The following is a 57,671-nucleotide window of genomic DNA, read 5'->3' as shown; positions in this document are numbered from 1 at the left end:
TTCATAGTAATCCTCATGAAGTTTTGCGATTTGACCTGCCAATGTTTGATCAAAAGGTAATGTAAATGATTTTTCTTGGATGATGGATTCAAAGGCAAGCTGTAATTGATCATCAGTTAAAAATTCAAAAATAGCTTTATAGCCGTTATCCTCTGTTTCGATTAGACGCTGAGAAACAACAGCTCTTAGCATCTGCCGCATTTCCTCAAATGAAACCGACAAGTCATGCAGACGGTAAATACAGTTCACCGTATCCTTTGCATGTATCGTCGAAATTACGAGGTGTCCGGAAAACGCCGCTTCTATTGCGACCTTTGCTGTTTCTCTGTCCCGAATCTCTCCGAGCATAATCACTTCGGGAGAATGTCTTAAAATTGCCTTTAGACCTGCTGAATACGTCATTCCGGCTCGCTCGTTCACTTGAATTTGCAAGAGCTGTTCTTGCCTGCTTTCCACTGGATCCTCCAAAGAAATGACATGTCGAGATAAATGCTTCGAACAATATTGGAGCAATGAATATAATGTTGTTGTTTTGCCCGATCCGGTCGCACCGCTAAGTAATAATAACCCACTCTCCAGTCTGGACAATCTATACAACTGTTCAACACTTTCCCGGAAGTGACATAATGTCTGTAACGGGACGGTGTAGTTCTGCCGTAATATTCGAACTGCTAAACTTTCTTTAAAGAAGCTGGAAGGTAACGTTGAAATCCTGAAGGCATACATGGACCGGTCGATAAATTTTTGGAAGGAACCACTTTGAGGCTTTCGCTTTTCACTAATATCAAGCGAAGAAAGAAATTTAAAATAGGAAATCATACGGGTAGCGAGCTCTGTAGGGAGTTCATCTTCCTTTTCAAAACGGCCGTATTTTCTCATTAACAGATCATAGCATCCTTCTCTAGGGAGTAAGTGGATGTCTGTAACATTAAGCTGTGTTGCCTTAGATAAAAGCTCCAAACAATTTTGTTCAATGATCGATAATTGTTTTATGGTAATCACCCCTTCATCAATTAGTTAGATGTGACTCCATTATAAATGGATTGTCCAGTATTTCATATAAAAACAGATAAAATTTCTTTTTAGTAGGAATTTTCTTTCAATATTAACAAATTTACTAATATTTCATGTAGAATAATATTAAAGTTAGTATATTTAAATTTTTACCGTATTGGGGGTTTACATATGATACATCCGATTAAAATTTCAAGTACTTTTGCAGATGAAACACGGTTTTCTATTTATGAATTTATGCTGCAGCAAAAGCAATTTTTATCCGTCCAGGATATTGCAGAACAATTTAAAATCCATTCCAATGTAGCACGTTTGCATCTAACTAAACTTGCAGAAATCGGCGCCATTTCCTCCGAACATTTAAAAACCGGAAAAGGCGGGCGACCTGGAAGAGTATATAAAGCAAAACAAGAAGGAATCAATTTAAGCATTCCTAGACGCGACACATCTTCATTAATTAAATGGTCACTTGAACTTATTCGCGAGCTTGGTGACGCAGCGTTGAGTAAAGCACAGGAAATCAGTTATCGCGATGGGAAACAATCGATACTTGAACAAATGAATTCAATTAAACGAAAATCTCCATTTACTTTTGACGAGAAATTGGCCATGTTAACTAAAAGCGCCACTTTAATCGGTTATATTCCGGAAGTAATTGAGCATAACCATTCCAAATCAATCATATTTTCGCTTTTCAACTGCCCCTTCCAAGAACAAATATCGAACTACGGAGAAATTGTTTGCCAGCTCCATGAATCCTATTTGTATGGACAAGTTGATACATTGTTTGACCGAAATGAAATTACGAAAATGGAAAGCATGGTAAGTGACTGTGACTTTTGTAAATACAAAATTTCCGTACACAATTAATGGAAAAAACATGCGTTTGTCACAACTCTTCCATATCTCCCAGTTTACATTATCCAGAAACTTGATTTATAATGAATGAGAGACTATTCTATTTTTTTAGAAAAGGAGGGATATTTCATGAGCAATATGTATAAAGTTATGGCATTCTGGACTGCTATTTTCGCCGTTATGTTCTACCTTGGTGGTATGAACGAGGTTTCGCTATTATTCGTAGGTAATACAGGTTTATTTTTATTATTAGGCTTCTTAAATCTTTCAGAACGCATGTACATGTACATTTTTGGCGCATACTTAACTGTTTTCTTCGCCGGTTTCACCTATTACACAACATTCATACACACTCCAGGTGGAGGACATTAAAAAACGACACGCTCTTTAATAGAGAGCGGTCGTTTTTTATTTACAAGCAAGTTAAAAGCCATTTAAAAACGGGTTGGAGTCCATTTCTGCAGCAGGTGTCGTGTAGTCACCATGCCCTGGATAAATAATTGTATCTTCCGGTAATGATAAAAGCTTGTCGTGAATCGATTTCAACAAGATATTCATCGAACCACCGATTAAATCAGTCCGTCCAATGCTTTGTTCGAATAATGTATCGCCTACAATCGCAAAAGCGTCATCTTTAAAAATAAAGGATACACTTCCCGGAGAATGCCCTGGTGTATGGGCTACCGTAAAGGTAAATGCACCGATTGTCATTTCCCCTTCTTTTCGTATAATATGTTCTCCTTCAGGCTTTTTCACGATATAATTTGGCAATTCCGCATATTTGCCGGAACCATTTTTCATCGGATCAGCAAGCCAGTCCACTTCTTTTTCATGGACATACAGCGGAATATTATATATTGCCCGTATCGCATCCACTCCACCGATATGATCAAAATGTGTATGGGTTAATAAAATAGCTAATGGGTTTAAGCCATTTTTACGTAATTCATTTACAATGCGTGCCCCTTCTTCACCTGGATCGAAAATTAAGCAGTCTTTTTCTTTATTGCTGACAATGTAGCAATTCGTTTGGATCGGTCCTAGACTATATTTTCTAACATTTAACATAAATCATCACCTCAGTTTCCATTATACATTTTTTCTATCGTTCTCATAGTGAAAGTTATCGTTCAAACAAACGCCACTTTTAGTTCTCGACAAACGATTTGGAAACCTTTACAATAAAAGAGGAATATTGTTGAGACATTTTTTGGAATGTCGAAAGGAGTGTCAATTTTTTATGAACTTATTAATGGTTATTTTTGGTCTAGTTGCAATTTTTGGCGTAATTGGCATATTCCAATCAATCAAAGAGAAAAACCTTTTAGCTGCTGCCTTCAACGCTTTAGCTGCTGGTGTTTTCGGTTGGTTCGTCATTATGACGGTATTAAATCAAGGCTATCCACCAACTCATTAATTGCAACCGAAAAACGTATTGCTTTAGAAGCAATACGTTTTTTATATGGACAAAAAAGCTGTTCCCGGATTTCTCCGGGACAGCTTTAATTTTTATAGTTCGTATCAATCAGCAAGTTCCCTGTTTCTGTATCATAGAAACGCAACAGGTCACCATTAATAATCTGATCCGAGTATTCTAGTTCTTGAGTTGCACGATCAATAAATGGCTGACATGCTTCCGTATCGATTGCTTCTCCCGTATCACGGTCGTAGCATACTTCACCTGCATACACATATTGATTTGTTACGAAGCGACCATCACGGAAAATAACGAAATCCTCATGTTCTTCCGAGAAAAGGTCAGCACCTAATTGCATATCTTTTGAAGTCTCAATACCTAACAGATGCAGTAATGTCGGACGAATATCCAACTGACCCGCTGCATTATCCATCACTTGTCCATCATTTGAACCAGGAATGTGGATATATAATGGGACAGCCTGTAAAAGCGCACTGTCATATGGTGTGATTTCTTCTTTATTTAAATATTTTGCCATTGCTTTATTATGATTTTCGGAAATTCCGTAGTGGTCTCCGTACATCACGATAATCGAATTTTCATATAAACCTTGTTCTTTTAAATCATCGAAGAATTCTTTCACCGATTCATCCAAATAGCGAACTGTTTGGAAATAGCGATTTAATGTTCCTGAATTTGAATCATATTCAGGTATCATTATATCTTCCGGGTCCAAATAGAACGGATAGTGGTTTGTTAAAGTAATTAGACGGCTGTAAAACGGCTGTGGCATTTCTTTCATTAATGCTGCAGATTGTTCAAAGAATGGAATATCCTTTAATCCCCAGTTTACAGATGTTTCTTCTGTAACATTGTATGATTCGAGATCATAGAACTGATCTAATTTAAATGATTTGTAAATCATATCACGGTTCCAGAATGATTTGTTGTTCGCATGCATAACATTTGTAAAATATCCATTTTCCCCTAAGCGCTCTGCAAAGGAGTTATACGTATTTTCACCATGTGTAAAGAATACTGCACCTCGACCTAAGCCATATAACGAGTTTTCAAAAATAAACTCAGAATCCGAAGTTTTTCCTAATCCAGTCTGGTGGTAAAAATCACTGAAGTAATACGTATCTTTATCGTTTGTCAATGAATTCAGGAACGGTGTTACTACTTCCCCATTCATTTCCTCATTAATAACAAATGACTGCAATGATTCCAGGGAAACTGCAATTACATTGCGGCCTTCATACTTGCCGAACATTTCAACATTAGGTTCCGCCTGGTTTGCGCGAACGTAGTTGCTCACTTCAACAAGCTCACTGCCATCTGCCAACGCACGCTGTGCAGACGATTTCGACTGAACATATACATCGTAAAGATGATAGTTATATGTTCCGATATTTTTCACTAACAATTCACGGTCAAATGCACGTGTCAATAATTGCGGACGCTCTGTTTCTGCTAAACCTAAGTTTAAAAATAAAATAGCTGCCGTCATAACAAAGTATGCTTTTCGCGCATCTTTACGTATTGGCAGTAACTGCTCTTCCACTTTCGGTAAAAGTTTCACAGCAATAATAATCAGTAATACATCAACAAAATAGAACAAATCCATCCAGCTGATGATTGCTGCAGCTGATGTACCTAACTCTCCAAAATTACTCGTTTGGAATAAAACAGGCAATGTTACAAAGTCATTGTAGAAACGGTAAAAGGCAACATTTCCGTATAATACTAAGGCCAGTAAAATACTACTGCCGACAATATAGCGATTTCGCGCTTTTTGTGATTTCAAGAATAATGACAATCCATAGAAGAATAATAAGAAACTTAATGGATTGATAAACAAAATTAACAATTGCATTGCATTTTCTATCTTCATATCAAAGCTAGTTTCATAAACAATTACAGTTTTAATCCAGGTTGCTATTACGGCAATCGCTAATATCGAATGTTTAGGCCATTTAAAATCTTTCATATCCTATACATCCTCTCTTTACATATTCGATTTTTTTTAAATACATTGTTTTATTTGTGTAAATTCCATTCAAACAAAATCTATGTTAAAGCTTTTCAAACAAATCCGCAACAATATTTCATTTAAACAGTTTACATTCATAAAATAGCACTATTATTTAGTACGTATTAAACTTGAAAAGGTTTCGTTAAATATGAAAACAGCGGTTTATTCCCGCTGTTTCACTTAGGGTATGTTCGTCAAAAAGTTTAAAACCCTGAGTAAACAAGCATACCTCTATACGATTCATACTATTATACGCTAAATTCCAGTTATTTTCCTGCTTTAAGTCTTTGCTCTTCCTGACGCAGGATTAACAAAGCCATCTGAAAATCTTTCGTATCAATAAATTTCGATTTATATAATTCCTTAATTTCATCTTCCATTAAGTATAAATCCCCAATACGGTCCTTTGTATAAATGTAAATGCCGTATTGTTTTAAGATGCCCAGCACATCCAACATTGACTTCATTCTCGTTCCTCCACCAATTATTCGCAGATAATGCGATTTTTGTCTGTAAGTAGTATATGTACCGGAAGATCATGTGATTCTCTCGGTATTTCGTTTAACAACTGCTCCTCAAATGCTAAGGATATCCGCATTCCATTAAAGCCAACTAAATAGCGGTCATAATAGCCCCCGCCAAATCCGATGCGGTAACCGTGATGATCGAAGACAACCCCCGGCACGACCATGACATCAATTCGTTCTTTTTCGACCAGTTCCGTTCTTTCTCGTATCGGTTCTAATATATTTTGATAAGCTCGTTCGGTTTCATCAAAACTGTTAATTTTGTAAAACTCCATCGAGCGATCTTTCGGATTACATTTCGGAACTGCAACATATTTATTTAATTTCCATAATTCTTCAATAATAAACGTCGTATCCACTTCCGGCTGATTTGATAAAGTAATTGCTATAATATTTGCTTTTTGAATAGATGGTTCCTGTAATAATTGCTGAGCGATTTCCAATGAACGTTCACGATATTCCTGATCGGTCATATTGGACAACTTTTCCTGCACTTTAATACGATAGTCTCTTTTCTCCAAACAAATCCCTACTTTCAATAAAGCTGTTTTAAGTTAAACATTACTATCATAAATCAAATTCGTTGAATCATCATAGTAAAATTTAATAGGATACCAAGTAAAAAGCCAAAACCAACGAGTGGTTTTGGCTAAATGAGCGATTATTACTTTGTTTCACGGTGAAGAGTGTACTTCTTCTCGCGAGAGCAATATTTTTTAAGTTCAAGACGCTCTGGATTGTTACGCTTGTTCTTTTTTGAAATGTAGTTACGTTCGCCGCAGTCTGTGCAAGCTAAAGTAATGTTTACGCGCATCATTAACCCTCCTACTCTAAATTAAGAATAAATTTATTTGAGCATGATTTATACGACTTACCTATTATAACACACTGTTTTAAAAAATCTAGTATGATTTCTTAATAAGTTTTACTATGTTAAAATAAAGGGAATCCTGCAGTAAGAAAACGATTACTCACTTCAATTGCAAGTTTACGGTCAATACAATGACATAGATAACAAGAAATGGAGGACTTCATATGGGACTTTCTTCAATATTAATGATTGCTGGAATTGCTGTCATTATTATATCCCTATTGTTTAAAGATAAATCAGCAAAAGTTGAAAGAGATGTCGAAGATTTATCGATCAATATTTATCAAGAAACAAATGCTTTAAAACGACGCGTAAAAGCATTGGAAGAGGAACTGCTTGTAGAACCAAATTTTCAAGTACGCAAACCTTCTTCTGTCCAACAACAGCAAAATTCAGAACAGCAAGCTGCCTTTTCATCTTTCCAGCAAGTAGCAGCCCAAGTAAAAGCGGCCCAAAGCTATGGTACGGCTTCTAAGGCAGCTCCGCAAAAGAGCGCGAAACCGACGATTAACGGTATTTTAGTTAGTCAGGTGCTCGCTCTCAATAGCCAAGGCCTATCGATTGAGGAAATCAGTAAGCGTTCAACATTATCACATGCTCAAATCCAATCGATTTTAGCAAATGGAGGTCAACAATGAAATCATCTTTGCGAGCATTTGGTATCGGTCTTTTTGTGGCAGGTGCAAGCATGGCATTGTTCGACAAGTTGCCTTCTGATTCCAGTCAGAAAGAAAATGCTGCTTACGAAAAGCAATTAGACGACTATGAAAAACAGATCGCAAAATTGACAAAACAGTTAAATGAGCAAAACCCGGATTCCGCCAAGTCTAAAAAAGCTGACGTGCAAACAACTAGTACAACCGAAGAGAAAACAGCCTCTACAAAGGAAGAAAACAATTCAGACGTTGTGCAAGAGACCATTTATATTTATGAAAATGTCTCTATTTATACAATCGGTCAACAAGCGGAAGACCTAGGTATTGTCACTAACGGCCGAGAGCTTGAGCTTTATTTGGCCAAACCGGAATTTGCGCGTTCTATTCAAAAAGGCGCATTTGATCTCCGCTCCGATATGACAATCGAAGAAATTGCCCAAGTGCTAACAGGGCAACCAACCGAATAATTGTAAATTTAAATTATAGATAACAAGCAAGCCTTCTTCCATACTAAACTACCAATTATCCAAAAGTTTTCAAGATTGAAGGGATTAAATGGACTATATAAAAAGAGGAACAAAAGCTTTTAAAATGACGAATATCGCGTTATTTGCTGCAGGTTTTATTACCTTTGCCAACCTTTATATTACGCAGCCGCTAATGCCCCAGTTTTCATATGATTACAATGTCTCTCCTGCGGTAGCCAGTTTATCGTTATCTGCTGCTACCTCTGTTTTGGCATTTAGCCTATTACTGTTCGGTTCATTGTCGGAAGCTTGGGGGCGAAAAAAATTGATGACCGCTTCCATATTTGCGGCATCCGTTTTAACACTCGCACTGGCATTTGCTCCTAATTTTGAATCGATTCTCGCACTGCGAATCATTCAAGGTTTTGTGTTTGCCGGGGTTCCTGCCATTGCAATGGCTTATTTAGGAGAAGAAATGGAACCATCAAGCTTAGGTGTGGCAATGGGTCTTTACATAAGCGGAAATGCGATTGGCGGATTATCGGGCCGTATTATAATCGGCACGATGAGTGATTTATTCAGCTGGCAAATCGGAATGATCGTACTCGGGGTTTTAAGCATTATTATCAGTTGTTACTTCGTCTGGGCATTACCGGATTCCACACATTTCACACCACGTCCATTACAATTTCGATTACTGACTAAGACACTGTTTCAGCATATAAAAGATAGACGACTTGTTTTATTGTTCGGGATTGGATTTACTTTAATGGGCAGCTTTGTGACAATGTATAATTATATCGGCTTCAAGCTGGTCGAATCTCCCTATAATTTAAGCATGACATTCGTAAGTTGGCTATTTGTTGTTTATTTAGTAGGGACTTGGAGCTCCACATGGTTCGGAAGCTTGTCTGATCAATATGGCCGGCAAAATGTTCTATACAGCGGCATTATCATTATGATCTTAGGTGCAGTTCTTACCTTCCCTGTAAGTTTGCCTTTAAAAATCAGCGGACTCATTATTTTTACTTTTGGCTTTTTCGGCGCGCATTCCATTGCAAGCGGCTGGGTCAGTCATTTAGCCAAAGTCGATAAAGCCCAGGCTTCCTCATTGTATTTGTTCGCCTATTATATGGGGTCAAGTATTGGAGGAACGCTCGGCGGTATCTTTTGGATGCACTATGGTTGGACTGGCGTTGTCCTTTTCATCGGATCAGCACTCGTATTAACATCTATTTTTGCAGGCTTTATTCAATACTTTCAATCTAAATACGAAAAAATGCAGAGCGCCTAGAAAGAGGCCCTGCATTTTTTTATTCCCGTACCCAAGTCAAACCTAATGTTCCTTCTCCTGCGTGGACACCTACACAGGCAGAAAGTGGCATAGTGGTAAATTGAATGGACGGAAATTCCTTTAGTAATTCCTTTTTCCACTCGATAGCCCCTGCTTCATTATTACAGTGAATAATCGCGGCTTCTTTTACAGGTGACTTTAAAATAGCTCGCTTAAGTTTTTCTATGACGGCTTTTCTGGCACGATTATCAGCCCGCACTTTTTTTGCCACTTCAACGCCGCCTTCTTTATTGTATTCAATGACTAGTTTAATATTGAGCAAGTTGCTGAGAAACATTGCCATCCCTGAAACACGTCCGCTTTTATGCAATTGCTCCAAGCTTGCAGGAATAAAAGCAAGTTCCGCCTTGCCACGCATTGCTTCTATTTTCTCCACGATCGCTTCCGGGGCATGTCCTTGTTTTTCAAGCTCAATTCCGAGTGCCAACATGACTTGCATTGGATAGGAACCGATTTTCGCATCAATAACATAGCTTTTGAAACCCGCCTGTTCTGCAGCCATTGGAGCACTTAGTACAGTACCCGATAGTTGCTCTGAAGTATGAATCGCAATGGCACAGTCATAGCCCTGATCTTTTAATTTTTCATATAAAGCTACATGCTCTCCGAATGCAGGCTGAGATGTTTTTGGATGCATTGTTGAATTTCTTAATTTATCGTAAAATTCATCGTGCGTCATGTCCACTGTTTCACGAAGTGCGCCTTCTTCAAAAACGATGTTCAATGCAAGCACATGAATTGAGTGTTCTTTAATAAAACTTTCTGGTAATAATGCTGCAGTATCTGTAACCCATGCAATCTTTTTATTCATTATAAAACTCCTTGATGTTAAAATTTTATGTCTCCCAAGAATGTAAGCGCAATCATAGTATCGGCACAGTGACACATGTCATATTTGAACGGATAAGTTCCAGGGCCGACATCATTTCGACAACATTCGAGTTTTATTTTCATTTTCAAGTGATACCGATTATTTTACATATGGGCTTTATTTCCGTACGATAAAAGTACAAACAATTATATTAGTAGTTTCGAGGAGGAACGAAAGCATGAATATTTATGATATTCCTGTTAAGACAGAAAAAGGCGAGCAATATGAATTAGACCGCTATAAAGGCCAGGTAATGATGATTGTCAATACAGCAAGCAAGTGCGGATTTACAAATCAGTTTACAGAGCTTGAAGAATTATATGATAAATACAAAGAGGAAGGATTTGTCGTACTCGGTTTCCCTTCTGACCAATTTAAACAGGAGTTGTCTTCCAGTGAGGAAGCTGCCGAGTTCTGCCGCCTGGATTACGGTGTCACGTTCCCGATGCACGAAATGGTGAAAGTGAACGGTTCAGAAGCACATCCTTTATTTAAACATTTATCATCTGAAGCTAAAGGTCTTTTAGGACAGTCAGTTAAGTGGAATTTCACGAAGTTTTTAGTCGACCGTGACGGTAATGTCATTAAACGTTACGCCCCACAGGATTCACCGACAAAAGCAGAAAACGATATTGCGAAATTGCTTTAAAGTATATTTTTATAATAGAAGTGAGCAGCCGAAGATTAAATTCGGCTGCTCTTTTTAATATAAAAATACTTCTTCATCTGTTACTTCCAGATATAATGGCATAACTACAAAAAACATAGTCAGTACATAAAATGTCAGACATAGAATCGTTAATAAAATCGGTAACCCAAAAGAAGAAGAGAAAATAATTGTTGGCGATGTAAGCATCGAGATTCCGCCGATTATTTGACGGTACTTTTTAGAATAAAACAATTTTTCATTGCACGTTGGACAACGCAATTCCATTCTTAATTTACATACAATTTTTATTTGCTCTTTTTTTGAATACGAATGGCGGCAATGTGGACAGCTTACCTCTCCCGTTGTATTGCGGGCAAAATAAAATAAAACTACGATTTGCAAAAGAATGACAAGTACGAAAATACAAAGATTCAGCCACTGAATGTCTACTTCAGACTTTTGGATTGCGCTCCCAATTGCATAGACGACAAATGGCGAGAGTGTGATAAGCAAATAGCGCAATCTATAAACTGTTTTACGAAGTTTATGCATTTCTATTTTTTTCCATCTCTTCATCGTAAAGAAAACTATTGTGGCGAAAACCCCATTGATAATCAGCAATAAACTGATGATGGCCACATACTTGCCTCTTCTTATAGCTTCGGCTAATTGCTCTCGTTCATTGTTTTCAACTAACGGACTGGATGCCTGATTAGGAGACAACACGATCCCATCATTAGTGAACAAGTATAGGAAAAATACTGCTGTAAAAACAAATATCGGGGCAATTATAATGGTCCAATTCGTTTGTCGTTTCAGGCGTTTCGACTGATCAATTGTTTGCTTTAACTTTGACTTCTGTTGCTCCGTTAATTGTAGTTTGCTTAACTCTTGCTGCCACTTTTCCTTAATCATCCTCCATCACCTCCATGCTTAATTTCGGCTTCAACTTCGCTCTCGCACGCTGCAAACGTGATTTAACAGTCGATACCGCCAATTCCAATAACTCAGCGATTTCAAACACGGTCATTTCCTCATAATAATAGAGTAATAATACTTCCCGATCTTTTACCGGTAATGTAAGGACCGCGGCGGTTACTTCACCATGTAACTCTTTCTCGACATAAATCTGTTCCACTCCTTTTTCATGCTGCTGAAAAAACTGGGTAATGACGAATTTCTTGTTTTTCCAGCTTCGTAAATAATCATAGCAGCGGTTAATTGTCATCTTCACTAAATAGGTTTTAATCGATGCTCTCTGTTCAAATTGTCCTGATTTATGGTAATAGTTTATAAATACGTCTTGGACGACTTCTTCAGCTGTTAAACGATCCTTCGTATAGATAAAGGCAATGCGGTACAAATAATCACTGTATGTATCAATTAATTTCTCGATTTCCACTAGCCGCCCTCCTTTCACCCTTATAGACGGAAACAAATTTAATTTGGACGCATTTCTCGAAAAGATTATTAAAAAAATCGCCTAACCAATGTATGATTAGGCGACTCTATTATGGCTGAAAACTTAGTAACGCTTCTTGAGCAGCTTCAACATTATCTTCATTGAATGGTGTTCTCTCCATTGCGGCAATTTGTTCGACGGCATCTGCCAATACGAGCTTCGAATAAAACGGCAGCTTCGGTACTATCGCAACGAGACACCAGTAAATCCACATGTCATCGTCCCCGCGTAGCACTTCATCAACAAGTGGCGTCAGCTCATTCGGATAGTGAAGCAGCAGCTCAACCATTGGCTCCGCTACAGGCCAGTTCATATCTTGCACCCATTCAAGCAGCTTCGGCAGTAAAGGAATGACCGCTTCGGCTTCCGCAGTTTTCAGTTTTTCCACTGCTGCTATGTCATGTTTATCTTTCGGTATCATGCCAATACCTCCACCTTCTTTAAAAACTCGCTGATCATGGATGGACCCAGTTCTGTACCGATGGATTCAGGATGAAACTGCAGCCCATATACCGGATAGTGAGCGTGTTGAATAGCCATAATTTCCCCATCATCTGCACTTGTAGCAACAACTTGGAAATCTTCATGCAATGTTTGCCTTTCAATAATAAGCGAATGGTAGCGCATCACTTCGACTTCTCCTTCGAACCGTGAAAACAAACCTGTTTTTTCATATTGAAGCATGCTCGTTTTCCCATGCATAATATTTTTTGCCCGGCTCACCGTTGCACCGAACGCTTCACCAATCGACTGATGGCCAAGGCAGATTCCCAAAATCGGAATCTCTTTATAAAGCTGTCGGATCATTTCAATGACAATACCTGCATCTTTCGGTTCCCCGGGTCCCGGAGAAATAACAATCGCTTTCGGCTGCAGTGTGCGGATTTCCTCAACCGTCATGGCATCATTTCGAACAATTTTTACGTCTTCCCCAAACTGTGCGATTTGGTGATACAGATTATACGTAAAGGAATCATAATTATCGATAAGTAAAATCATTTGCGCACCTCCAGCAACGCTTTTGCTTTATTTAATGTTTCTTCATATTCCATTTCAGGGACCGAATCATAAACAATCCCTGCACCTGCCTGAACATACGCTTTTTCATCTTTAATTACCATTGTACGGATCGCAAGGGCTAAATCCATATCCCCTGATGCCGATAAATAACCAATCGCACCCGCATAAATTCCGCGCTTTCTCTGTTCCAGCTCATTAATAATCTGCATTGCACGAATTTTCGGTGCACCCGATACCGTACCGGCTGGCAGGCTTGATGCGATAACATCGACTAAGTGGGCATCGTCTCGTAATGTCCCTGTTACCTCAGAAACGATATGCATCACATATTTATACTTTTCGATTTCCATATATTTTGTAACAGCTACTGTTCCAATCTGCGCAACACGGCCAACATCATTACGTCCTAAATCAACAAGCATTTTATGCTCGGCAATTTCCTTTTCGTCTTGCAGCAATGCATTCGCGATTGCTTCATCTTCCTGTATATTCTGTCCTCGCGGCTTCGTTCCGGCGATCGGATTTGTAGTTACAAGTCCTTTTTGAACTTTCACTAGACTTTCAGGTGATGTGCCAAGTACCGTATAGTCCCCAAATTCCATAAAGAACATATACGGTGACGCATTTGACGTCCGTAATTTTCGGTAAAGCGTCAATGGGTTTTCTCGGTAATCTGCTTCAAACGTTTGAGATAAAACGACTTGGAAAATATCACCATTCCTTATGTGCTGTTTTGCTGTTTCAACCATTTCAATAAAGCGTTCTTTTTTAATAGTCGGTGTGAACTGTACATCGATTTCTGGTGTTTGTTTATATGATAAAGATGACATCATCATTTGTTCGATATCATCCACTTTTTGCTGCATCAACGCCATCGTATGACCCGCCTGAAACAGATCCATTGCCACAATGGATACTTGCTGTAACAGATGATCGATGACGATAAACGTTTCGTAAAAGTAAACATGAACATCCGGCATATTGTATACATCACCTACAATTTCCCCGATTTGTTCAAAATGATAGGCTGTTTCATATCCAAAATAACCGATTGCCCCGCCAAAAAAGGCGAACGGAGCGTCTTCCTTTTGAATTGGCAATAGCTCTTTCAACAAAGTTAATACCGGTTTCTGTTCTGTCTTCAGCTCCTGATTATGGATAGAATAAGAACCGGATTCCGCATTTCCCTTCAGTTCACCAACCGGATTAAAGGCAATGAAGGAATAGCGTCCATTTTGCTTAAATTTTGCATTGGATTCGAATAATACTTTTTTCTTTCCAATAATTGATTCAAAAATCGAAATAGGCGTATAAGTATCGCCATTTACCTGTTTCATTACATATTTGTCTGTCTTTACTGCCATGCTCATCTCTCCTCAGCTTTTCTTTTCGGGAACACAAAAAGGCCCTTTCGCTTTTAAAGGACGAAAGAGCCGTGGTGCCACCTTTATTGACTAAATTAAATACATTTAGTCCACTCAAAACTCGTAACGTGAGTGCTACGGCACAGCATTTCCTCTGTGCAGCTAGAAAATCCATTCATAAAGTACGCTTACTGACTTCCACCAACCGTCAGCTCTCTAAAAAAACGCCGCTTTACTACTATTTTTTCATCATCGCTTTTACTATACTTGCTATTGTATCGTTTCAGCCCGAATTTTACAAACTATTTTAAATTAACTGTAAATGTATAGTTGCCCGTGTGATTTAGCATAATACAGACTTGCATCGGCAAAGGCTACTAATTGTTCATATGAAACTTCTTCTTTTTTTAATTGGTCTGAATGGATAAACCCAAAATGAATCGGGATTTCTACGACACCTGATGTCGAATGAACAGCAGTTGTTCGAAGTTTCTCCTCCAACTTCATTAACAACTTGAAAAAGTCGCTTTCGGAAATATTCTTTATAATCGCTTCTCCTTCATTTTTCGATAATACATTAACCTTTGCCTCATACTCGAAAATATTCGAATAAATCGACTCAAATAACGTAAATAATAACTGCTCAGTAAATAAGGTGCCGAACAGCTCTTCAATTTTATCTGTGATAAAGCACCAATGAATACAGTAAATTGCCTCATTGTTCATAAGCGCATGTTCCACAAACTCGATGGTGCTCTCTTTCGAAACGACATGCGGGAATTTTACTGTAAGCGCAGTCGTTTCCTCTTCGAAAAAAAAGTCAGCATGTATGTGACGTACTTTACGTACACTGATGGGCTCATTTTTATACTTTTCAATCAGATGCTGCAATTCCTTTTTAAAACGAAACTGCTCAATTAGTCCAAAACGTTGAAGGTATCTTTCAACTACGGACAATAATACATAATTCTGTTGTTTCTCCAATTGAAAAAACGTCTGCTCAAACATTTCCAAGCTTTCATTCCCATAGCCAGCCCTATAGTTTAAAATCGCTTCCGCAAACAGTATATTCCCCGCATAGTAAGGGGGTTTGCCTTCCAGATGCTGCAAAATGTCATGCTTTATCTGATTAAACATGATGTCATTACTCGTTGAAGCATAATAATAGAGCGCTCCTAAATAACCTCTAACAATTGTTGCGTTGACAGCAGGATTTTTCCGTTTGTAATACTCCGCCAACTTTATAGCGATATGTGCATTTTGCGGTTCTTCTTTATAACGGTACTGTGCTGCCAGATTGCAATAATTAATGATAATAAGTTCATCGTTTTGCAAAAGATGCGCATATTTAAGCGATTTTTTTGCTGCTTCTATTGATTCATCATGATGTTTCGTAAAGATATGTTCAAGACTGTACAAATAGTAATAAACCATCTTATTTTCGTCTTTTCCATATGTTAAACAAAGCTTTTCATAATCATCCATGACCGCATGAAAGTTCTGATAGCTGCCTATTTCAAAATAAGTTGATGCCAAATATTCATAGCATAGTAGTGCTTCTGCATACCTTTTTTCTTCAAGTGTGATCGGCAATGTAATGGTGCTGAATTGAATCAGTTCCATATATCGCAACTCATTGAAGAGATTTCGCAAATGTTCAATCTGGTTTGAAATTTTCATGTCACTCGTCCACCCCAGTCATTGATTAATCCAAATACGGCTTCATAAATCTCACTTGCCTCGGCAATTCCTTGTTCATATAGGTTAAGAAGAGACGTTTCAAATTCCATTACAAGCACCTGCAATTCTTTTAATACAGTACTTTGCAATAAAGCGAGCTGTTGCGGGTAATTTTCAACTTCAATATATTTTGAATCATAATAAGGTCTTAAACTTTTACTGCTGAAGCCTTTCAACGCTTGAAAATTTGCCGCTACTTCCTCGTTTTCTGCTAATTTTTGCACGATAAACTGTTCCTGCTTTAAATAAATATAAATTGCACAAATGAACGCCAGCTTTTCGTTTTCTAATAAAGCAAGCTGAATATAGCGTCTTATTTGAAAGGTTTTAATTTTATCCAAAAAAAATTTTCGAATTGGATAAATCATCGTATTTTCCGGATTGGAAATACGATCGATTTCTTCAGTAGATAATAAATACCAAATATCAAATATGATGACTGAACGTTGGTAAGACTCCTCACTGAATGGAAGTATTAATGTGAATAGATTAAGTTCATCGATCAACTGCTGAAATCGGTACATTGTCTCATCAGAAATTAAAAACATACAATCTGCTTTATCTATTTTAGCCTGCATGCTACATACCTCACCTCAAGTAATTGTCAGTTTCATCCATCATATCATAAACTTACTGTTTTAAAGTATTTCATTTTATTATCATTTTATTATAAAAAAAGTGATGGTTGAAAATTCTCTTTTCAACACATCACTTTATATTTTCGTCTATTAGATTAATTCGAACGTTGGCAAATCATATCATATAAATACTTCGCCTGATCAAACTCAGGCTGAAGTGTATAAGCTTGTTTCAAATGATATTTTGCTTTATCTGTATCTGATGTAGCTACCGCGTAAAGTACACCTAAATTATAATGCGCATCTGCATTGTTCCAGTCCTCTTCAATAACATACTCCAGCTCTGGCTTTGCAAAATCGAACATTTCCAAAGAGCAAAGCAAAATGCCATATGATAAACGAATTTGCAGATCTTTTGGTGCAAGCTCTGCCGCACGTTGCATAAATGGCAGGGCCAACTTGAATTGCTGTTCGCGTTCAAATGATTTTGCCAGCATGTAATAGGCATCTGCCCCTTCGATCCCGTAATCGATCGATTTTTGATATAGTTTTGCGGCTTCTGTATAGCGTTCCGCTTCATAATATAAATTTGCCAATCCGTAATACGCTGTAGCAGCTTTTTCATCTACTGTGATCGCCTTTTGGAAGAAGCGTTCAGCACGTTCGATATCCCCCATCGCCGCAAGCAATGTACCGAAGTTTACATAGCCGATCGCATCGTCCGGCTGTGCCTCAATTGCCTGTGTGAAAGCTTGTGCAGCTTCTTCATAACGCTTTTCCTGAAATGCTTTAATCCCGATTTCATTATAGTTTGTATCCATTCTTTCACCTCTATAAATATGTATAGACGCTCATTTTTAAATGAACGTCTATCGTCTATTACCCTACATATGTTAACTTTTCACTATTTTTAAACACACCATCGATTGTACCGCCACCTAGGCACTCTTCGCCATCATACAGAACAACAGCTTGTCCTGGTGTAATTGCTCGAACCGGTTCTGCAAATTCAATATACGCTGTACCGTCTTCACGCATTGTCACTGTTACCGGCGAGTCTTCCTGGCGATAGCGGAATTTAGCTGTGCAGTTAAATGTGCCCGCTTTTGCTTCCCCTGTAAAGCTCATTTTTACCGCAGTCAATGCATTCGAATACAGTGCATCGTGATGGAAACCTTGGCCAACATACAATACGTTTCGTGTTAAATCTTTACCCACAACAAACCAAGGTTCGCCGTCTCCGCCGATTCCTAGGCCGTGACGTTGCCCTAATGTATAGTACATTAAACCGTCGTGCGTACCTTTTACTTCACCATCAAATGTTTCCATATTGCCTGGCTGTGCAGGAAGGTACTGGCTTAAAAATTCTTTAAAGTTACGCTCACCGATGAAACAGATTCCTGTTGAATCTTTTTTCTTTGCTGTAGCCAAACCTGCTTCTTCCGCAATTTTACGAACTTCAGGCTTTGGTAAATGTCCGATTGGGAACATGACCTTTTCCAGTTGTTCTGAAGTTAACTGATTCAGGAAATATGTTTGGTCTTTATTATTATCAATGCCTCGAAGCATTTTCACACCGTTTTCGTCATGCGCTACACGTGCATAGTGGCCTGTCGCTAAATAATCCGCTCCAAGTGCCAGTGCGTGCTCCAGGAAGGCTTTAAATTTAATCTCTTTATTACACATAACATCAGGGTTCGGTGTACGGCCTGCTTTGTATTCTTCCAGGAAATACGTAAATACTTTGTCCCAATATTGTTTTTCAAAGTTGACCGCATAATATGGAATGCCGATTTGGTTGCATACTGCGATTACATCATCATAATCTTCTGTCGCTGTACATACTCCAAATTCATCTGTGTCATCCCAGTTTTTCATGAAAATACCGATTACATCATAGCCTTGCTGTTTCAATAGATACGCGGCTACTGATGAATCTACGCCTCCACTCATTCCAATAACTACTCGAATTTGAGATGGATCTCTTGTTTCTACCATTTACTATTCACCTTTTCTTAGACAAATCGCGTAAAAGGCGCGAAGTCTTTCTTATAAATTTACGAAGTTAGCCGTTTCACAATTTCAGCAGTACGCTTCCCTGCTTCCCCTACTAACTCATCTGTTAATCCTAACCCAAAACTGAAACGAATGGAACTACGAAGCTCAGGGGCGTTCTGTCCATACATCGCAACAAGTACATGGGACGGGTCAATCGAACCTGCCGTGCAAGCAGAACCGCTTGATACGAGTACTCCTGCCATATCCAAATTGATCAAAAATGATTCAACATCCGTTCCGGGGAAAGTGACATTCAATACATGCGGTAAAACGCTCGTTTGATGACCATTCAGTTGAAAATCAATATTCGCCTGCTGGAACTGTTCGATTAAAATATTTTTATAACCGTTGTACTGCTCTCTACGCTGTTGTGCAGATTGTCCTGCTAATTCGGCAGCTTTTGCAAACGCAATAATCGCCGGGACATTTTCCGTTCCTGCACGACGTTTTTTTTCCTGGGAACCGCCGTATAGGATATTTGTTAATTTGACTCCTGTTTTTGCATATAAAAAGCCAATTCCTTTAGGACCGTTAATTTTATGGGCAGAAACACTCAACAAATCAACATGGAGTGCTTCTACATCCACTTTTTCCAGTCCGAATGCTTGGACAGCATCTGTATGGAATATAGCGGTATGTTCTTTTAAGATCGCTCCAATTTCTGCGATAGGCTGGATTGTGCCGACTTCATTGTTACCATACATAATCGTAACTAAAATCGTATCCTCACGTAAAGCCTCTTTCACCTGTTCAGCGCGGATTCGCCCTGTTTTGTCAACGGGTAAATACGTCACCGTGAAACCTTCTTTTTCAAGCTTTTCACACGCATGTAAAACGGCATGGTGTTCAATTGCTGTTGTAATAATATGTTTTCCTTCTTTTTGGCGTGCATACGCTGTTCCAAAAATGGCCATATTATCGGCTTCTGTTCCACCGCTTGTAAAAATAATTTCAGAGGGTTTCGCATTTACTTTTGCTGCCAAACTTGCCCGAGAGTCATCCAGTGCTTTACGTGCACTGCGTCCAACTGTGTGAATACTTGATGCATTACCGCTTTCCTCGGCCATTGCACGTGCCATTACATCAATTACTTCAGGGGCAATGGGTGAGGTTGCGGCATGATCAAGATAAATTGTATTTTTCAAAACAAACTAACTCCTTTAAATAACACTAAATGTAAAACATATAGCCGTCAGATACTTCATTATTTGTATATTTTGCCAAATCGTCAATCGTCGTTGTATCCAAGACATTTTTTACTGCATCGCGAATACGCATCCATAATTCACGCTGTGGCGCTTCTTCGTTTTCAATTCCTTCAACCGGCTGAATCGGCCCTTCCAAAACACGGATAACATCAGCTGCAGAAATTTCATTTGGCTTATGTGCCAACATATAGCCGCCATATGCGCCCCGGACACTTTTCACAAGGCCTGCATTGCGTAGTGGTGACACTAACTGCTCTAAATACGCTTCCGATAAATCTTTATCCGCAGCAATTTGTCGCAGCGGAATCGGTCCTTCACCATAATGCTTTGCCAATTCAATCATAATCGTTAAACCGTAACGTCCTTTAGTCGATATTTTCATCGTTACACCTCTTATTTTCTAGTCCTTTAATATTATTCATTATAACACAACTCCTTTTAAACCACTCGGAAATACTTTATGATTATTAACAAAACCATTTTATTCAACTGAAAAGAAAAGGAGCGAAAAATTATGCAAAATGAACCGCTCGCCTATAAAATGAGACCTCGTACAATTCGCGAAGTTGTTGGTCAGCAGCATATTATTGGACCGGCAACACCATTATTTAAAATGATTGAAAAAGGACATGTACCTTCGATGTTGCTTTATGGGCCTCCCGGGGTAGGAAAAACATCGATTGCAAATGCGATTGCCGGCAGCTCAAAAATTCCTTTCTTTGCATTAAACGCCACACATGCCGGGAAGAAAGATATTGAACAAATCGTGATGGATGCCCGAATGAGCGGTAAAGTCTTATTGTTTTTAGATGAAATCCACCGTTTTAACAAACTCCAGCAAGATACATTGCTGCCGCATGTAGAAAACGGTTCAATCGTCTTGATCGGGGCAACTACGGAAAATCCTTTCCATGATGTAAACCCTGCCATCCGTTCACGCTGCGGGGAAATATTACAATTAGAACGCTTAACAGGCGCTGATATTGTCCAATTGCTCAATCAGGCATTATCAGATAAAGAACGCGGTCTTGGACATTTAGAAATCGATATTACCGAACAGCAAATCGAAAAAATTGCTAATGCCTCAAATGGCGATGCCCGTAAAGCATTAACCCTACTAGAATCGGTATATTATGCTTCAGATGAAAAAGACGGGGTAACTATTATTAATGACAATGCGATTGATGCATTAGCAAAAAGGATCGGGGTTTTTGGGGATAAAGGCGGTTCCCATTTCTATAACTTATTGTCGGCTCTTCAAAAATCGGTACGCGGCAGTGACCCAAATGCTGCGCTATATTATTTGGCTCATTTACTCGAAAATGGGGACTTGGTTGCGGTATGTCGAAGACTGCTCGTCATGGCCTATGAAGATATCGGACTTGCGAACCCTAGTGTTGGGGCACATGTGCAGGCAGCAACTGAAGCAGCCGTGAAACTCGGGTTGCCGGAAGCGCGTATTCCACTCGCAACCGCTGTTGTTGAAATGTGTTTATCGGACAAATCAAATTCAGCCTACAAAGCTTTGGATACGGCGATTGCAGCAATTCATGAGGGGAAAACCGGTGATATTCCGAATCATCTAAAGGACGCCCATTATGCAGGTGCGGCAACACTCGGCCATGTCGGATATAAATACCCGCACGACTCCCCTATCGGAACATTCGGCGGCTGGGTACAACAGCAATATTTACCGGATGAACTTGCAGGAACCGAATTTTACAAGCCCGTCATAGCAGGTGAAGAAAAAAGAATGGCTGCCATATATGAAAAGCTAAAATCTTTTAAGAAATAAGCGGCATTTATTAAGTACACAAAAAGAGTCATTTTCAACTCAATGAAAATGACTCACTCTTTTATAATTTACTTTTCGTATGACTCGGCAAATTGCTTAAATGCTTTAATACATTGTTCAACATTGTCGGCAACAGTCAGTTTGACTTCTTCTTCATTTAATTGATGAATACTCTTTTCAATTTCCGAAAGTAATTCTTCATTACTTTCAATATGCGCGTTTGGAATACAGCTCGCACTTAATTCATATAGCTTAATTACATGTGCACATGCATCCGCATCATCTTTTGCTATTAAATTAGCATGCGCTAAACCCGTAAAGTATAACAGTTTTGAAGTAATATCCATATAAAGGATCCAATAAGTATTGCTTGATGGCAGTTCCCCGTTATTTCTCGCGATGTAATCATTAAAATTATTCGCTACTTTATGCAATAATTCATCAAGCTGCTCAAAAGCTTTCGACCAATTTGGTTTCGTATCGATATTTTCAAAAACGATTCTATCCATTTTCAACTGTAGACTCGGCAAATTCAATAAATCATTTTTCATTTCAATTGTCATTCTATCGTCCTCCTTGCATCCCCATGCATATTATCAATACTTTATTAACTATAGCAAAAAAAAGGAATTTTTCTGCAAAAACGAAAAAATCATTAAAATCCTGCCATATTTTTGCCATAATTAATCTCTTAATAGAATATTATGTCATTTGCTATTCAAAGATTCATCTGTCAAACGGGAAAAGTATTTTTCATATAATAACTTCTCGTTATCAATATAACCGATTTTATAAACAACCATTACACCTTGTTTATAAATTTTTATTGACTGACCTGAACTATAAAAGACCCATTTAAATGATTCAATCCATCTATCTAATCTTTTTTCATCATTGCTCAAAAATAATTGCTTTTCTTTTATTACACTGGCCATTTTCCAGAAACCTTCACTCAACATGAAGTTTTTCGTTAAAAAATTATATTCAGGTTCAACAATATGATCCGTATCATAAATATGGATCGTATTTAAATCAGCATCAATCGCAATTTCCACCGACCCGATCACATCATGTAAATTCAAACCCCGGTATTCCATTTGTTGAATTACCATTTTTTTTAGCTCCCTTCCTGAAACATTTTTATCATTTTACCACAATAATAACAATCCATATTAAAAAATGAATACTCATTCATAATGTTATAGTTTTCTTAGGAAATTTTTGTATAACTAATTAAAGTATGTAATTTATTGCGCAATATAGTGACTGATGGAAAGCTAAGTTTGTTGTTTGATCAATTCCACAATAAAATAATAGATGAAAAAAAGCGTTTAAATTAGTCCTTATCAATAGCAAATATCCACTAAAAAAAGATGTGTAAAAAGGTCCGAAAACCCCTTTACACACCCTTTATTTAAAGAAGTCCTCGCTTACCCTTGAACGCGGTTAATTTGGACATCTTTTAAAATCGTATTAATTACCCAGCTTGCTGCAATTAAGCCCGCAACAGATGGTACGAATGCATTTGATGAAGGCGGTAATTGTGCTTTGCGGATTTCAGCTTCAGGTTTTCCTACATATTGTGCAACATCAGGACGCACAACAATTGGAGATTCATCTGAAAATACAACAGTTACACCTTTTTTAATGCCTTCTTTACGAAGCTTTGTACGAATTACTTTTGCCAGTGGATCTGTATGCGTTTTTGAAATGTCGGCAATTTGGAAACGTGTAGGATCCATTTTATTCGCAGCACCCATGCTTGATATAATTGGAATGTTGCGTTTTAAACATTCTTTCATAATATGGATTTTGTATATTACTGTATCGGATGCATCGATTACATAATCGATTCCTTGCGCGAAAAATTGTTCATAAGTTTCCTCTGTATAAAACATATGCATATCAATTACTTCGCACTCCGGGTTAATATCTGCAATCCGCTCTTTCATAACAGCAGATTTTGATTTTCCGACTGTTGATAGATAGGCAACCAATTGACGATTAACATTCGTAATATCCACATTATCTTTATCTACTAATATAATACGGCCAATCCCGCTGCGTGCACATGCTTCCGCTGCAAACGAGCCTACACCGCCCACACCTAAAATCGCGACTGTCGTTTCTTTAAGTTTTTCTAACCCTTCTGTTCCAATAGCTAATTCATTTCGTGAAAATTGATGTAACATCTAATTTTACCCCTCAATCTTTATCATTCTACTAGGCATTATATCGACATCAATTACGAGATGCAAGCAACAATATAATGACAGAAAGTAGCATTAATAATATTTTTGCTTCATGAATGCTTCAATCCTAGTTATGAAAGCAAAATAAAAATACTCTTCTACATGAAAGTAGAAGAGTAAAATTAGAAATGGACGAATCCCAAATATGCCGTCTTGCTACAACATCGTTTTGATCCCGCGTCTATAGCAAGGGGGTGCACTAATCGCAGCGTTAAACTTCCCGCTCCAAATGGGGCATGTTTGCTTCTACGGTAATAGTAGCTCCCAACGATTTATTGTTCGGTCAAAAGTGTTTAGTAACAAATATAGCGACGAACACTTCAGGATTCGTATTAATGATATATTAACACCAATATTCTGATTATTCAATCGAAAATATCCCATTCTTATAAATTATTAAAATTGTACTAACTTTTTAGAAATATATGGTACCTTTTTACTTTTTAAAAAAAGGTACTTCTTCTCGAGAGAAGAAATACCTTAACGTGTTATTTTTTGGCTGTTGCTGCGATACGTAAGCTTAACTCTTCAAGCTGTGCATCGGAAACTGGTGATGGTGCATCTGTTAATAAACAGCTTGCAGTTGCCGTTTTCGGGAATGCGATTGTATCACGTAAATTTGTACGACCAGCAAGAAGCATTACTAATCGGTCAAGACCCATTGCTAAACCGCCATGTGGAGGAACGCCGTAGTCAAATGCTTCCAGTAAGAAACCGAATTGTGCACGCGCTTCCTCTTCACTGAATCCTAGCAGTTCAAACATTTTTGCTTGTAAATCCGGCTCATAAATACGAAGTGACCCGCCGCCAAGCTCATAACCGTTTAATACGATATCATAGGCTTGAGCACGAACTTCTTTAGGGTTTGTATTCATTAAATCTAAATCTTCATCGAATGGACGAGTGAATGGATGGTGAGCCGCATAATAACGACCTTCCGCCTCATCGTATTCGAATAATGGCCAATCAACAATCCATAAGAATTCGAATTTCGACTCATCGATTAAGCCTAATTCTTTTCCTAATTTTAATCGTAATGCGCCTAGTGCGTCTGCGACTACAGAAGATTTATCTGCAACGAATAATAATAAGTCACCAGCTTGTGCTTCTGTTGCTTGGATAATTCCGTCCGCTGCTTCCCCTTCAAAGAACTTCGCGATTGGACCATTCAAGCCTTCTTCCGTCACTTTTAACCAAGCTAAACCTTTTGCTCCGTAACGGCCGGCAAATTCGCCTAATGCATCAATATCTTTACGAGAATAGTTTGCTGCCGCGCCTTTCACATTGATCGCCTTCACTTCGCCGCCATTTGCTACCGCGTTCGCAAATACACCGAAAGCAGATTCTTTCACGATGTCTGAAAGCTGTTTTAATTCCAGCCCAAAACGTACATCTGGTTTATCTGAACCGAAACGATCCATTGCTTCTTTATAGCTCATGCGTGCGAATGGTGTAACGACATCAATACCTTTTACATCTTTCATAACTTGTGTAAGAAGACGCTCATTCATTTCGATAATTTCATCCATTGATAAGAATGATGTTTCAATATCGACTTGTGTAAATTCCGGCTGACGGTCCGCACGTAAATCTTCATCACGGAAGCATCGAGCAATTTGGAAGTACTTTTCAAAGCCACCTACCATTAGAAGCTGTTTAAACAGCTGTGGTGATTGCGGCAATGCATAAAATTCGCCATCATGTACACGTGATGGCACTAGATAGTCACGTGCTCCTTCTGGTGTCGATTTCGTTAAAATCGGTGTTTCTACTTCCAGGAAGCCTTCGTTTTGTAAGAAATTACGGATTGTACGTGTTACATCAGATCGCATTTTAAATGTGTCATACATTACAGGACGACGTAAATCTAAATAACGATATTTTAGACGTAATTCTTCCGAAACTTCCGCATTGTTATCGATTGCGAATGGAGGGTTTTTAGCTTCGTTAATAATAGTCAGTTCAGAAGCTGACACTTCAATTTCGCCGGTTTTCATATTTTTATTTATTTGAGTTGCATCACGTAAAACAACTTTACCTTTTACTTCAATGACAAACTCATTACGAATTTTATTTGCAAGTTCTAATGCGTCTTTCGCTTGATCACCGAAAACTACTTGTACGATACCTTCACGGTCACGCATATCTACGAAAATTAATCCGCCTAAGTCACGACGTTTTTGTACCCAACCTTTTAATACAACTTCCTGTCCCGCTTCTGCAGCTGTTACTAAACCGCATGCATGTGTTCTTTGCGCCATTGTTATTCCTCCAACTATTTGTTTTCTAAAACGTATTGGACAAGCTGACCGAATTCCACTTTTGTCTGATCGCCTGTTTCCATTGTTTTGACGTTTACTGCTTGCTCTTCTAATTCTGACTCACCTAGTACAATGACAAATTTTGCATTTGCACGGTCGGCAGCTTTCATTTGCGCCTTCATTTTTCGGTCTAAATAATCCATATCTGCTGAAATGCCCTTTGCACGGAATGAACTTACAAGCTCCACTGCTTTTAGTTTTGCCTCTTCGCCCATTGCTACAACATACATTTCCAGATTATTACCCGTAGCAAGCTCAATATTTTTAGCTTCCAGCGCTAATAATAATCGTTCAATTGATAGGGCGAATCCGATACCAGGTGATTCCGGTCCGCCAATATCTTCAACTAAACCATTATAGCGGCCGCCACCGCAAAGTGTCGTAATTGAACCGAATCCATCACCGGTAATCATAATTTCAAACGCCGTATGGTTATAGTAATCAAGACCCCGTACTAAGTTAGGGTCCACTTCATAGGAAATGCCTAGCACATCTAAATATTGTTTTACTTTTTTGAAGTATTCAGCCGAAGAATCCGTTAAATAATTTGTTAGCGCAGGAGCAGTTGCCATCGCTGGGTGTTTTGCATCTACTTTACAATCTAAAATGCGTAAAGGATTTTTCTCCAGACGGCTTTGACAATCACTGCAAAGTTCTCCAACGACCGGAGTAAAATGCTCGATTAACGCACTACGATGCGCATCACGTGTTTCTTTGTCACCTAATGAGTTAATGACTAATTTTAAATCCGTCAAGCCAAGTGTTGTATACACATCCATTGCAAGTGCCATTACTTCCGCATCAATCGCTGGATCGGCTGAGCCGATAGCCTCTACACCAAACTGAACAAATTGACGATAGCGGCCTGCCTGTTGACGTTCATAACGGAACATTGGACCTGTGTAGTAAAGTTTAACAGGCTGATCTGCCTGACCAAACATTTTATGCTCCACATATGCACGTACCGCTGAAGCTGTTCCTTCTGGACGCAATGTTAACGAACGATTTCCCTTGTCCGTAAATGTGTACATTTCTTTTTGGACGATATCCGTTGTATCGCCTACACCACGTTGAAATAGTTCTGTTGACTCAAACATTGGTGTGCGAATTTCGTTATAGCGATATTTATCACATAAATCACGAATGACACGTTCTACATACTGCCATTTTTCAGATTGACCCGGTAAAATATCCTGTGTTCCTTTAGGTACTTTAAAATTCATAAAAGCACTCCTCTCTTAGTTGACCAAACTGTTCGCGTGCTAATTAAGAAGAAAATAAAAAAAGCTCCCGCCCCTTGCAAAAACTGCAAGGGACGAAAGCTTGTATAATCTTCCGCGGTTCCACCCTAATTGATGTATGACTACATCCTCTCGAATTCGGATAACGGCCGATTCCGTCTTCCCCTACTAGAAAAAATTTTTTCGAGGAAACGCCTCTCAACTGTTGTTCACATGTTACATACTGCAGGAAAGATTCCAGCCTAAGTCTTTCCCTCTCTTTTCAGCATTGGCAACCGCTACTTGTTTGGTCATTGGCAATGTTACTTTTGTTAAATTAACACTAATCTTAATGATGTCATGACAAGTTGTCAACCATTTTCAAAAAAACGCTATATTTTTTGTCATAAATGCTTTTATAATATAGGGGTATATAGTGAAAGGTCATTTAACTAAATTATTATAAAGGAGGAAACTATGAAAAAAAATAAAATAATAATAGGTTTATCATTTTTATTATTATTCACAGCGATTGTTCCGTATTATTTTTCCGCTCGCCCTGCTCATGCCAACGGGGAACCATTATATGTAAACGCGGAAATTTTATATTTACGTGAAGGTCCAGGTCTTTCTTATCCGATTCTCGATACATTAAAAGAGGGAACTGAGATGATTTCGATTGAAAAACAAGGTGATTGGCACCATGTTCAAGTCGGACAACAAAAAGGATGGGTTGCGGCATGGCTTGTAAAAACAGCAATCGGTCAAACAGACTCGTCAACTGAAAAGACAGTCATTTCTCAAGTAAACTCTTTAAATGTTCGTGTAGCACCATCATTATCCGCTTCTGTACTGACAAAAATCTCTTCCGGGACGGAAAGTAAATTTTTAAAACAAGAACAGGATTGGATTCAAATTCAGTTCGGCGAGATGACAGGTTGGGTATTTGCGGAATATGTCACAGTGAAAGAAGCGAATACGGAAAAGCCGGCCCCCCCTTCTGATAACGGACAACAGGAACAGTCAAATGAGCCAATACAACAAATTGACCCGAATACATTTACCGTTAACGTAAATGCTGTCAACATCCGAAAAAAACCTGATTTAACATCTAAAAAATTAGGGCTTGCCACTGAAGGACAACAATTTAAAGTTGTCAGCCGAAATCATAATTGGGTTGAAATTGAATATGAAAAAGGTAAAAAAGGTTGGATATACAATTTTTATGGAACGTTTACAAAACAATTGAAACAAAATCCTTCATCTGAAAAAGAAGAAACGAAAAACTTTGTTACGATTATTTATAACGGGACAAATTTAAGGGAATCCCCTTCGACTTCTTCAAATGTTGTTGTCATTGCAGATGCTGGTCATACATATCCGATAGTGGAAAGTGAAGGCGACTGGTTTAAAATCGCAGTAAATGATCGTCAAACCGCGTACGTCGCAAACTGGGTTGTCAGTGAAAATGATTCACAAGGAACTACATCTAAAAATAATACAAGCGAGGCAGCCGAACGTAAAAAAGGTACATTAAAGGGCTTAACAATCGTACTGGATGCGGGTCACGGCGGTAACGACCGTGGTACTACCGGTGTTCGTGGAACAGACGAAAAAGAGATTAATATTATTACAGCAGAACTGCTACGTTCCAAATTACAGGCTGCCGGTGCAAATGTTGTCATGACACGTGAATCCGACATTTTTGTCGACTTGCGAAAGCGTGTTGCAGTATCACATCAGGCAGGTGCCGATGCGTTTATCAGTATTCACTATGACGCAAATGAAGATAGTTCAGTGAGCGGCTTTACGACCTATTATACGAACGGTTATCAGCAAAAGCTTGCGGAATATGTTCATGAAGGATTGGCATCAAAAGTTAGCTTGAAAGATCGAGGACCACGCTTCGGCAACTATTTAGTACTCCGCGAAAACCGTCAAAATGCTATATTACTTGAGCTTGGCTATTTAAGTAACCCTTCTGAAGAAAGGGCAATTACTACAGATTATTATCGGGAACAAGCAACACTTGGCATTTATCAAGGGTTATTAAACTACTTCGACGACCAGCTTGAACAATAACATATAACAATAACAAACCCCAATTTTCTTTAAAAGAAAATCGGGGTTTACTTGTTTAAATAGCTCTATCCATTATTCCTGAATGATTTGGTATAAATAAAACATTTCATCTTTATTTACAATGCGCGGTACCGGGTAAAGCGGATTCGCTTCTTGTAATGCGCGCTCCACCATCAATGGCACATCACGGTTAATGATTCCTGTTATTTTTGGAGGAATTTCCATCTTGTTATTCAATTCTTCAATTGCTTCGATAAATAACTCTGCCTTTTTTTCATCACTGTCTGTTATTTTTCCGATGCCTACAATTGTCGCAAGTTCTGCTAACGGCTTTGCAGCGCTTTCCCCGTAAAATCGAAGTACATGCGGCAGGATCACCGCATTGGCAAAACCGTGCGGAACTTGATAAAATCCGCCGAGTGTATGAGCAATGGCATGGACGTAGCCTACATATGCACGAGTAAATGCAAGCCCTGCCAAATAAGAGGCGCGTTGCATTTCCGTTCTAGCTTTCATATCTGTCCCATCTTCATAGGCACGTACTAAATACTTAAAAATAAGAATAACAGCCTCGCGGGCATATTTCCTCGTTTCCTCAGTATTGCTTTTTCCAATATAAGCTTCCACTGCATGTGTCAATGCATCCATTCCCGTTGTAGATGTAATATGAGGAGGCAAATTAATTGTTAATACCGGGTCCAATACAGCATAGTGCGGTACAAGTACCGGATCCATAATGGCGAATTTCTCATGTGTTTCACTATTTGATACGACGGAGGCAATCGTCCCTTCGCTCCCCGTACCAGCGGTTGTCGGAATAGCAAAAAACGGCGGCATTTCTTTTCTTACTTTAAATAAACCTTTTAAATCAGCCAGTGATTTTTCTGGGCGTGCGATTCTTGCTGCAACCGCCTTGGCACAATCCATCGGTGACCCTCCGCCAAATGCTATAATGCCATTACAATGATGCGCATAATACAATTCCATCGCTTCTTCAATATTTGTGAAAGTTGGGTTTGGAACCGTTTTATTATAGACCACAAATGCAATATTTTGCTCCTGTAAGCCCTCTAATAACGTATCCATAAGCCCCAGCTTGTGAATTCCTTCATCGGTAATCACTAAAAGCATATTTAAATCTAAACTTTTCACAAGTTCAGGCAATCTATCGAGGCTGTTTTCCCCTTGGAGTAATTCTGGCTTTCTCCAGTTCATAAGCTTCATACCGACACGCATGGAACTTTGGACGGTTCTGCAATAGGCTGTATACATTGAACGAAACACTCCATTTCTCTCTATTTATGTATCCTTTCTTTAAATATTCCGCATCTTCTTTTAAAATTCCTTGTTTATAACAAAATCCGCCCAATTAAAAAACGAACCCGTAACGGATTCGTCAATAAAAATCATTAATCGTTTGCAAAAAATACTTTGTCGGCAAATGCAATCGGCTGACTTTCAAAATTGGTCTCGCTCATTGCGATGACGGCCAGGTCGATATCAAGCTCCTGCATTTTTCCTGCCGTAACTTGTTGTTCAAATTTATGGAAATCGGTAAATTGATTGTCCGTAATAATCATGAGGTCCCGCTGATTATCAATATTATCTTGAGTAAACAATTCAATCGCCTTGTCTATTGCCGGTAAAATCTGAGCATCTCCAGTTAAATACTGCTGTAAAAATTGGTCGAACAATTCAATATCAATTTTTCCATTTTTAAAAAGAAGCGGTTGAGCAGGTTTATTACTAAACGGAAGAATAATTAAATCCCTCTTCTGGACAGCACATAAGTTAAATAGCGGTAATATGGTCCCTTTAGTAAAGGCTTCATACTCCTGCATGGCGTCGGATTGCTGTACGATGACAATCATCGGCGAATAACGATTTTTCATCTCATCAAACGATACATACAATACATTTCCATCTATAACCATCCGATCTTTCAGCAATTGCTTTTGTTGCTCAATCGGAAATAAATAATCTTTATCCTGTATTTTTGGCATCGTTGCTTCCACTTCTGCAATCATTTCTTCCAGTGCAATTGCAATTTCGATAACCTCTATAAATAGTGGTTGTTGACCAAATTTCTCAAGAAACTGTTGCTGCTGATTTTCATCTAAAGCTTGAAAAGATGCGTTACGATATAAAAAATGAAGAATTTCATCGGTTAAAACAGTCTTATATTCATTTGTCATGTGAAACCCCTCCATCTGTTTTCAAATCAATACCGATAGTATAGCGAAAATCAATATTAAAAAGTAGTAATTTAAACTTCGCACGAATAACTGACTTTATATTCGTGTTTTTCTGCATAAAAAAAGCGGTATCTCTAGGATACCGCACCACACATAAATGTATGTAATTATAATTTTTGAGTTAAAGCGTGTAAAGTATCTTTCAAATCACGATCGTTATTTGAAAGCTCGATTAAGTTTTCTAAACGTTCGTGTAAGACAGGACGTTCAATTACTAGTTGCTCATCTAAAACTTGAACAAATAATTCAATAAGCATACGATTTTGAATTAATAATGCTTCTTCCACTCGGTCTGGGTTAATTTTATATTCTTTTACTTTTTTCGCCATTTGAAAATAGCCTCCCTTTTGTTTATACAACGTTATTTTAGCACACGGCTGTTTAATTTTGTGAAATTATTTCATTTTCAGCAATCGTTTGTGTTTTTCTGTACATCAGTCAGTTGTATCCAGAAAATCTTCGTATGAAAAAACTTCATCCCATGGCATGAAGTTTTGAAAAGCTGTATTGTTAAATACCAATTTCATCAGCCGATCTTTGCGTTTAACAGCCGATTTTTTTTACCTTTTCAATAATTTTCTCATAGATTGGAATCATATGCGCTTCTGTACATTTTTCAGCAACTTCATCCAATTCGATCCAGCCGACTTCACTGTTTTCATCGAGCTTCGCCTGAAACGTTGCTTCATCTCCGACTTCAAATATATAAGTCACATTGAAATGTAAATGTGCCGCAACATATTTCCCGTTCTTCATATGTCCGATAACCGGCAGTATATCAAGCGAAATAATATCTTCCTGGATTGCATTTGCTTCTGGAAGACCTGCTTCTTCCATCAGCTCTTTTTTGGCTACATTAAATAATTCCGGATCACCGTCTGCATGACCGCCCATCCAGCCCCATGAATTATAAATATTATGATGAGCCATTAGTACGCGAGTACGGTCCGGGTTGAATACAAAAGCAGAAGCTGTAAAATGCAGAACTTCATTGTTTCGTGTCAGGACATCCGACAAAGTTGCCATTGCACGTAAAATGATGTCCCGATCCTTTGCTTCCTGTTCATTATATGGTACATACTGTTTAATCTGTTCATGTAAGGTCATTGTAATCCTCCCTATTCTAATCCTTTTAAATTGTAAAAAGTAAGTATAGAAATATAGCGAAAAGGACGTGACCGCAAAATAAATGCGGCACACCTCCTTTTCATAGATTTTCGATTTAGGAAATGAGCGTTTTGACAACTTTTGAAATTGTCGCCCCATCTGCTTTTCCATCAAGTAATGGCTTTGCAATTTTCATTGCATCTCCCATATTCATTCCTGAGGCAATACCTGCTGCCTGAAGCTCAGCTGAAATTTCTTCCTCTGTTAACTGTTTTGGTAAAAAGCTTTTCAAAATAACTAACTTTGCTTCTTCTTTTTCTATTAGGTCTGAACGTTCCGCTTGCTTAGCACCTTCCAGTGACTGGTTTGTCTGCTTAATTTCACGATTAATGACAGCAGTTTCTTCCTGTGGCGTCAATTCCGCGCCCTTTTCCTTTTCTGCAGCATCCAATGCGGACTTCACTAAAGTCAATACTCCTTTAGCTAACGCATCTTTGTTTTTCATCGCTTGCTTTAATTGGTCAAATACAATTGTTTTTAACATGCTGTCTACCCCTTTACACTTAAATAAGTACGTAACTTATTTGAATTACCTTTATTGTACCATGTACCCTTTCATTTCATAAATTATTCATAAATAAATTGTTGAAATAAAGTTAATATTTTTTTTGAAGTAGATTCCGTAAATGTGGCCAACTCTTTCTTACCAAACTGAAGGATATAAAGCAGATCTTTCTCGTTCTGCCAAACCGTATAGGATTTCCCTTCAATATGGACAATACAAAGCGGCGGCTCCAGTATTTCGATTGCCTCTTCATTTATAAGTGTAGCTTTCTCGTATATCTCGTTAAATTCTTCTAGAACTGGTTCGGTTAATGATATCTCTTTTATTTTTTGGGCGTGTTCTTTAGGCAAAAGTATTTCCAGACCATAATGAAGACCTACACCTGCGAATTCAATTCCTATTCTGTCTTCTGAAATTACCGTTTCTTTTAAATTTACATAATCGCCTACTTGAACCGGCTTTTGCGGATCGTTTATAAACCATGCAGCAAATTTATCTACAAAAATACGAGGGGACATCTGATTATATTCGTTTGTTGTCATATTTTTAACAAATAAAAACATATTATCCTCTACCGCTACTACTGAACCAGAAGTACTTGAACTTTTATTAGCTGAAATTATAATATTATGTTGTTCTTTAAACTGATCTAATTGTGATTTATAATGTACTTCCATGTAGGAGGATCCCATGAAATCTCCATAGGAATTAGCAATTCCCGGTAGCATTTTCGCGTAATCCTGATACATTCTCTCTTCTAACTTTTTAGCATAGGCAAACCTCTCGATTAATAGAGGGGCAATATTTTCATCAAATTTTTCTTTAGAAATATGAGCAGAAGCTGATGCCAATACCCCTGCAAAATCTCTTTCTCTCCATTTTTGTTCTAGGAGATTTTTCGCCTGCTGACGATCCTCATCTGAAATCGTAATTCCTGTACTCTTTGCATATTTAGGTATTCCTATAATCTCCACCATTTGTAAGTAAGCATTAGCACGACTAGTCTCTATATCGCCTTTATAATCCATTTCTTCAAGTGCAGTGATAAATTCAAATAAATCTTCATTCGTAGGTTGGTCAGCTTGCTTAATATCCATCATTTGCGGAATAAATAACTGCCAGGTAAAAAGGAATAGAGACACAATTACTACAGGCAATAAATAGTAGCCTATTTTTACTCTTTTGTTACGAGGCTTTTTAAGTAATAGAGCATTTTTTACAGCAGTTTCACTTTCCGTTAAATCTCCTGCAACATCCATTAATGCTTTTTTGAACTCATTCATGACGAAGCACCTCCCATTCTCCTTCCAGCACTGGCCTTAATTGTTCGCGTCCCCGTCTTAAACGGGTCTTTACAGTATTTTCGTTAATCTGCAATATGGCCGCCACTTGCAGGACACTCATTTCTTCGTAGTAATACAATATAATTGGTTCCCGGTATATCAATGGCAGCTTTAAAATAGCTGCCCCGATATTGGAACGTTCTTCTTGCTGGATGACATGATCATGGTCCGTCGCTTTCATCCACCATTTCGTATCAAATTGTATTTTTTTATACGCCCAGCTCTTTAAGTAATCTTTACTTTTATTAACCGTCATCTTTGTTAAATACGCTCTTAATTGACCGCTTTCCGAGTAGTCGGACTGCATAAATTTTATGTAAACATCCTGTACAATGTCTTCGGCAGCATGGCGATTTTTTGTGTAAAAGTATGCGATGCGCAATAAATGCTTACTGTATTCATCAATAATCTGCTCGATATCCTCATTCATATTACGCCGCCCCCCTTTCTTACATTGTAAACGATTGCCAATTATCCGACGTTTCAAAAAAACAAAAAAGTATAAGAAGTTTCCTCCCTATACTTTGGACATTTAATTATTCAGCTCATAATGCTTCCCTTTTACAAGGTAGAATAAATGCTCGGCAATATTTGTTGCATGGTCTGCCGCACGTTCAATACAGCGGCATACGTAGGATAAACTTGTCACTTGCGCCACATGTTCATTGGAAACAGACAGCTTCATTAAGTTACTGAGCGTATTGCCTGTTAATTCGTCGACTTCATCATCAAGATTCGCAATTTCTTTTGCCTTGATTGTATTTTCCTCTATAAATGCATCGACAATTTGGCGCAGCATTAAAATCGTTTTATGGAACATTTCCTCAATCGGTTCCACGCTTGTGACAAAAGGTGCATTCCCAATGCGTATCGATTCCTTTGCAATATTGACCGCATGATCCCCGATTCGCTCCATATCTGATGCTGCTTTGATGACAACGATTAAGCGACGCAAATCAGTCGCAACAGGCTGTTGTTTTGCAATCAGTAAAATCACACGGTCATTGATCAATTCTTCCAACCGATTAATTTTCGGATCGGTATCAATTACCTGTAGAGCTAAATCAATATCCTTTTTTAAAAAGGCTTTAAAAGACTCCTGTAATGCATGAATACTTAAATCACACAGCTCCATTAAATCTTGCTGTACCGCTATTAGATCTTGTTCAAAGCGTTCTCTAATCATCATATCATTCTCCTTTTCTCATTATCCAAATCGACCGGAAATATAGTCTTCGGTGCGCTGATCTGACGGCGTCGAGAAAATGATATCTGTTTTATCAAACTCCACGACTTCCCCGTTCAGGAAGAAGGCCGTTTTGTCGGAAATACGTGCTGCCTGCTGCATGTTATGTGTCACAATGACGATCGAATACTGTTCTTTCATCTGCTGTACAAGCTCTTCTACTTTTAAAGTCGAAATCGGATCAAGCGCTGATGTCGGCTCATCCATTAAAATGACATCCGGTTCGATTGCAAGGCAGCGTGCGATACAAATACGCTGCTGCTGACCACCCGATAATCCATAGGCATTTTGGTTTAAGCGATCTTTTACTTCATCCCAAATGGCTGCACCACGTAATGACTTTTCAACAATTTCATCGAGAATTTTCTTGTTTTTAATCCCATGAATGCGTGGGCCGTATGCGATATTATCGTAAATCGACTTTGGAAACGGGTTTGGCTTTTGGAATACCATACCGACTTTCGTTCGAAGTTCTTCCACTTCATAGCCGTCCGAAAAAATATTGCGGCCACGGTAATTGATCTCCCCTGATGTACGTACGATTGGCACAAGTTCAACCATCCGATTTAATGCTTTAATATAGGTCGATTTCCCGCAGCCAGAAGGCCCAATAATTGCCGTTACTTCATTTTCTTTCATGTCCAAGTTGATATCTTTTAAAGCATGGTGATTCCCATACCATAAATTAAAGTTATTAGACTGCATGACATTCGCCTGATTCGATTCGATGCCCATTGCAGGTTGACGCACATTATTTTTCGTTAATAGTTGGACCATTCCATTTCACTCCTAATATCGTTTTTGGAATTTATTTCGAATAAAGATTGCAATGGAGTTCATCGTTAACAGGAAAATCATTAATACGATGATTCCGGCAGATGCCACATACTGGAACGCTTCTTGCGGACGTTTTGCCCAGTCGAAAATCTGCATCGGCAAAGCGGTAAATGTATCGAGATAACCCGTTGGCAAAAATTGTAATATCACCGGGATTCCGATTACTACTAATGGTGCTGTTTCACCAATTGCGCGTGATAACGCTAAAATACTACCCGTTAGAATTCCCGGTATAGCAGCTGGAAGAACAACCCGGACAATCGTTTGCCATTTCGTCGCACCCATTCCGTACGAAGCTTCACGCTGTTCGTTCGGTACCGCACGGATCGCTTCTTGAGCCGCTACAATGATTACCGGTAATATAAGTAAACTCATCGTCAATCCCGCGGCCAAAATACTTTTTTCAAAGCCAAACAGTCGAACGAAAATTGTTAGTCCTAGTAAACCGAAAACAATTGAAGGAACTCCTGCCAAGTTAGAAATATTTATCCGGATAAAATCATTTAATTTGTTTTGCTTTGCATATTCCTCCAAATACAGCGCTGTACTTACCCCTAAAATAATCGAGACAGGAGCAACTACGCTCATTAGCCATAAAGATCCGACCAGCGCTGCTTTAATCCCTGCATTTTCGGGAATACGTGACGCGAAGTTTGTAATGAAATTCATATCTAAAAAACCAAGTCCCTGCGACAAAATTCGGTAAAGTAACATACCTAAAGAAACAAGGGCAAAACTTGTAGCAATAATGAAAATGATTTTCCACAATTTATTCGAATTGAGGCGTTTATTCATCCGCTTCATTACTAAATCTTCTTGAATATAGCGCATATTAATACTCCTCTCGGAAGCGTTTTGAAATATAGGTTGCGAGTAAATTCATCGCTAATGTGAAAATAAACAATGTGAATCCAACAGCGTAAATCGAGTAGTAAATTGTTGTACCATAGCCGGCATCACCTGTCGTAACTTGCACGATATAGGCGGTCATCGTTTGAATCGAATCCGTAAAGCCAAAGTCGAATTTTGGTGTAGATCCGCCTGCCAGTGAAACAATCATCGTCTCCCCTATTGCCCGGGAAATACCTAATACGACAGAAGCGACAATTCCAGATAATGCGGCTGGCAGAACAACTTTCACTGCTACTTCGAATTTTGTTGCACCTAACCCTAATGCACCTTCCCGAATCGACCTTGGAACTGAGCTCATCGCATCTTCGGACATTGAAGTGATCATTGGAAGTATCATAATTCCGACAACGATCCCAGGACTGATTGCGTTGAAAATTTTTAAATCTGGAATAACCGCCTGTAATATCGGTGTAATGAATGTTAAGGCAAAGAACCCGTAAACAATCGTCGGTACACCTGCAAGTACTTCTAAAATCGGTTTAATGATTTTTCGTACACGTTCTGATGCATATTCACTCAGATAAATGGCAGCGCCTAAACCGAATGGCACTGCTACAATAATAGCAATCAGTGTAATTTTAAATGTCCCGAATATTAATGGTAATATTCCATACAACGGCTCCTTACCTGAGAATGGCAGCCATTCTGTACCAAATAAATAATCTGTAATCGACACTCGCGTAAAGAATTCGAATGTCTCGAATATTAGTGTAAATACAATCCCAAACGTCGTAAGAACCGAAATCGTCGCTGCTAGAAATAACCCCATAGGTACTAACTTTTCGATTACTTTCTTTCCTTTGCGATTGCGCGAACGTTCGATTAATTGTTGGACACTTACTTGCTCCTGTTGTTTAAGAGCCATGTGCGAAAACTCCTTCCAGTCATCTATATAAATTAAATCAATCAATTTTCAGAATTAAAAAATGTGTGGGGCATGAGAGCCACCCCACACTATTAAACATCGAAATTATTTTAGTGTTTCCAACTCTTTTAAAGCTTCTTCATACTTTTCATCTGGCAGGCCAACATAACCTACTACTTCTGCCATTTCACCAGCGTTTTCAAGTGTGAATTTCATGAAGTCATATGTAGCTTCATTGTCTTTAACCGCACTGTTTTTCACATAAACGAATAGTGGACGTGATAATGGAGAATATTCACCTGATTCGATTGTTTCGTTTGTCGGTTCCACTCCGTCTACAGTTACAACTTGTAATTTGTCTTTATTTTCCAGGTAGTACGCATAACCGAAATAGCCGATTGCATTTTTGTCTGCTGTTACACCTTGTACTAACACGTTGTCATCTTCAGATAATGTTGCCGATTTAACAATGTCTTCACCATCTAGAATGATCTCATCGAAGTAATCATACGTACCTGAGTCAGAACCTGGTGAGTAGAATACGATTTCTTCATCCGGCCATGATGGATCAATATCAGACCATTTTTTCGTAGAACCGTCTTCAACCCAAATCTGTTTTAATTGATCAACTGTAAGATCTTTTGCCCAAGTATTTTCAGGATGTACAACTACTGATAAACCATCGTAAGCAAGTTCAAATTCTGTATATTCTACTCCTGCATTTTTAAGCTCTTCCATTTCAGTATCTTTGATTGGACGAGAAGCGTTTGAGAAATCCGTTTCACCATTGATGAATTTTTCGAATCCGCCGCCTGTACCAGATACACCAACTGCTACGCGTACATCTTTTTGTACCGCAGCGTATTCTTCAACTAACGCTTCTGTAATTGGAGCAACTGTTGATGAACCATCGCCTACTACGTTACCTGTTAATTGTGCGCTGCCAGCTTCTGCTTGTTCTGTGTTTGTTTTTGCTGAAGTTGACGTTTCATCACTATTTTCTTCTCCGCCACATGCTCCTAAAAGAATTGCTGAACCTAGTAAAGCTGTTGATGTTAAGTACTGCCACTTTTTCATTTGTAATTCCTCCGCTTGTTTAATAGATGTTTTTCTTACATTTCCAACTATAGAGAAAATTTATTAAGCTTATATAATTCAGCCGTTAATTGAATGTAAAGCTTTGTAAATAAAAAAGACAATTTACGGTAGCTCTCCGCAAATTGTCTCATTTTCTTCTTATTGAATCTTTTTTACACTTTTTATGTTAATAAGTTTAATAGAATGTTCTGTAAATGTTGGCATTTCCTTTTTTGTCTTTACTTTATGTACATAAAGTAAAATCGTTTTTGCATCTTTTGGATGGACATAGCCTTCAAACGTCGCATTATATAACACCGAACCATCCCGCAAAGTAACCGTCGCTTTTTTAGCGACGACCAGCTCCCTCAAAAAGGGAAAGGCTTTAATATTCCGTTCACGTTCAGCACGGACTAAGCGTGGTTCCAGTATTAGCAGGAGCCCTTCAAACATAACGATATATATAACCGACATTAAGATTATGAGCCACACCGGCATGTCCATAAATGCTAAAATCGCTGCATTACTTAAGGCACCGACGATAACGACAATATGTACGATTTTCTTTCTCATCGAATCTTCCCCTTAAAAAAATCCCGTAGCTAGACACTACGGGATCTTTATTTTATTCATTTACTGTTTCGACTTCTTCGTCCTCATCCAGCTTTTCATCAGAATGCTTAATGATTGGTTTTTCTACTTTACTTGTAGATAAGCCCTCATCCGCATATTTGTTTTTTAACTCAAAATATGAATCAACTAATTCACGAGCCGTCAAATTCGCCTGTGGTAAATAGTTATTGTTAAAGTTCGTCGTTGCCCATGGATAGATGACTGCATATGCAATCTCTGGGTCATCGTACGGAGCAAAACCTACATGGACAATGTTAATCGTGTTCGTTTTCCATTTATCACGCTGTGGTCCATAGTAAACTACCTCGGCTGTACCTGTTTTACCAGCTGCTGTATAGTCTGCCGTTTCAAATTGACGACGAGCAGATCCATTCGCACCGAAGTAAACGCGGCGTAAACCTTCTTTAACATGATCAATTTCCTGTTGGCTGTTTTCAATTTTGTTTAAAATTTTAGGTGTTACTTCTTCCACAACTTGCCCTAAATATTCTCCATCTTTAGACGGGTTGCGAATTTCCTTTAACATTCTTGGTTGGATGCGGTAACCATCATTTGCAATAGTTGAAATATATTGTGCCAATTGCATCGTTGTATACGTATCAAACTGTCCGATTGCCAAGTTTAATAGTTTTACATCGGTATCCGGGTCAGCCTGATAGCCAGTTGATTCACCAGGAAGGTCAACCCCCGTTGGTACACCTAGTCCAAACTGCGCATATTCATTTCGCATTGTTTGCAATGTACCTGATGCTAAACTAAATCGCATACCAGGTGAATACGTACGACCGCCAATACCCATCGCAATTTTGAACATATAGACGTTTGATGAACGCTCTAATGCCGTCAAATCATTCAGCATAACACTACCAGTCTTGTTGAATAGTGTATTTAAGGTAATGTTACCGATTCGCATGGGTGAATCGAGCATGACAGTTCCTGGCTTAATAACTCCTTCATTGTATCCCATTAGGACGGTTGCTGCTTTTACAGTTGACCCAGCTTCATATGCAGACGTAAATGTACCGTAAGAATAGTCAACGATATAAGGTTTGCCCGTGTCTTTATCTTTTTCAATTTTTTTACCAACTACCGATAAAAGCTCGCCGGTTTTTGGATTCATTGCAACTAAAAAGCCGCGATCCAGTAATTGGGAACCACCTTTAGCTTTCAATTCCAATAAATATTTTTCTAAAATTTCATCAGCTTTTTGCTGGAGTTCCACATCGATCGTTGTTACTAAATCTTTACCGGGCTCCCCTGCGAAAGTCGTCATCGTTTCAACCACTTGACCTTTTTTATTCGTGATGTTTTTAACGACCGATTTTTCACCTTGCAATATTTCTTCATACTGTGCTTCAAAATAACTTTCCCCAACACGGTCGTTACGAGAATAATCACGAGCCAAATAATGGTTCAGTTTCGATTTAGGCACACCTTTACTTGGTACCGTTGTTCGGCCTAATATTGCCAACGGGGATAATCGTACGCGTTTCCAATCGGTTGTCGTATTCACACCAGGCAGATCCGCCAACTGTTCTGAAACTCGGGCAAACTCTTCTGGTGTAACATTCTCACCTTTAATAATTTGCGGTGATAAATTATAGCCCGTCATCATTTCACGATAAATGGCCAGAACTTCCAGGTCAAATTCTGTAAGCTGCTCCAATTCTTTATCTGTAATCCGATCCCGAATCCGTCGATCGTATTCTTTATTGATTTCCTTCGTTTCTAAATCTTCATTTTCAAGTTGGAATTTCGTCATTTCCTTTGTTGTAACTTTTTCTTTTGCCTTTTCCGGATTCCGTAAAATCCAGAAATCTAATTTATCTCGATGGGTCACTTTTTCTGTCGGCTGCTCGATGATATGTGCAAGTTTTTCTGCAATTTCAAGCATTTCAGCGGATTTTGTCGTTTGCATTTTTGTATACGTAATCGCATTTTCTGGCTGATTATCAACTAAAATACGACCATAGCGGTCAAAAATACGGCCACGGGGTACACTTGTATTCACCCGTACTTCCTCTGTACGCTCTAATGCGCGGACATAATCTTCACCTTTTACAATTTGTATATATCCTAGACGAAAAATCAGTAATGAGAACAAAACAAATATTGAAAAGAAAAGGACATTCATCCGAAAAGTTAAACTTGCCCGTTGCTTTGCCTTCGGATTTTGCTGACGATTTTGCGTAATTTTGCGCAAAGAACACTTCCCCTTCCTTACTTTATGTAGCGTGTACATGAATGTATAGTCATAGCTTTTAGTATAACACTGAAAACTCTACGAAAAAAGAGTTCAGATTTTAATTATTCATCTTTTAGACGGCTGTGCTTTTATAAAGTTTCATAAAAAAAGAAGCTTCACGAAAATAAATGTGGAGCTTCGGCATTTAATTAAGTATTTCTTACAACAAGGACGTCACAGCGGGCATTTCTTAAAATCCCTTCCGATACGGAACCTAGGAAAAAACGGGCTAATTCCCCTTTTCCTGTTACGCCGCAAATAATTAAATCAATTTCTTCCTGCTGAGGGATATCTCGTGCGATAACGTGCTTCGGTGTCCCGTATTCAATAATTTTTTTGATATTTGTAAACCCTGACTGCTGCGCTTTTTTCTCAAAAGAATCTAAAAGATCCTTTTTATTATTCGTAAACTTTTCCGCCATCTCAAAGTTATAGCCTTCTGAAAATGCAAAGGAACGAGTATCAATTACATGAACAATATACAGCTTACTTCCGACATTATTGATTGCAACTTGCACAGCTCTTCTAAAGGCAATCAGCGACTCCTTTGATTCATCCACGGCAACCAGTATATTTTTGTACGTCATGCTCATCTATTCCTCACCTCTTTATAGTTTATTCATCTGAAGTTTGGTTTAGGTGTACTTACGACTAGAAGAGAAGGAATAATCAAGAAAAAAAGCCTTGCAACCGGAGTTACAAAGCACGTCAGAAAATTTAGAACAATATTGGAGTATACTTATTTAACCAGGTACTGTTTATTTCTGCAATGCATTTTCATAGGTAGTAATCCACTGCTCCACCGTAATCTTTTTACTTAGTTCCCCGATCAATTTATATGGTATATGTTTTGTTGAAGTAAAACGAATACAGCTTTTCCCCATATTCAGCTTTGTTGGAACCGCTTCGGCATAGGATTCCTGAAACCATTTGAGAAGTTCAGGATCACTGTAGATGCCCATATGATAAAGCCCAATATGGCGTTTTTGTGGAGCAAGGGCCAAAAACGGTAGTGGTGTACCCGGTGTTACATGATACCCTTTTGAATAGGTTGTTAATGGCACATTATATACGATCATATTCCGGTCAATTGATTTTTCAAACCCTGGAGGCAAGTTTTCATCAATTGTCTCCATTAATTTTATATAAGCACCGTGCCACTTCTCATCAATTTGTGCGATAAATTCATCAATCATGCACTGCACCCCAATTCTGTTTATTATTTTTGAGCGTAGCAAATTACTGTAAAAAAATACATAAAAAACGCATGGAAGTAACGAAACTTCTCATGCGTTATATGGTTAACCTATTTTGTACCTGCAGCTTCGCTTTTGGTACATAAACAATTAAATTTGAGTGTTCAAATTTAATTATTTTGCTGCTTGGAATTTAGCTTCTACTACGTCCCAGAAGTGCTCCTGTCGCTTCGCTTTCGTCGCAAACTGGTTGTCCGTTTAGTATATAGCTACTTCTTCGCATATTATTTTGCAGCTTGGTATTTAGCTTCTACTACGTCCCAGTTCACTACGTTCCAGAATGCACCGATGTAGTCCGGACGACGGTTTTGGTAGTTTAAGTAGTATGCGTGCTCCCAAACGTCTAAGCCTAAGATTGGCGTTTTGCCTTCCATTACTGGAGAGTCTTGGTTTGGAGTTGAAGTAACAGCTACACCGTCACCATCAACGATTAACCATGCCCAACCTGAACCGAAACGAGTTGTTGCAGCTTTTGCGAATTCTTCTTTGAAAGCGTCAAATGAACCGAATTTCGCATCGATTGCAGCAGCTACTTCACCTACTGGAGTGTTAGAACCGCCTGGAGCGATTAATTCCCAGAATAATGAGTGGTTAGCATGTCCGCCACCGTTATTACGTACAGCAGTTTGTTTGTCAGCTGGTAAAGCATCGATGTTAGCGATTAACTCGTTGATGTCTTTGTCAGCGTATTCAGTACCTTCTACTGCTGCGTTTAAGTTTGTTACGTAAGTATTGTGGTGTTTAGAGTGGTGAATTTCCATTGTTTTTGCATCGATATGTGGTTCCAATGCGTCGTAAGCGTAAGTTAATTCTGGTAATTTGAATGCCATGATAATATTCCTCCCTGGAACAAGTAATTAATGTTGATTACAATACTAGGTTATCAAAAAATGATTCCTCATTCAATGAAAAAAACAGTAATATTTGCATTTCAGTCTTTTGACGGAAAGGCTCGCATTACTTGTCTTACCTGTTGTTAGTAATCTTTCCTTTACTAGTGTAAGCGATATCTATTTGATTTTACAAATATTTGCTCCTTATCAATTCAATATCCTTCAATCCTAAACTAAATGGCAATAAAAAATAAGACAATCATAACCACTTGAATAATCCCTTTTGTTACGACCGATGTTAAAAATCCTACAACTGAACCAACACCAACTTTAATTGCCTGCTGTAGATTGCTTCGTGTCACAATTAATTCACCGATGATCGCACCGATAAACGGCCCCGCGATAATACCCGCAAACGGAATAACAAATGGACCGATCAATAGACCAATCGTACTTCCCCACATCCCAGCTTTTGATCCGCCGAATTTTTTCACTCCGACGAGATTTGAGATCGTATCCGCTGCAAATAACAGTGCAACAAAGAGAAGCTCAATTACCCAGAACCACCACGGCAATTCGGTAAAACTGTAAAATAGCCCATAAACGATAAACCCGCCAAGTAAAAATAAGACGGATGGGATAATCGGATATACTAAACCGATAAACGCAATCACAAACAGCGCTATAATAAGTGTCCATGCAATAATATCCACTCATTTCACATCCTTTCAAATCTTCTTCCTAATTATGTTTTCACAAATTATACGTAATGTACGAAGAAAAGATTCAATTTATTTTTCCGAGTTCAAATCAAAATTTTTTCATGTTACACTACTTTTAAAGGAGTATTCGATTATTATGAAAATTTCACATATGCAGTTATTTATACATAGTTTAACGAGCCCTAAAAAATTGGGTGCTTACCGAATTCTATCAATCGGTAAAGTGATGCAGTATGCCTTTTTAATGATTACCCTCATTACCGCTTTTTCATTCGGTCAATTTATCAATACCGGTACAGCCGAGATTTTCGGCTATTCGGAAATTGAACAATATGCCAAGAATATAGAGTGGATTGTTTATCCGATTGCCATTGTATTTTTATTCGTACTGAATACGTCGATTTATTTTATTAAAGTAAGTTTATATGCACTTGCAGGTCTGTTTTTCGTTAAGCCGATGAGACGCCGCGGCGAATATCGGCAAGTATGGCGAACAGCTGTTTTTGCAAGTACTTGGGGAACATTTATAACGATGTTCGGAAATCTGTTTATATTCTCACAAACAGTTATCACAATTAGCAGTATTTTTATTACAATGCTCTTTATAATCGTTGCATTAACAAAATATCCCGTACAAAAATAATAAATTCTCCTTATGAATCATATAGTTTAACAATCTATTAACGAGTTGATCTGTAGAGATAAGGAGGATTTTTTTGCGCTTTTTAATAGCTTCCATTGTGCTTTTGCTGTTTGCGTTTGTCATTAAAGTAGATTTACAGGAAGGTACGCTCCCATTAGCCTCCTTTTATGCTGCTCCGCAATCGTGCGAGGAAGCAGAAAAAGGAAGCTATGTAGTCGTGAAAATTCAGCAGGACGATACCATTTACAGCCTATTTTCAGCAACACCCTCACCTATTAAAACTACTTTCCCTGAAAGACTTGCCCAATTTTATCAACTTAATCCGCATTTAAATTTACAGCCACTTGTACCAGGAGATACTGTCCTAATCCCAATCATCTCGAACGTGAAGGAAAATTGTCTAAATTGACTTCATAATGTTTCTTCCTTGTTCTTCTTTTCATACACTGATAAAATAAGGAACAGTGACGGCTTACATATCGTTATATCTATTAGGAGATGTAACACATTAAAAGCCTGAAAAGGAGAGAATTTTTCATGAGTGAAATCGTTCACCGTACGAAAACACGTCCTGTGCGTGTCGGTAACTTAACAATTGGTGGTAATAACGAAGTCGTAATCCAAAGTATGTGTACGACGAAAACACATGATGTAGAAGCAACAGTTGCCGAAATTAAACGTTTAGAAGAGGCAGGTTGTCAAATCGTACGTATTGCAGTACCAGATGAGCGTGCTGCAAATGCAATACCTGAAATAAAAAAACAAATTAATATCCCATTAGTAGCGGATATTCATTTTGATTACAAATTAGCATTAAAAGCCATTGAAGGTGGCATTGATAAAGTACGTATCAACCCAGGTAACATCGGGCGCCGCGAAAAAGTAGAGGCAGTTGTAAATGCGGCAAAAGCAAAAGGTATACCAATCCGAATCGGTGTTAACGCCGGTTCTTTAGAGCGCCATATCCTCGAAAAATACGGTTACCCTACTGCAGATGGAATGGTAGAATCTGCATTGCACCACATTAAAATTTTAGAAGACTTGGATTTCCATGACATTATCGTTTCGATGAAAGCATCAGACGTAAACTTGGCAATTGAAGCATATGAAAAAGCATCAAAAGCATTCAATTATCCACTTCATTTAGGTATTACAGAATCTGGTACATTATTTGCCGGTACTGTTAAATCAGCTGCCGGTTTAGGTGCGATTTTATCTAAAGGTATCGGGAATACTTTACGTATTTCTTTATCTGCAGATCCAGTGGAAGAAATTAAAGTAGCTCGTGAATTATTAAAATCATTCGGCTTGGCATCAAATATGGCGACATTAATTTCTTGTCCGACTTGTGGCCGTATCGAAATTGATTTAATTTCAATTGCCAACGAAGTTGAAGAATATATTTCAAAACTGAATGTTCCGTTAAAAGTAGCTGTTTTAGGCTGTGCAGTAAACGGTCCTGGTGAAGCACGTGAAGCAGATATCGGTATTGCCGGTGCACGTGGCGAAGGGCTTTTATTCATGAAAGGTAAAACAGTTCGTAAAGTTCCGGAAGAAACAATGGTGGAAGAACTGAAGAAAGAAATCGATAAATTAGCTGCTGAAATGGTGGCAAAGCGTGAAGCAGAAGCAAATGCAACTGTTTAAAGAAATGAGGTAATGGAAATGACAAACTTAAAACATCGGTTCGGCATTGATATTGACGGGACTGTTACATGTCCTGCCACATTGATTCCACATATTAATAAACAGTACAACATTAATATGACGCTACAAGATGTAACGGAATATGATTTTTTAAGTGGCTTTCCGCACCCTATAGACCGCGCACAGTTTCAGGCCTGGTTTAAAGAAAACGAGCCACGAATGTATGAAGTGAGTGAGCTTGCTGCAGATGCACACCGTATTTTAACAGCCTGGCAAAACCAGTATGAGCTTTATTATATTTCTGCACGTGGAGAAAATGTTTTCGATATTACGAAAAACTGGTTTGACCAATTTAAAGTACCTTACGACCATATCGAATGTATCGGCAGTCATAACAAAATTGCCATCGCAAAAAAACATGCAGTAGAAGCTTTTTTCGAAGACAAACATGATAATGCAGTGGAAATTGCCGAAGAGCTTAAAATCCCTGTCATTTTATTTGATACACCGTACAATCAAATGCCTGTACCGAATAACGTCATTCGCGTTAATAATTGGGTAGAAGCTAACGATTGGATCCTTAAAAACTTTTAATTGAACTAAACCAATTTCCATTGAAACTAAAAGGGCCAACTCAGCGTAATCTTGCTGAGTTGACCCTTTTTTGTTGGATTAAAAAATACTGCCGTACTCCGTAATCGTTGTGGCCAAGTCTTCACGGTAATTCTCATGCTGCAAGTTCAGGCTATTCACATTGACCTCGTTCCCGCCTAGAGAGGAATGGATATACTCGTCTTTTCCAATATACATCGCTACATGGCCAGGGAAGAAAATCAGATCTCCCGGCTTTAAGTTGTCGCCTTCTATTTTCCTTAATGGGAAACCTTCCTCTATTTTCGCGTCACGGTAAATGTAAGCACCGTTCAGCATATACGCCATTGATACAAGACCTGAACAGTCAATACCTATAGGCGTCTTTCCACCCCATCGGTATGGTGTCCCTATATAGCGAAAAGCTGTTTCCACGACTTGCTTGCGAAATACTTCTTCATTTGTCGTATATACTTTAATACGATCCTGAATCCAGGCTGCCCGTACATACCCTTCTTCCCCTGTAACAAGCTGCACTTTTGCCCATGTAGGATCAAGACCTGCTTCCAGTACCACTTTAATAAAGGCGCCTCGTGTCAATGTGATAATGTTTTCACTTTGTATTTTTGGTACTTTAAGGACATCGGCAAAGCTTTGTATTACGACATCATTCGCTTCATATACCCAGTTTGCAGTAGGTTCACTTCCGAGATACAAGTTGGATTTTAGTGTGTAGCCTTCGTAACGGTAAAACGTTCGTATTTTGACCCAATTTTCATCAATTTCTTCTTGTACTTCGACTGGCATCCCGTACAACGCTTCATCGATTAACTCAGAATGTCGGTCCGGTGCTGCATGTAAACTCGCAATTTTCATTTTCACAACGGCATTCAATCGATTCCCTCCTCCTGTTTTGTAAAATAGTCATAGACGATTTTAGAAATAGTACCAATCATTTGTCTCGCTTTGTCATTGTCGGTCACTTCTGTAATGAAAACTCCGATAAAATAATCGCGTTCTTTTGCAAAAATAATTCCAGTGTCATGGTCGACCGTATCGAGACCGCCTGTTTTATGCGCCATTTTCACATCATCTACGATATAGCGTTTGAGTGATTCATTACTGCGCTGCCTGCTTAAAATATCGAGTGCAACGGCATTCCACTCTTTTGTTAGTAGCGTACCTCTATATATTTGCCGGAAAAGGTGCTGCATATCCTGCGCTGTTGTTTCATTATCAAAGCCAAGCTTTTGACGTTCAAAATCCATCATTTTCCGCTGGACCCGAGTATTATGTAAGCCGATTTCTTTAAAATAGTTATTGAATCCATCCATGCCTAATAGATCGATACATACGTTTGTTGCTGTATTGTCACTCGTAATCGTCATCCAAAGTAATAGCTCGTGCAGTTTAGCTCGAGTTTTTCTCTGCTCAGTAATCACACTGAACTCGACCATGTTTTCCGGCTCAATCTCGTAAACGTGATTCATATTGCCATTCGTTTTTTGCAGATGAGCCAAAATAGCAATGAGAATCGGCACTTTGATTATACTTGCACTGCCGAAAATTTCCTCGTCCCGATTTTTCCAGACGATATCGTTAGTATTGTAATCTTCTACAATGACATGCACTTTATATGGGGACTGTGCAATAATACGATTAAGTTGTTCATGCATCAAACTAACCTACAACCCGAATTGATTTATTCGTCGCATCGATTGTGACGGTTTTACCAAGCGGCAATGACATCGTCGGCAGCACATGACCACATGTTACATCTTTTAATATTGGAATATTCAAAGGTACTAAAATTTCTTCAAATACCATATCCAAACTCAAATTATTTTCTGCGTTATTTAAATCCATTGGTCCACAATCCGTCCAACCACCCAGCAAAATACCTGACAGCTGCTGAAGTTTCCCCGACAATGACAGCTGTGTCAGCATCCGGTCGATCCGTTGCACATTTTCATCGATGTCTTCCAAAAAAAGAATCTTGCCTTTCAAATCAACCTCGTATGGTGTCCCAAGAGATGCCGCAACAAGTGTTAAATTCCCTCCAGCTAGTTCTCCTGTAGCAATACCGGGCACAACCGTGTTCATTTTCTGGCCATTTGCATTTTCCAGGAAATAATCATTCCACTCAGTATTCGTCACACTGTTGATGAAATATCCCCATGTATAGTCATCCATTTCAGGACGAATAAATTCAGTTGATGGCATCGGTGTATGGTACGTTACAAAACCGCATTGCTGATTGAAAACAATATGCAGTGCTGTCACATCACTATAGCCAGCAAATACTTTCGGGTTTTCTTTAATCATCTTCAGATCAAGCATTGGTAAAATACGTGTCGCCCCATAGCCTCCACGAATACAAAAAATACCGTCAATTTCAGGATTCCGGAACATGTCATTTAATTCTTTTGCCCTCAGCTCATCACTGCCTCCAAAATAACCGTGTCGCGCTCTGCACGTTTCCCCCACAACAACACGGAAACCCAACTTCTCCACTGCCTGGATAGCACGTTCGATACGATGTTCGGGTGTTGCTCCGGATGCGCTAATTAATGCTACAGTATCGCCTTTTTTCAGTGACCTTGGAATTATCATTGCCATCGACTACACTCCACTTCCGGCAAGCACCGTCCGATACTGTGCCTGCTCTTCTTGATTGGCCAATACGAAATGTCCTTCTTCAATTTCAACAAATTCAGGTGGATCCATTTCATACTGATGAACAGTTGGATCGTACACTTGCAGCTTTTTTCTGCGCTCTTTTAGCGGGTTCGGTTCTGGAACGGCTGCCAGTAATGCTTTCGTGTAAGGATGCAGCGGATTGTTGAACAGCTTTTCCGTTTCACCCAGTTCAACGATTTTCCCCTTATAAATGACCGCCGTCCGATCTGTAATAAAGCGGACAATCGACAAGTCATGGGCGATAAATAAATACGTTAACTCACGATGTTCCTGTAAGCTGGACAATAAGTTCAAGACTTGAGCTCGAATCGAAACGTCCAGTGCAGAGATTGGTTCATCCGCTACGATAAATTCCGGTTCCATGACTAGCGCTCTGGCAATGCCGATCCGTTGACGCTGCCCGCCTGAAAATTCATGCGGGAAACGTGAAGCAAATTCCGGCAGCAGCCCGACTTCCAGTAATGCTTTTTTTACTTTATCGATCCGCTCCTGTTCATTGCTGTACCTTTTATTATTGATCAGGCCTTCCGAAACAATATAGTCAACCTTTGCCCGTTCATTCAAAGATGCGCCCGGGTCCTGGAAAATCATTTGAATCTTTTGTGTAATCTCACGGTCCCATGCACTGGAAATACGGCCATTAATCGGTTTTCCATGGAATAGAATTTCTCCGTTTGTTATCGGGTTAATACGCATAATCGCACGGCCGATTGTCGTTTTCCCGGAACCGGATTCCCCTACAAGCCCGAATGTTTCACCTTTATATATATCGAAGCTCACGTTATCTACCGCTTTGAACTGTTTTTTACCTTGTCCAAAAACGATATCAATATTTTTCACTTCAATCAGTTTTTCTTTATTAATTTTAGTCATTTGCATATTGTCTCCCTTCTGCGAAAAAGGCTTGCAACACTTCAGGCGGCTCTACTTTCGGTGCCTTTGGATCAAGCAGCCACGTGCGTGCATAATGGGTATCGGTCACTTTGAAAAAAGGCGGACGTTCAACAAAGTCGATTTTCAATGCATATTGATTCCTAGGTGCAAACGCATCCCCTTTTATTTCTTTAAACAAATTCGGCGGTGTTCCTTTGATTGAATATAATTCCTCGCCCTTATTTCCTAATTGAGGGAGTGATGAAATCAATGCCCATGTATACGGATGTTTCGCGTCGAAAAATACTTCCTCGGTTTGTCCAACTTCAATAATATCCCCTGCATACATAACCGCAATTCTGTCCGCGACTTTTGCAACGACTCCTAAATCATGGGTAATATAAATTGTCGACAGCAAATATTTCTCCTGTAAATTGGTTAACAGCTGCAATATTTGTGCTTGTATCGTTACATCAAGTGCTGTTGTCGGCTCATCACATATTAGGATTTGCGGATTGCAGGCAACAGCAATCGCGATCACGATTCGCTGACGCATCCCCCCGGAAAATTCATGCGGGTATTGCTTATAGCGGCGCGCAACATCATGAATTCCAACATCGCGCAGCAGCTGCAATGTTTTTTCATACGCATCATTGCCCTTCAAACCTTGGTGCAGCACGACACTTTCTTCAATCTGCTTTCCGATTGTTTTCAGCGGATTAAGCGATGTCATCGGGTCTTGTGTAACCATGGCGATTTTTTTGCCGCGAACTTTCAGCCAATCTGCCTCTGTTTTAAATTTCGATAAATCATGACCGTCAAAGTGGATTTGTCCATCCGCAATATAGCCGTTTTTATCAAGCAGACCCATGATTGATTTTACTAACACTGATTTCCCTGAACCAGATTCTCCAACGATTGCAAGACTTTCCCCTTTATATAAATCGAGCGAAATATCACGGATAGCCGTCAATGTTTGTCCACGCAGTTTAAATTTTATGACTAGATTTTCGATGGATAATATTTTTTCCTGTTCCATATAACGCCCCCCTCTTTAAACATGATTTTTCGGATCTGCCGCATCTGCAAATGCATTCCCGATAATATAAAAGGCAATCGTAATGACACTCAGCACGATACTTGGGAAAATAAGCTGATAACGTAAATCCGGTGACATCATCAGTACCCGTCCTTCATTGATCAAGTTTCCTAATGATGGCTCACTAACCGGTAATCCAAGACCGATATATGTTAAAAATACTTCCGCACCAATTGCTGCCGGCACTGCTAAACTCATTCGCAGCATAATGACCGAAATTAAGTATGGGAGCAGGTTTTTCAAGATGATTTTGTAGCCGGGTGTTCCTAATGTTTTCGATGCCAGATTGTACTCACGGTCGCGCAGTATGACGATCTGATTTCGCAGGAAGCGCGCCATTTCAACCCAGCCGGTTATACACATGGCAATAATGATCGTCGATATGCCAGGCCGTAAAATATATGCCATTAAAATCAGCACAATCGTTGTCGGAATATTATCCACGATATTGTATAGCTGGGTGATCGGTACCTCGAGCTTTCTCGAATAGCCCCACAAAGCCCCAACTGTAAAGCCGATCAGAACTTCGATAATCGCTACTGCAAAACCGATAAATAAAGAAGTTCTTGTCCCTTCCCAAATTCGGGACCATAAATCCTGACCGATTGAGTTTGTCCCAAAAATATATTCATCATTTGGAGCAACATTCCGGTCCTGCATTCCTGTATCCGGATTTAAATAAATCTGAGTCGGCGATTTCTGATCTGGTAAATAAGGTTGGACAAATGTAAATGCCATCAATACGATGACAAAGACAAGCAAAAATACTGCAATTTTATTTTTACTAAAGGAGCGGAAGGTCGAACGCCAATAAGAGTAATTGGAATAAGCTGTTTCTTCCGCTTTTGCATCATCGACAGCGGCAAAGTCAAACATATGATCATGCAGCTGTTCTGTTGATTTTTCCGAAATATTCTGAATCTCTTTCGTGAAAATTCCCATTAGCGTACACTGTCCCCTTTCCCTAGTTTAATTCGAGGGTCAACAATTGCCATCAGTAAGTCCCCTAAGATTAACCCAATGATCCCTAGTGAAGAAAATACAAGCACTAAACCTTGTACGACATTGTTATCCTGGCGCTGAATCGCATCTACGAGCAACCCACCCATACCTGGAATCGAAAATAATGATTCAATGTAAATCGAACCGGTAATCGTAAATAAAATTGTTGCCGGTAAATATTGAGCCATGGGTATGAAGGCGTTTCTCATCACATGGCGGAACATAATCGTACGCTCTGTCACACCTTTTGCACGTGCCAGCTTAATATAATCCTTGTTCAGCTCATCCACCATATAGCGTCGCATCCACATTGCATATGAAGCAATCGGACCAAGTGCCAAACAGATTAACGGTAAAATAAAACTCCGGGGATTGTATTCATCAAACAGCATCGGCAAATTGAGCCATTCCGAAATATACATCTGAATCATGAGGAAATAAACCATCGCCGGTACCGCTACTACAATAACGATATAGCCTGTGCCAAGCCTGTCGAGCCAGCGTCCTTTAAACTGCGCCATTAAAATGCCCAACGGTACACCAACTAGTAATGAGAGTGCTACAGCCCCTAATCCGAACAATATGGAATACATCATTTTATCTTGAATAATGTCAAGTACTGGTACATCTGTACGGTATGTAATCGATTTTCCTAAGTCGCCTTGAATAAGGTCAATGTAGAAGTTTTTTAGTTGGACTAATAACGGATCCCGTAAGCCAAGATTTGTTAAATAGATTTCCTGTTGTTCTGGCGACATTTTTTCTGCTGCCGCGCCTAAATAGCCTTCATCAGGCATTAATCGTAACAGGGAGAAAACTATTGTCACAATGATAAATAACGTCAATATGGATTGCGCGAATCGTTTCGCAATATACTTTAACAAACACGTTCCCTCCTCAGTAATTCCTCGGCGTAATGACGTCCGGTGTCTTGTTTGTCGCTTGCGCCAATTACTCTTTTAATGAATCCGTAACATCATCCGAATGAAGTATATAAAAGCAGAAAGGAGATGCAGAAACATCCTGTCATCTCCTAATCTACCTCCATTTAAAATGCCTACGTATTAATTAGAAGTGTTTGCTAATGCTTCCGCACGTTCTTTTTCCCATGCTTCTTTAGCAGACTTGAATTCTTCATTACTCATTGGCTTTTCTAGGATAGACTGACCTTTAAACTTCTCGGATGTAACACCAAATGGCGAATATTGTGATTCAAATGGATTTAATTTTGAAGCAGTATAACCACCGCCGCCTACAGCGTACGGAATAACAAATGCTTCCTCAATTAAAAATGCCTCTGCCTTTGCAAACAGCTCATAACGTACTGCCGGATCTACTTCTGCTTTTGCAGCTTCGACTAGCTTGTTATATTCACTGTTATAACCTTCTGCCATCTCCGGCTTGTTATATGTTCCGCCTTCTGAAAATGGATCTGTATACGTTGACGGGTCAGCAAAGTCCGGACCCCAGTTTGCTTCAAGCATCGAAAACTTACCAGGGCGACGTACTTCACCAAGGAATCCTGTAGCAGGACCTGCATATAGTTCCACATCGATGTAATCTGCACCTAAAAGGTTTTCAAGCTGCTGTTCCACTACTTGTGAACGGTTTGCCCATTCAGGTGAACCTGAGTTGTAAGGTAATAATACCTTTACAGGGAATGTTGCTTTACCAGCTAACGCAGCCAATGCCGCCTCTTTATGTTCAAGAGCTAAATCTTTGTTAAATGAATCTGTTTCTGTAATTGCTTTTAATGGTTCAAGCATTGTGTAATCTACACCTTCAACATCCACAAAGTTCTTTGGTGTAATTGTATTTGACAATAAATCTTGTGGATTGTAAGGCTCAATTGTTAACATCGCGGATACACGATCAAGCGCATGATAAAGCGATTTACGGAAATCTTTATTATTAACTGCCACTTTCCAGTTTTCAGGCTCATACTCTGCATCATATTGCGGATCAAAGTTTAATGCATAGAAGTATGTGTAGAAGTTATTTGTGTTTTGGCGTACTAAATCTTTTTTGTCGTCACTGTTTAACCATTCATCCAAAATGGATGTCGGAATTAGTGCCCCATCAATTTCATCGCGAAGGAACAGTTCAGGTGCAACTGTTGCCGCTTCCTTATTGTATTTATAGCGGATACGATCGATTTTCACTGTTTCTTTATCCCAGTAAGCGTCGTTTTTCACAAGTACACGCTCATTCTGAGGTTCGAATTTATCTAAAATATATGCGCCATTATATAAAATATTCTCACGAGTTGTTCCGAACGTATCGCCTTTTTCGGCTAAGAACTCTCCATTTACCGGGAAGAAACATACATAGTTCAGCATCGATAAAAAGTATGGCGTCGGTGCTTCCAATGTATATTCAAGTGTTGTTTCATCGATCGCTTTGATACCTACTTGCGAGAAATCCGTTACTTCGCCGTTGTAGAAGGCATCACCGTTTTTCACGACTGTTGCAATCCACGCTGTCGAAGATTCGTTTTTCGCATCAAGCACATAATTCAAACCATCTACAAAGTCCTGTGCAACAACATTTTCTACATCTTTACCTTCATGGTCTACCCACTTTACATCATCGCGAAGTTTGAATGTCCATACAGTTGCATCTTCATTGGATTCCCAGCTTTCTGCTAATCCTGGCTTAACTACTCCGTATTGGTCATATTCTATTAATCCTTCTACTAAATTTGCTGATAATGCAAATTCATTTGTTTCCGCTGTTTTTAAATAGTTCAGCGTTTTAATTTCACCGGAATACACTGTTCGATATTCCGATGTTTCACCAGAATCCGATGAATCACCACAAGCTGCTAGTACAAGTACAAACATACAAAGTAACGCTAACAAAGATTTTTTCAAAGTCATTTCCCCCATTTCTCTTTTCTATCTGGCTAAGTAAGCCTCTATTAATAACCCGATACCGGGAGCATCGGTCATCTGAATATTCTCCCCTTCGAAAATCGGCCCCCCTTCAATTGGATCTTCACTGCACAAACTTGGTCCATCTAAATCGACCATTGTGACATTTTTGCTGGCCGCTGCAAAATGTGCAGCTGCACTGACACTAATTTTTGTTTCAAGCATACAGCCAATCATACAAGCGACACCATTTGCCTCTGCAATGTGGTTAATTTGTTGTGCTTTTGAAATACCCCCTGTTTTCATCAGCTTAATATTTATTAAATCCGCGGCCCGCTTTTCAATGACCTCGATCGCTTGCTTTGGAGAAAATACACTTTCGTCCGCCAAAATATTTGTATACGTATTGCTTGTGACATATTGCATGCCCTTCACATCACTGTAGTGTACAGGCTGTTCAACGAGTTCGATATCTGCCCCTTTATCTTCAAGCTGTCCAATGATTTTTACAGCTTCTTTTGCTGTCCA

General features: G+C 38.9%; 64 protein-coding genes, 1 other RNA gene and 2 other annotated features (3 of these 67 only partly in view). Of the genes, 13 read left to right on the top strand and 52 right to left on the bottom strand.

From position 1 onward, the window contains the following. Positions 1–5, bottom strand: the start of a protein-coding gene (comGB, locus tag M3166_RS02250) for a competence type IV pilus assembly protein ComGB (RefSeq protein WP_251686936.1). It extends 1,069 nt beyond the left edge of the window; 5 of the gene's 1,074 nt are visible here — the first part of the coding sequence; the start codon lies at positions 3–5; its stop codon lies off the left edge, out of view. Further along, on the bottom strand, positions 1–1,002 hold the 5' portion of the coding sequence (gene comGA / locus M3166_RS02245) for a competence type IV pilus ATPase ComGA (RefSeq protein ID WP_251686934.1). The gene continues 15 nt to the left of window position 1, outside the view; the window shows 1,002 of its 1,017 coding nt (coding positions 1–1,002); its start codon is at positions 1,000–1,002; the stop codon falls past the left edge of the window. Before comGA ends, comGB begins: the two co-directional genes overlap by 20 nt. A 183-nt stretch (positions 1,003–1,185) precedes the next feature. On the opposite strand from comGA, the gene M3166_RS02240 reads away from it, so the two are divergent. Together M3166_RS02240 and M3166_RS02235 are read left to right on the top strand one after the other, a co-directional pair. Then, positions 1,186–1,884 (top strand): helix-turn-helix transcriptional regulator, encoded by a 699-nt coding sequence (locus M3166_RS02240; RefSeq protein ID WP_251686932.1) that lies wholly within the window; start codon positions 1,186–1,188, stop codon positions 1,882–1,884. Between the two features lie 117 nt (positions 1,885–2,001). Next, a complete protein-coding gene (locus tag M3166_RS02235) occupies positions 2,002–2,244 on the top strand; it encodes a DUF2626 family protein (protein WP_008404362.1) in 243 nt (80 codons plus the stop codon). Between the two features lie 51 nt (positions 2,245–2,295). Here the strand turns inward: M3166_RS02235 and M3166_RS02230 are convergent, their stop codons facing one another. After that, positions 2,296–2,940 carry an MBL fold metallo-hydrolase gene (locus M3166_RS02230; protein WP_251686929.1) on the bottom strand — a complete coding sequence of 215 codons (645 nt, stop codon included), beginning with the start codon at positions 2,938–2,940 and terminating at the stop codon, positions 2,296–2,298. 172 nt (positions 2,941–3,112) lie between these two features. Between M3166_RS02230 and M3166_RS02225 the strand changes: the two genes are divergently transcribed. After that, the gene (locus M3166_RS02225; protein ID WP_008404364.1) at positions 3,113–3,289 is read left to right on the top strand and encodes a DUF2759 domain-containing protein; all 177 of its coding nucleotides are present in this window, start codon (positions 3,113–3,115) and stop codon (positions 3,287–3,289) included. Positions 3,290–3,374: 85 nt separating this feature from the next. On the opposite strand, the gene M3166_RS02220 is transcribed toward M3166_RS02225, so the two are convergent. From M3166_RS02220 to rpmG, 4 genes are all read right to left on the bottom strand, one after another. Then, positions 3,375–5,279, bottom strand: a complete 1,905-nt coding sequence (locus tag M3166_RS02220) for an LTA synthase family protein (RefSeq protein ID WP_251686927.1) — start codon at positions 5,277–5,279, stop codon at positions 3,375–3,377. 311 nt (positions 5,280–5,590) lie between these two features. Then, positions 5,591–5,791, bottom strand: coding sequence for a YqgQ family protein (locus M3166_RS02215; RefSeq protein ID WP_251686925.1), 201 nt, complete (start codon positions 5,789–5,791; stop codon positions 5,591–5,593). 17 nt (positions 5,792–5,808) lie between these two features. After that, positions 5,809–6,372, bottom strand: coding sequence for a 5-formyltetrahydrofolate cyclo-ligase (locus M3166_RS02210; protein WP_251686923.1), 564 nt, complete (start codon positions 6,370–6,372; stop codon positions 5,809–5,811). 143 nt (positions 6,373–6,515) lie between these two features. After that, positions 6,516–6,665, bottom strand: a complete 150-nt coding sequence (gene rpmG, locus M3166_RS02205) for a 50S ribosomal protein L33 (RefSeq protein ID WP_008408521.1) — start codon at positions 6,663–6,665, stop codon at positions 6,516–6,518. Between the two features lie 221 nt (positions 6,666–6,886). Between rpmG and M3166_RS02200 the strand changes: the two genes are divergently transcribed. From M3166_RS02200 to M3166_RS02190, 3 genes are all read left to right on the top strand, one after another. After that, positions 6,887–7,360 carry a hypothetical protein gene (locus M3166_RS02200; protein WP_251686921.1) on the top strand — a complete coding sequence of 158 codons (474 nt, stop codon included), beginning with the start codon at positions 6,887–6,889 and terminating at the stop codon, positions 7,358–7,360. Beyond that, on the top strand, positions 7,357–7,845 hold the full coding sequence (locus tag M3166_RS02195) for a hypothetical protein (protein WP_251686919.1): 489 nt from the start codon (positions 7,357–7,359) through the stop codon (positions 7,843–7,845). Before M3166_RS02200 ends, M3166_RS02195 begins: the two co-directional genes overlap by 4 nt. Positions 7,846–7,933: 88 nt before the next feature. Beyond that, positions 7,934–9,139, top strand: coding sequence for an MFS transporter (locus tag M3166_RS02190; protein WP_251686917.1), 1,206 nt, complete (start codon positions 7,934–7,936; stop codon positions 9,137–9,139). 19 nt (positions 9,140–9,158) lie between these two features. Here the strand turns inward: M3166_RS02190 and M3166_RS02185 are convergent, their stop codons facing one another. Further along, a complete protein-coding gene (locus M3166_RS02185; protein WP_251686915.1) occupies positions 9,159–10,010 on the bottom strand; it encodes a DegV family protein in 852 nt (283 codons plus the stop codon). A gap of 238 nt (positions 10,011–10,248) precedes the next feature. Here M3166_RS02185 and M3166_RS02180 point away from each other — a divergent pair, with 238 nt between their 5' ends. Beyond that, positions 10,249–10,719 (top strand): glutathione peroxidase, encoded by a 471-nt coding sequence (locus tag M3166_RS02180; protein ID WP_251686912.1) that lies wholly within the window; start codon positions 10,249–10,251, stop codon positions 10,717–10,719. Between the two features lie 54 nt (positions 10,720–10,773). On the opposite strand, the gene M3166_RS02175 is transcribed toward M3166_RS02180, so the two are convergent. The 11 genes from M3166_RS02175 to cymR all read right to left on the bottom strand — a co-directional run bounded on the left by M3166_RS02175 (position 10,774) and on the right by cymR (position 20,531). Then, positions 10,774–11,634, bottom strand: coding sequence for a TIGR04104 family putative zinc finger protein (locus M3166_RS02175; RefSeq protein WP_251686910.1), 861 nt, complete (start codon positions 11,632–11,634; stop codon positions 10,774–10,776). After that, positions 11,627–12,121, bottom strand: a complete 495-nt coding sequence (locus M3166_RS02170; protein ID WP_251686908.1) for an RNA polymerase sigma factor — start codon at positions 12,119–12,121, stop codon at positions 11,627–11,629. Before M3166_RS02170 ends, M3166_RS02175 begins: the two co-directional genes overlap by 8 nt. Before the next feature lie 109 nt (positions 12,122–12,230). Further along, positions 12,231–12,602, bottom strand: a complete 372-nt coding sequence (locus M3166_RS02165) for a DUF5071 domain-containing protein (RefSeq protein ID WP_251686906.1) — start codon at positions 12,600–12,602, stop codon at positions 12,231–12,233. Continuing rightward, positions 12,599–13,180 (bottom strand): anthranilate synthase component II, encoded by a 582-nt coding sequence (locus tag M3166_RS02160; protein WP_251686904.1) that lies wholly within the window; start codon positions 13,178–13,180, stop codon positions 12,599–12,601. Before M3166_RS02160 ends, M3166_RS02165 begins: the two co-directional genes overlap by 4 nt. Next, a complete protein-coding gene (gene trpE / locus M3166_RS02155; protein ID WP_251686902.1) occupies positions 13,177–14,565 on the bottom strand; it encodes an anthranilate synthase component I in 1,389 nt (462 codons plus the stop codon). The genes M3166_RS02160 and trpE overlap by 4 nt, the downstream gene beginning before the upstream one ends. Before the next feature lie 53 nt (positions 14,566–14,618). Next, positions 14,619–14,827: a binding site (T-box leader), on the bottom strand. Positions 14,828–14,877: 50 nt separating this feature from the next. Continuing rightward, on the bottom strand, positions 14,878–16,245 hold the full coding sequence (locus M3166_RS02150; RefSeq protein ID WP_251686900.1) for a hypothetical protein: 1,368 nt from the start codon (positions 16,243–16,245) through the stop codon (positions 14,878–14,880). Further along, positions 16,242–16,883, bottom strand: coding sequence for an ATPase (locus M3166_RS02145; RefSeq protein WP_251686898.1), 642 nt, complete (start codon positions 16,881–16,883; stop codon positions 16,242–16,244). The genes M3166_RS02150 and M3166_RS02145 overlap by 4 nt, the downstream gene beginning before the upstream one ends. A gap of 155 nt (positions 16,884–17,038) precedes the next feature. Next, on the bottom strand, positions 17,039–17,704 hold the full coding sequence (locus tag M3166_RS02140) for a tetratricopeptide repeat protein (RefSeq protein ID WP_251686896.1): 666 nt from the start codon (positions 17,702–17,704) through the stop codon (positions 17,039–17,041). A gap of 58 nt (positions 17,705–17,762) precedes the next feature. Continuing rightward, the gene (mnmA, locus tag M3166_RS02135; protein WP_251686894.1) at positions 17,763–18,881 is read right to left on the bottom strand and encodes a tRNA 2-thiouridine(34) synthase MnmA; all 1,119 of its coding nucleotides are present in this window, start codon (positions 18,879–18,881) and stop codon (positions 17,763–17,765) included. Between the two features lie 59 nt (positions 18,882–18,940). Continuing rightward, positions 18,941–20,086: a cysteine desulfurase family protein gene (locus tag M3166_RS02130; protein ID WP_251686892.1), complete on the bottom strand. Its 1,146-nt coding sequence runs from the start codon at positions 20,084–20,086 to the stop codon at positions 18,941–18,943. 25 nt (positions 20,087–20,111) lie between these two features. Then, complete coding sequence (gene cymR / locus M3166_RS02125; protein ID WP_008408540.1) at positions 20,112–20,531, bottom strand: cysteine metabolism transcriptional regulator CymR; 420 nt, start codon at positions 20,529–20,531, stop codon at positions 20,112–20,114. A 132-nt stretch (positions 20,532–20,663) separates the two neighbouring features. On the opposite strand from cymR, the gene M3166_RS02120 reads away from it, so the two are divergent. Further along, entirely contained in the window at positions 20,664–21,944 is a 1,281-nt protein-coding gene (locus M3166_RS02120) for a replication-associated recombination protein A (RefSeq protein WP_251686890.1), read from the top strand. 68 nt (positions 21,945–22,012) lie between these two features. Here the strand turns inward: M3166_RS02120 and M3166_RS02115 are convergent, their stop codons facing one another. From M3166_RS02115 to hisS, 6 genes are all read right to left on the bottom strand, one after another. After that, on the bottom strand, positions 22,013–22,507 hold the full coding sequence (locus M3166_RS02115) for a GTPase (protein WP_251686888.1): 495 nt from the start codon (positions 22,505–22,507) through the stop codon (positions 22,013–22,015). Positions 22,508–22,651: 144 nt separating this feature from the next. Then, complete coding sequence (locus M3166_RS02110; RefSeq protein WP_251686886.1) at positions 22,652–23,056, bottom strand: aminopeptidase; 405 nt, start codon at positions 23,054–23,056, stop codon at positions 22,652–22,654. Between the two features lie 318 nt (positions 23,057–23,374). Then, a complete protein-coding gene (locus M3166_RS02105) occupies positions 23,375–24,136 on the bottom strand; it encodes a tRNA threonylcarbamoyladenosine dehydratase (RefSeq protein ID WP_251686884.1) in 762 nt (253 codons plus the stop codon). Between the two features lie 192 nt (positions 24,137–24,328). Continuing rightward, a non-coding RNA gene (gene ssrS / locus M3166_RS02100) (6S RNA) lies at positions 24,329–24,526 on the bottom strand. 158 nt (positions 24,527–24,684) lie between these two features. Beyond that, positions 24,685–26,457 (bottom strand): aspartate--tRNA ligase, encoded by a 1,773-nt coding sequence (gene aspS / locus M3166_RS02095; protein WP_251686882.1) that lies wholly within the window; start codon positions 26,455–26,457, stop codon positions 24,685–24,687. Positions 26,458–26,471: 14 nt separating this feature from the next. Then, on the bottom strand, positions 26,472–27,740 hold the full coding sequence (gene hisS / locus M3166_RS02090; protein ID WP_251686880.1) for a histidine--tRNA ligase: 1,269 nt from the start codon (positions 27,738–27,740) through the stop codon (positions 26,472–26,474). 85 nt (positions 27,741–27,825) lie between these two features. Then, positions 27,826–28,061 (bottom strand) — a binding site (T-box leader). Positions 28,062–28,214: 153 nt separating this feature from the next. On the opposite strand from hisS, the gene M3166_RS02085 reads away from it, so the two are divergent. Further along, positions 28,215–29,819, top strand: coding sequence for an N-acetylmuramoyl-L-alanine amidase (locus M3166_RS02085; protein ID WP_251686878.1), 1,605 nt, complete (start codon positions 28,215–28,217; stop codon positions 29,817–29,819). A 72-nt stretch (positions 29,820–29,891) separates the two neighbouring features. Here the strand turns inward: M3166_RS02085 and M3166_RS02080 are convergent, their stop codons facing one another. The 18 genes from M3166_RS02080 to M3166_RS01995 form a co-directional block, all read right to left on the bottom strand. Beyond that, positions 29,892–31,091, bottom strand: coding sequence for an iron-containing alcohol dehydrogenase (locus M3166_RS02080; RefSeq protein ID WP_251686876.1), 1,200 nt, complete (start codon positions 31,089–31,091; stop codon positions 29,892–29,894). A gap of 137 nt (positions 31,092–31,228) precedes the next feature. Next, the gene (locus M3166_RS02075; RefSeq protein ID WP_251686874.1) at positions 31,229–32,014 is read right to left on the bottom strand and encodes a vWA domain-containing protein; all 786 of its coding nucleotides are present in this window, start codon (positions 32,012–32,014) and stop codon (positions 31,229–31,231) included. Positions 32,015–32,181: 167 nt separating this feature from the next. Further along, positions 32,182–32,403: a phosphate-starvation-inducible protein PsiE gene (locus tag M3166_RS02070; RefSeq protein ID WP_079527783.1), complete on the bottom strand. Its 222-nt coding sequence runs from the start codon at positions 32,401–32,403 to the stop codon at positions 32,182–32,184. A gap of 214 nt (positions 32,404–32,617) precedes the next feature. Further along, positions 32,618–33,181, bottom strand: coding sequence for an NUDIX hydrolase (locus M3166_RS02065; protein ID WP_251686872.1), 564 nt, complete (start codon positions 33,179–33,181; stop codon positions 32,618–32,620). A gap of 115 nt (positions 33,182–33,296) precedes the next feature. After that, positions 33,297–33,725 carry a GatB/YqeY domain-containing protein gene (locus M3166_RS02060; protein WP_251686870.1) on the bottom strand — a complete coding sequence of 143 codons (429 nt, stop codon included), beginning with the start codon at positions 33,723–33,725 and terminating at the stop codon, positions 33,297–33,299. A gap of 83 nt (positions 33,726–33,808) precedes the next feature. Beyond that, the gene (locus M3166_RS02055) at positions 33,809–35,029 is read right to left on the bottom strand and encodes a hypothetical protein (RefSeq protein ID WP_251686868.1); all 1,221 of its coding nucleotides are present in this window, start codon (positions 35,027–35,029) and stop codon (positions 33,809–33,811) included. Continuing rightward, positions 35,022–35,519 (bottom strand): sigma-70 family RNA polymerase sigma factor, encoded by a 498-nt coding sequence (locus M3166_RS02050; RefSeq protein WP_251686866.1) that lies wholly within the window; start codon positions 35,517–35,519, stop codon positions 35,022–35,024. Before M3166_RS02050 ends, M3166_RS02055 begins: the two co-directional genes overlap by 8 nt. A 102-nt stretch (positions 35,520–35,621) precedes the next feature. Further along, positions 35,622–36,278 carry a phosphate signaling complex protein PhoU gene (phoU, locus tag M3166_RS02045; RefSeq protein ID WP_251686864.1) on the bottom strand — a complete coding sequence of 219 codons (657 nt, stop codon included), beginning with the start codon at positions 36,276–36,278 and terminating at the stop codon, positions 35,622–35,624. A gap of 18 nt (positions 36,279–36,296) precedes the next feature. Continuing rightward, on the bottom strand, positions 36,297–37,070 hold the full coding sequence (pstB, locus tag M3166_RS02040) for a phosphate ABC transporter ATP-binding protein PstB (RefSeq protein WP_251689992.1): 774 nt from the start codon (positions 37,068–37,070) through the stop codon (positions 36,297–36,299). Between the two features lie 54 nt (positions 37,071–37,124). Continuing rightward, complete coding sequence (gene pstA / locus M3166_RS02035) at positions 37,125–38,003, bottom strand: phosphate ABC transporter permease PstA (RefSeq protein WP_251686862.1); 879 nt, start codon at positions 38,001–38,003, stop codon at positions 37,125–37,127. Between the two features lies 1 nt (position 38,004). Continuing rightward, on the bottom strand, positions 38,005–38,949 hold the full coding sequence (gene pstC / locus M3166_RS02030; protein ID WP_251686861.1) for a phosphate ABC transporter permease subunit PstC: 945 nt from the start codon (positions 38,947–38,949) through the stop codon (positions 38,005–38,007). Positions 38,950–39,054: 105 nt separating this feature from the next. Then, positions 39,055–40,026 (bottom strand): PstS family phosphate ABC transporter substrate-binding protein, encoded by a 972-nt coding sequence (locus tag M3166_RS02025; protein ID WP_251686859.1) that lies wholly within the window; start codon positions 40,024–40,026, stop codon positions 39,055–39,057. 159 nt (positions 40,027–40,185) lie between these two features. After that, a complete protein-coding gene (locus M3166_RS02020; protein WP_251686857.1) occupies positions 40,186–40,599 on the bottom strand; it encodes a response regulator in 414 nt (137 codons plus the stop codon). A 52-nt stretch (positions 40,600–40,651) separates the two neighbouring features. Further along, positions 40,652–42,862 (bottom strand): peptidoglycan D,D-transpeptidase FtsI family protein, encoded by a 2,211-nt coding sequence (locus M3166_RS02015; protein ID WP_251686855.1) that lies wholly within the window; start codon positions 42,860–42,862, stop codon positions 40,652–40,654. 191 nt (positions 42,863–43,053) lie between these two features. Then, on the bottom strand, positions 43,054–43,497 hold the full coding sequence (locus M3166_RS02010; protein WP_251686853.1) for a universal stress protein: 444 nt from the start codon (positions 43,495–43,497) through the stop codon (positions 43,054–43,056). 165 nt (positions 43,498–43,662) lie between these two features. Beyond that, positions 43,663–44,100: a DUF1801 domain-containing protein gene (locus M3166_RS02005; RefSeq protein WP_251686851.1), complete on the bottom strand. Its 438-nt coding sequence runs from the start codon at positions 44,098–44,100 to the stop codon at positions 43,663–43,665. Positions 44,101–44,384: 284 nt separating this feature from the next. Further along, positions 44,385–44,990 carry a superoxide dismutase gene (locus tag M3166_RS02000; RefSeq protein ID WP_251686849.1) on the bottom strand — a complete coding sequence of 202 codons (606 nt, stop codon included), beginning with the start codon at positions 44,988–44,990 and terminating at the stop codon, positions 44,385–44,387. A 236-nt stretch (positions 44,991–45,226) separates the two neighbouring features. After that, the gene (locus tag M3166_RS01995) at positions 45,227–45,706 is read right to left on the bottom strand and encodes a DUF456 domain-containing protein (RefSeq protein ID WP_251686847.1); all 480 of its coding nucleotides are present in this window, start codon (positions 45,704–45,706) and stop codon (positions 45,227–45,229) included. Positions 45,707–45,851: 145 nt separating this feature from the next. Between M3166_RS01995 and M3166_RS01990 the strand changes: the two genes are divergently transcribed. The 4 genes from M3166_RS01990 to M3166_RS01975 all read left to right on the top strand — a co-directional run bounded on the left by M3166_RS01990 (position 45,852) and on the right by M3166_RS01975 (position 48,599). Further along, on the top strand, positions 45,852–46,358 hold the full coding sequence (locus tag M3166_RS01990; protein WP_251686845.1) for a DUF1189 family protein: 507 nt from the start codon (positions 45,852–45,854) through the stop codon (positions 46,356–46,358). 73 nt (positions 46,359–46,431) lie between these two features. Next, positions 46,432–46,767, top strand: a complete 336-nt coding sequence (locus M3166_RS01985; RefSeq protein ID WP_251686843.1) for a hypothetical protein — start codon at positions 46,432–46,434, stop codon at positions 46,765–46,767. Between the two features lie 128 nt (positions 46,768–46,895). Continuing rightward, a complete protein-coding gene (ispG, locus tag M3166_RS01980; RefSeq protein WP_079527831.1) occupies positions 46,896–48,005 on the top strand; it encodes a flavodoxin-dependent (E)-4-hydroxy-3-methylbut-2-enyl-diphosphate synthase in 1,110 nt (369 codons plus the stop codon). 18 nt (positions 48,006–48,023) lie between these two features. After that, a complete protein-coding gene (locus M3166_RS01975; protein ID WP_251686840.1) occupies positions 48,024–48,599 on the top strand; it encodes a 5' nucleotidase, NT5C type in 576 nt (191 codons plus the stop codon). Between the two features lie 78 nt (positions 48,600–48,677). Here the strand turns inward: M3166_RS01975 and M3166_RS01970 are convergent, their stop codons facing one another. The 9 genes from M3166_RS01970 to M3166_RS01930 all read right to left on the bottom strand — a co-directional run. Continuing rightward, complete coding sequence (locus tag M3166_RS01970) at positions 48,678–49,490, bottom strand: C40 family peptidase (protein WP_251686838.1); 813 nt, start codon at positions 49,488–49,490, stop codon at positions 48,678–48,680. Beyond that, complete coding sequence (locus tag M3166_RS01965) at positions 49,487–50,272, bottom strand: serine hydrolase (RefSeq protein WP_251686836.1); 786 nt, start codon at positions 50,270–50,272, stop codon at positions 49,487–49,489. The genes M3166_RS01970 and M3166_RS01965 overlap by 4 nt, the downstream gene beginning before the upstream one ends. Before the next feature lie 4 nt (positions 50,273–50,276). After that, positions 50,277–51,215: a S66 peptidase family protein gene (locus M3166_RS01960; protein ID WP_251686834.1), complete on the bottom strand. Its 939-nt coding sequence runs from the start codon at positions 51,213–51,215 to the stop codon at positions 50,277–50,279. A gap of 3 nt (positions 51,216–51,218) precedes the next feature. Further along, complete coding sequence (locus M3166_RS01955; RefSeq protein WP_251686832.1) at positions 51,219–52,169, bottom strand: oligopeptide/dipeptide ABC transporter ATP-binding protein; 951 nt, start codon at positions 52,167–52,169, stop codon at positions 51,219–51,221. Further along, the gene (locus M3166_RS01950; RefSeq protein WP_008407551.1) at positions 52,162–53,208 is read right to left on the bottom strand and encodes an ABC transporter ATP-binding protein; all 1,047 of its coding nucleotides are present in this window, start codon (positions 53,206–53,208) and stop codon (positions 52,162–52,164) included. Before M3166_RS01950 ends, M3166_RS01955 begins: the two co-directional genes overlap by 8 nt. 15 nt (positions 53,209–53,223) lie before the next feature. Further along, the gene (locus M3166_RS01945) at positions 53,224–54,210 is read right to left on the bottom strand and encodes an ABC transporter permease (RefSeq protein WP_251686830.1); all 987 of its coding nucleotides are present in this window, start codon (positions 54,208–54,210) and stop codon (positions 53,224–53,226) included. Further along, positions 54,210–55,154 carry an ABC transporter permease gene (locus M3166_RS01940; RefSeq protein WP_251686827.1) on the bottom strand — a complete coding sequence of 315 codons (945 nt, stop codon included), beginning with the start codon at positions 55,152–55,154 and terminating at the stop codon, positions 54,210–54,212. The genes M3166_RS01945 and M3166_RS01940 overlap by 1 nt, the downstream gene beginning before the upstream one ends. Positions 55,155–55,334: 180 nt before the next feature. Further along, positions 55,335–57,149, bottom strand: coding sequence for a peptide ABC transporter substrate-binding protein (locus M3166_RS01935; protein WP_251686826.1), 1,815 nt, complete (start codon positions 57,147–57,149; stop codon positions 55,335–55,337). An 18-nt stretch (positions 57,150–57,167) separates the two neighbouring features. After that, positions 57,168–57,671: the end of a dipeptide epimerase gene (locus M3166_RS01930; protein ID WP_251686824.1), read on the bottom strand. 582 nt of this gene lie beyond the right edge of the window; 504 of the gene's 1,086 nt are visible here — the last part of the coding sequence; the start codon falls outside the window, past its right edge; it ends in the stop codon at positions 57,168–57,170.

Source organism: Solibacillus isronensis (assembly GCF_023715405.1).
GTDB lineage: Bacteria > Bacillota > Bacilli > Bacillales_A > Planococcaceae > Solibacillus > Solibacillus isronensis_B.
Note: the sequence above shows the minus strand (reverse complement) of the source record. Positions and strands in the feature narration are given on the sequence as shown.

Excerpts from the sequence above, each read along its gene's own strand:
- M3166_RS02240 (WP_251686932.1), top strand. The coding sequence starts at position 1,186 with ATGATACATCCGATTAAAATTTCAAGTACTTTTGCAGATGAAACACGG.
- M3166_RS02235 (WP_008404362.1), top strand. The coding sequence starts at position 2,002 with ATGAGCAATATGTATAAAGTTATGGCATTCTGGACTGCTATTTTCGCC.
- M3166_RS02230 (WP_251686929.1), bottom strand. The coding sequence starts at position 2,940 with ATGTTAAATGTTAGAAAATATAGTCTAGGACCGATCCAAACGAATTGC.
- M3166_RS02225 (WP_008404364.1), top strand. The coding sequence starts at position 3,113 with ATGAACTTATTAATGGTTATTTTTGGTCTAGTTGCAATTTTTGGCGTA.
- M3166_RS02220 (WP_251686927.1), bottom strand. The coding sequence starts at position 5,279 with ATGAAAGATTTTAAATGGCCTAAACATTCGATATTAGCGATTGCCGTA.
- M3166_RS02215 (WP_251686925.1), bottom strand. The coding sequence starts at position 5,791 with ATGAAGTCAATGTTGGATGTGCTGGGCATCTTAAAACAATACGGCATT.
- rpmG (WP_008408521.1), bottom strand. The coding sequence starts at position 6,665 with ATGCGCGTAAACATTACTTTAGCTTGCACAGACTGCGGCGAACGTAAC.
- M3166_RS02200 (WP_251686921.1), top strand. The coding sequence starts at position 6,887 with ATGGGACTTTCTTCAATATTAATGATTGCTGGAATTGCTGTCATTATT.
- M3166_RS02195 (WP_251686919.1), top strand. The coding sequence starts at position 7,357 with ATGAAATCATCTTTGCGAGCATTTGGTATCGGTCTTTTTGTGGCAGGT.
- M3166_RS02190 (WP_251686917.1), top strand. The coding sequence starts at position 7,934 with ATGGACTATATAAAAAGAGGAACAAAAGCTTTTAAAATGACGAATATC.
- M3166_RS02185 (WP_251686915.1), bottom strand. The coding sequence starts at position 10,010 with ATGAATAAAAAGATTGCATGGGTTACAGATACTGCAGCATTATTACCA.
- M3166_RS02180 (WP_251686912.1), top strand. The coding sequence starts at position 10,249 with ATGAATATTTATGATATTCCTGTTAAGACAGAAAAAGGCGAGCAATAT.
- M3166_RS02175 (WP_251686910.1), bottom strand. The coding sequence starts at position 11,634 with ATGATTAAGGAAAAGTGGCAGCAAGAGTTAAGCAAACTACAATTAACG.
- M3166_RS02165 (WP_251686906.1), bottom strand. The coding sequence starts at position 12,602 with ATGATACCGAAAGATAAACATGACATAGCAGCAGTGGAAAAACTGAAA.
- M3166_RS02160 (WP_251686904.1), bottom strand. The coding sequence starts at position 13,180 with ATGATTTTACTTATCGATAATTATGATTCCTTTACGTATAATCTGTAT.
- trpE (WP_251686902.1), bottom strand. The coding sequence starts at position 14,565 with ATGGCAGTAAAGACAGACAAATATGTAATGAAACAGGTAAATGGCGAT.
- M3166_RS02150 (WP_251686900.1), bottom strand. The coding sequence starts at position 16,245 with ATGAAAATTTCAAACCAGATTGAACATTTGCGAAATCTCTTCAATGAG.
- M3166_RS02145 (WP_251686898.1), bottom strand. The coding sequence starts at position 16,883 with ATGCAGGCTAAAATAGATAAAGCAGATTGTATGTTTTTAATTTCTGAT.
- M3166_RS02140 (WP_251686896.1), bottom strand. The coding sequence starts at position 17,704 with ATGGATACAAACTATAATGAAATCGGGATTAAAGCATTTCAGGAAAAG.
- mnmA (WP_251686894.1), bottom strand. The coding sequence starts at position 18,881 with ATGGTAGAAACAAGAGATCCATCTCAAATTCGAGTAGTTATTGGAATG.
- cymR (WP_008408540.1), bottom strand. The coding sequence starts at position 20,531 with ATGAAAATATCGACTAAAGGACGTTACGGTTTAACGATTATGATTGAA.
- M3166_RS02120 (WP_251686890.1), top strand. The coding sequence starts at position 20,664 with ATGCAAAATGAACCGCTCGCCTATAAAATGAGACCTCGTACAATTCGC.
- M3166_RS02115 (WP_251686888.1), bottom strand. The coding sequence starts at position 22,507 with ATGACAATTGAAATGAAAAATGATTTATTGAATTTGCCGAGTCTACAG.
- M3166_RS02110 (WP_251686886.1), bottom strand. The coding sequence starts at position 23,056 with ATGGTAATTCAACAAATGGAATACCGGGGTTTGAATTTACATGATGTG.
- M3166_RS02105 (WP_251686884.1), bottom strand. The coding sequence starts at position 24,136 with ATGTTACATCAATTTTCACGAAATGAATTAGCTATTGGAACAGAAGGG.
- aspS (WP_251686882.1), bottom strand. The coding sequence starts at position 26,457 with ATGGCGCAAAGAACACATGCATGCGGTTTAGTAACAGCTGCAGAAGCG.
- hisS (WP_251686880.1), bottom strand. The coding sequence starts at position 27,740 with ATGAATTTTAAAGTACCTAAAGGAACACAGGATATTTTACCGGGTCAA.
- M3166_RS02085 (WP_251686878.1), top strand. The coding sequence starts at position 28,215 with ATGAAAAAAAATAAAATAATAATAGGTTTATCATTTTTATTATTATTC.
- M3166_RS02080 (WP_251686876.1), bottom strand. The coding sequence starts at position 31,091 with ATGTATACAGCCTATTGCAGAACCGTCCAAAGTTCCATGCGTGTCGGT.
- M3166_RS02075 (WP_251686874.1), bottom strand. The coding sequence starts at position 32,014 with ATGACAAATGAATATAAGACTGTTTTAACCGATGAAATTCTTCATTTT.
- M3166_RS02070 (WP_079527783.1), bottom strand. The coding sequence starts at position 32,403 with ATGGCGAAAAAAGTAAAAGAATATAAAATTAACCCAGACCGAGTGGAA.
- M3166_RS02065 (WP_251686872.1), bottom strand. The coding sequence starts at position 33,181 with ATGACCTTACATGAACAGATTAAACAGTATGTACCATATAATGAACAG.
- M3166_RS02060 (WP_251686870.1), bottom strand. The coding sequence starts at position 33,725 with ATGTTAAAAACAATTGTATTTGACCAATTAAAGCAAGCGATGAAAAAC.
- M3166_RS02055 (WP_251686868.1), bottom strand. The coding sequence starts at position 35,029 with ATGAATGAGTTCAAAAAAGCATTAATGGATGTTGCAGGAGATTTAACG.
- M3166_RS02050 (WP_251686866.1), bottom strand. The coding sequence starts at position 35,519 with ATGAATGAGGATATCGAGCAGATTATTGATGAATACAGTAAGCATTTA.
- phoU (WP_251686864.1), bottom strand. The coding sequence starts at position 36,278 with ATGATGATTAGAGAACGCTTTGAACAAGATCTAATAGCGGTACAGCAA.
- pstB (WP_251689992.1), bottom strand. The coding sequence starts at position 37,070 with ATGGGCATCGAATCGAATCAGGCGAATGTCATGCAGTCTAATAACTTT.
- pstA (WP_251686862.1), bottom strand. The coding sequence starts at position 38,003 with ATGCGCTATATTCAAGAAGATTTAGTAATGAAGCGGATGAATAAACGC.
- pstC (WP_251686861.1), bottom strand. The coding sequence starts at position 38,949 with ATGGCTCTTAAACAACAGGAGCAAGTAAGTGTCCAACAATTAATCGAA.
- M3166_RS02025 (WP_251686859.1), bottom strand. The coding sequence starts at position 40,026 with ATGAAAAAGTGGCAGTACTTAACATCAACAGCTTTACTAGGTTCAGCA.
- M3166_RS02020 (WP_251686857.1), bottom strand. The coding sequence starts at position 40,599 with ATGAGAAAGAAAATCGTACATATTGTCGTTATCGTCGGTGCCTTAAGT.
- M3166_RS02010 (WP_251686853.1), bottom strand. The coding sequence starts at position 43,497 with ATGAGCATGACGTACAAAAATATACTGGTTGCCGTGGATGAATCAAAG.
- M3166_RS02005 (WP_251686851.1), bottom strand. The coding sequence starts at position 44,100 with ATGATTGATGAATTTATCGCACAAATTGATGAGAAGTGGCACGGTGCT.
- M3166_RS02000 (WP_251686849.1), bottom strand. The coding sequence starts at position 44,990 with ATGGCATTCAAATTACCAGAATTAACTTACGCTTACGACGCATTGGAA.
- M3166_RS01990 (WP_251686845.1), top strand. The coding sequence starts at position 45,852 with ATGAAAATTTCACATATGCAGTTATTTATACATAGTTTAACGAGCCCT.
- ispG (WP_079527831.1), top strand. The coding sequence starts at position 46,896 with ATGAGTGAAATCGTTCACCGTACGAAAACACGTCCTGTGCGTGTCGGT.
- M3166_RS01975 (WP_251686840.1), top strand. The coding sequence starts at position 48,024 with ATGACAAACTTAAAACATCGGTTCGGCATTGATATTGACGGGACTGTT.
- M3166_RS01965 (WP_251686836.1), bottom strand. The coding sequence starts at position 50,272 with ATGCATGAACAACTTAATCGTATTATTGCACAGTCCCCATATAAAGTG.
- M3166_RS01960 (WP_251686834.1), bottom strand. The coding sequence starts at position 51,215 with ATGGCAATGATAATTCCAAGGTCACTGAAAAAAGGCGATACTGTAGCA.
- M3166_RS01955 (WP_251686832.1), bottom strand. The coding sequence starts at position 52,169 with ATGACTAAAATTAATAAAGAAAAACTGATTGAAGTGAAAAATATTGAT.
- M3166_RS01950 (WP_008407551.1), bottom strand. The coding sequence starts at position 53,208 with ATGGAACAGGAAAAAATATTATCCATCGAAAATCTAGTCATAAAATTT.
- M3166_RS01945 (WP_251686830.1), bottom strand. The coding sequence starts at position 54,210 with ATGGGAATTTTCACGAAAGAGATTCAGAATATTTCGGAAAAATCAACA.
- M3166_RS01935 (WP_251686826.1), bottom strand. The coding sequence starts at position 57,149 with ATGACTTTGAAAAAATCTTTGTTAGCGTTACTTTGTATGTTTGTACTT.